Source organism: Pseudoalteromonas phenolica (assembly GCF_044788725.1).
Classification (GTDB): domain Bacteria; phylum Pseudomonadota; class Gammaproteobacteria; order Enterobacterales; family Alteromonadaceae; genus Pseudoalteromonas; species Pseudoalteromonas phenolica_C.
Map to the genome: position 1 here is coordinate 1 of NZ_CP173162.1, position 57671 is coordinate 57671.

At 39.9% G+C, this 57671-nt stretch carries 44 protein-coding genes (1 of these 44 running past the window's edge); 19 read left to right on the forward strand and 25 right to left on the reverse strand.

The window, feature by feature from the left end; genetic code table 11:
* Positions 1 to 450 carry a hypothetical protein gene (locus ACH784_RS17645; RefSeq protein WP_404396003.1) on the forward strand — a complete coding sequence of 150 codons (450 nt, stop codon included), beginning with the start codon at positions 1 to 3 and terminating at the stop codon, positions 448 to 450.
* A gap of 90 nt (positions 451 to 540) precedes the next feature.
* Here the strand turns inward: ACH784_RS17645 and ACH784_RS17650 are convergent, their stop codons facing one another.
* From ACH784_RS17650 to ACH784_RS17685, 8 genes are all read right to left on the reverse strand, one after another.
* The gene (locus ACH784_RS17650) at positions 541 to 1161 is read right to left on the reverse strand and encodes a hypothetical protein (RefSeq protein ID WP_404396005.1); all 621 of its coding nucleotides are present in this window, start codon (positions 1159 to 1161) and stop codon (positions 541 to 543) included.
* Positions 1162 to 1255: 94 nt separating this feature from the next.
* The gene (locus tag ACH784_RS17655; protein WP_404396007.1) at positions 1256 to 2074 is read right to left on the reverse strand and encodes a lamin tail domain-containing protein; all 819 of its coding nucleotides are present in this window, start codon (positions 2072 to 2074) and stop codon (positions 1256 to 1258) included.
* A 318-nt stretch (positions 2075 to 2392) separates the two neighbouring features.
* A complete protein-coding gene (locus tag ACH784_RS17660) occupies positions 2393 to 3727 on the reverse strand; it encodes a sensor histidine kinase (protein WP_404396009.1) in 1335 nt (444 codons plus the stop codon).
* On the reverse strand, positions 3727 to 5061 hold the full coding sequence (locus ACH784_RS17665; protein WP_404396010.1) for a sigma-54-dependent transcriptional regulator: 1335 nt from the start codon (positions 5059 to 5061) through the stop codon (positions 3727 to 3729). Before ACH784_RS17665 ends, ACH784_RS17660 begins: the two co-directional genes overlap by 1 nt.
* Positions 5062 to 5136: 75 nt before the next feature.
* Positions 5137 to 6360: an ABC transporter permease gene (locus ACH784_RS17670; protein WP_404396011.1), complete on the reverse strand. Its 1224-nt coding sequence runs from the start codon at positions 6358 to 6360 to the stop codon at positions 5137 to 5139.
* A 2-nt stretch (positions 6361 to 6362) separates the two neighbouring features.
* Positions 6363 to 7721, reverse strand: a complete 1359-nt coding sequence (locus ACH784_RS17675) for an ABC transporter permease (RefSeq protein ID WP_404396013.1) — start codon at positions 7719 to 7721, stop codon at positions 6363 to 6365.
* A 14-nt stretch (positions 7722 to 7735) separates the two neighbouring features.
* On the reverse strand, positions 7736 to 8431 hold the full coding sequence (locus tag ACH784_RS17680; protein ID WP_130254242.1) for an ABC transporter ATP-binding protein: 696 nt from the start codon (positions 8429 to 8431) through the stop codon (positions 7736 to 7738).
* Between the two features lie 12 nt (positions 8432 to 8443).
* Complete coding sequence (locus tag ACH784_RS17685; RefSeq protein ID WP_404396014.1) at positions 8444 to 9712, reverse strand: efflux RND transporter periplasmic adaptor subunit; 1269 nt, start codon at positions 9710 to 9712, stop codon at positions 8444 to 8446.
* 71 nt (positions 9713 to 9783) lie between these two features.
* Here ACH784_RS17685 and ACH784_RS17690 point away from each other — a divergent pair, with 71 nt between their 5' ends.
* Complete coding sequence (locus ACH784_RS17690; RefSeq protein ID WP_404396016.1) at positions 9784 to 10266, forward strand: hypothetical protein; 483 nt, start codon at positions 9784 to 9786, stop codon at positions 10264 to 10266.
* A gap of 65 nt (positions 10267 to 10331) precedes the next feature.
* On the opposite strand, the gene ACH784_RS17695 is transcribed toward ACH784_RS17690, so the two are convergent.
* Positions 10332 to 10862: a GNAT family N-acetyltransferase gene (locus tag ACH784_RS17695; RefSeq protein ID WP_404396018.1), complete on the reverse strand. Its 531-nt coding sequence runs from the start codon at positions 10860 to 10862 to the stop codon at positions 10332 to 10334.
* Positions 10863 to 10868: 6 nt separating this feature from the next.
* Positions 10869 to 12035: an MFS transporter gene (locus tag ACH784_RS17700; RefSeq protein WP_404396020.1), complete on the reverse strand. Its 1167-nt coding sequence runs from the start codon at positions 12033 to 12035 to the stop codon at positions 10869 to 10871.
* Positions 12036 to 12137: 102 nt separating this feature from the next.
* Between ACH784_RS17700 and ACH784_RS17705 the strand changes: the two genes are divergently transcribed.
* A complete protein-coding gene (locus tag ACH784_RS17705) occupies positions 12138 to 13028 on the forward strand; it encodes a LysR family transcriptional regulator (protein WP_404396022.1) in 891 nt (296 codons plus the stop codon).
* A gap of 44 nt (positions 13029 to 13072) precedes the next feature.
* Here ACH784_RS17705 and ACH784_RS17710 read toward each other — a convergent pair whose 3' ends face one another.
* On the reverse strand, positions 13073 to 15994 hold the full coding sequence (locus ACH784_RS17710; protein ID WP_404396024.1) for a putative Ig domain-containing protein: 2922 nt from the start codon (positions 15992 to 15994) through the stop codon (positions 13073 to 13075).
* Positions 15995 to 16719: 725 nt separating this feature from the next.
* Here ACH784_RS17710 and ACH784_RS17715 point away from each other — a divergent pair.
* The 3 genes from ACH784_RS17715 (at position 16720) to ACH784_RS17725 (ending at position 24323) form a co-directional block, all read left to right on the forward strand.
* Entirely contained in the window at positions 16720 to 19893 is a 3174-nt protein-coding gene (locus ACH784_RS17715; RefSeq protein ID WP_404396025.1) for a glycosyl hydrolase family 18 protein, read from the forward strand.
* 70 nt (positions 19894 to 19963) lie between these two features.
* Positions 19964 to 21550, forward strand: coding sequence for a lytic polysaccharide monooxygenase (locus tag ACH784_RS17720; protein ID WP_404396027.1), 1587 nt, complete (start codon positions 19964 to 19966; stop codon positions 21548 to 21550).
* A gap of 151 nt (positions 21551 to 21701) precedes the next feature.
* Positions 21702 to 24323 carry a glycosyl hydrolase family 18 protein gene (locus ACH784_RS17725; RefSeq protein ID WP_404396028.1) on the forward strand — a complete coding sequence of 874 codons (2622 nt, stop codon included), beginning with the start codon at positions 21702 to 21704 and terminating at the stop codon, positions 24321 to 24323.
* A gap of 534 nt (positions 24324 to 24857) precedes the next feature.
* On the opposite strand, the gene hmpA is transcribed toward ACH784_RS17725, so the two are convergent.
* On the reverse strand, positions 24858 to 26045 hold the full coding sequence (gene hmpA / locus ACH784_RS17730; protein WP_404396030.1) for an NO-inducible flavohemoprotein: 1188 nt from the start codon (positions 26043 to 26045) through the stop codon (positions 24858 to 24860).
* Between the two features lie 15 nt (positions 26046 to 26060).
* A complete protein-coding gene (locus tag ACH784_RS17735; RefSeq protein ID WP_404396031.1) occupies positions 26061 to 26309 on the reverse strand; it encodes a hypothetical protein in 249 nt (82 codons plus the stop codon).
* A gap of 237 nt (positions 26310 to 26546) precedes the next feature.
* Between ACH784_RS17735 and ACH784_RS17740 the strand changes: the two genes are divergently transcribed.
* The 7 genes from ACH784_RS17740 to ACH784_RS17770 all read left to right on the forward strand — a co-directional run bounded on the left by ACH784_RS17740 (position 26547) and on the right by ACH784_RS17770 (position 34469).
* Positions 26547 to 28703 (forward strand): ATP-binding protein, encoded by a 2157-nt coding sequence (locus tag ACH784_RS17740; RefSeq protein ID WP_404396032.1) that lies wholly within the window; start codon positions 26547 to 26549, stop codon positions 28701 to 28703.
* A gap of 118 nt (positions 28704 to 28821) precedes the next feature.
* Positions 28822 to 28986 carry a hypothetical protein gene (locus tag ACH784_RS17745; protein ID WP_404396034.1) on the forward strand — a complete coding sequence of 55 codons (165 nt, stop codon included), beginning with the start codon at positions 28822 to 28824 and terminating at the stop codon, positions 28984 to 28986.
* 16 nt (positions 28987 to 29002) lie between these two features.
* Entirely contained in the window at positions 29003 to 29155 is a 153-nt protein-coding gene (locus ACH784_RS17750) for a hypothetical protein (RefSeq protein ID WP_404396035.1), read from the forward strand.
* 263 nt (positions 29156 to 29418) lie between these two features.
* On the forward strand, positions 29419 to 32205 hold the full coding sequence (locus ACH784_RS17755) for a collagenase (RefSeq protein ID WP_404396037.1): 2787 nt from the start codon (positions 29419 to 29421) through the stop codon (positions 32203 to 32205).
* A 242-nt stretch (positions 32206 to 32447) separates the two neighbouring features.
* Positions 32448 to 33107 carry a DUF5034 domain-containing protein gene (locus ACH784_RS17760; RefSeq protein ID WP_404396040.1) on the forward strand — a complete coding sequence of 220 codons (660 nt, stop codon included), beginning with the start codon at positions 32448 to 32450 and terminating at the stop codon, positions 33105 to 33107.
* 102 nt (positions 33108 to 33209) lie between these two features.
* Positions 33210 to 33806: an FMN-binding negative transcriptional regulator gene (locus ACH784_RS17765; RefSeq protein ID WP_404396043.1), complete on the forward strand. Its 597-nt coding sequence runs from the start codon at positions 33210 to 33212 to the stop codon at positions 33804 to 33806.
* 195 nt (positions 33807 to 34001) lie between these two features.
* Positions 34002 to 34469: a methyltransferase family protein gene (locus ACH784_RS17770; protein WP_404396045.1), complete on the forward strand. Its 468-nt coding sequence runs from the start codon at positions 34002 to 34004 to the stop codon at positions 34467 to 34469.
* A 12-nt stretch (positions 34470 to 34481) separates the two neighbouring features.
* On the opposite strand, the gene ACH784_RS17775 is transcribed toward ACH784_RS17770, so the two are convergent.
* The 8 genes from ACH784_RS17775 to ACH784_RS17810 form a co-directional block, all read right to left on the reverse strand.
* On the reverse strand, positions 34482 to 36188 hold the full coding sequence (locus ACH784_RS17775) for a HEAT repeat domain-containing protein (protein ID WP_404396048.1): 1707 nt from the start codon (positions 36186 to 36188) through the stop codon (positions 34482 to 34484).
* Positions 36185 to 38032: a hypothetical protein gene (locus tag ACH784_RS17780; RefSeq protein ID WP_404396050.1), complete on the reverse strand. Its 1848-nt coding sequence runs from the start codon at positions 38030 to 38032 to the stop codon at positions 36185 to 36187. Before ACH784_RS17780 ends, ACH784_RS17775 begins: the two co-directional genes overlap by 4 nt.
* A gap of 230 nt (positions 38033 to 38262) precedes the next feature.
* Entirely contained in the window at positions 38263 to 39792 is a 1530-nt protein-coding gene (locus ACH784_RS17785) for a hypothetical protein (protein ID WP_404396053.1), read from the reverse strand.
* Positions 39789 to 40742, reverse strand: a complete 954-nt coding sequence (locus ACH784_RS17790) for a hypothetical protein (RefSeq protein ID WP_404396056.1) — start codon at positions 40740 to 40742, stop codon at positions 39789 to 39791. The genes ACH784_RS17785 and ACH784_RS17790 overlap by 4 nt, the downstream gene beginning before the upstream one ends.
* 35 nt (positions 40743 to 40777) lie before the next feature.
* A complete protein-coding gene (locus tag ACH784_RS17795; protein WP_404396059.1) occupies positions 40778 to 41020 on the reverse strand; it encodes a hypothetical protein in 243 nt (80 codons plus the stop codon).
* Positions 41010 to 44864 (reverse strand): TOMM system kinase/cyclase fusion protein, encoded by a 3855-nt coding sequence (locus ACH784_RS17800; protein ID WP_404396061.1) that lies wholly within the window; start codon positions 44862 to 44864, stop codon positions 41010 to 41012. The genes ACH784_RS17795 and ACH784_RS17800 overlap by 11 nt, the downstream gene beginning before the upstream one ends.
* 288 nt (positions 44865 to 45152) lie before the next feature.
* A complete protein-coding gene (locus tag ACH784_RS17805; RefSeq protein WP_404396064.1) occupies positions 45153 to 45896 on the reverse strand; it encodes a reprolysin-like metallopeptidase in 744 nt (247 codons plus the stop codon).
* A 9-nt stretch (positions 45897 to 45905) separates the two neighbouring features.
* Positions 45906 to 46613, reverse strand: a complete 708-nt coding sequence (locus ACH784_RS17810; protein ID WP_404396066.1) for a hypothetical protein — start codon at positions 46611 to 46613, stop codon at positions 45906 to 45908.
* Positions 46614 to 47012: 399 nt separating this feature from the next.
* Here ACH784_RS17810 and ACH784_RS17815 point away from each other — a divergent pair, with 399 nt between their 5' ends.
* The 3 genes from ACH784_RS17815 (at position 47013) to ACH784_RS17825 (ending at position 49737) form a co-directional block, all read left to right on the forward strand.
* Positions 47013 to 48290 carry a diguanylate cyclase gene (locus ACH784_RS17815; protein ID WP_404396068.1) on the forward strand — a complete coding sequence of 426 codons (1278 nt, stop codon included), beginning with the start codon at positions 47013 to 47015 and terminating at the stop codon, positions 48288 to 48290.
* A gap of 66 nt (positions 48291 to 48356) precedes the next feature.
* Positions 48357 to 48881: a GrpB family protein gene (locus tag ACH784_RS17820; RefSeq protein ID WP_404396071.1), complete on the forward strand. Its 525-nt coding sequence runs from the start codon at positions 48357 to 48359 to the stop codon at positions 48879 to 48881.
* Positions 48882 to 48936: 55 nt separating this feature from the next.
* Positions 48937 to 49737, forward strand: a complete 801-nt coding sequence (locus tag ACH784_RS17825; protein ID WP_404396073.1) for an ABC transporter substrate-binding protein — start codon at positions 48937 to 48939, stop codon at positions 49735 to 49737.
* A gap of 100 nt (positions 49738 to 49837) precedes the next feature.
* Here the strand turns inward: ACH784_RS17825 and ACH784_RS17830 are convergent, their stop codons facing one another.
* Entirely contained in the window at positions 49838 to 50374 is a 537-nt protein-coding gene (locus tag ACH784_RS17830; RefSeq protein WP_404396968.1) for a malate synthase, read from the reverse strand.
* Positions 50375 to 50479: 105 nt separating this feature from the next.
* On the opposite strand from ACH784_RS17830, the gene ACH784_RS17835 reads away from it, so the two are divergent.
* Positions 50480 to 51997 carry a DUF3612 domain-containing protein gene (locus ACH784_RS17835; protein ID WP_404396076.1) on the forward strand — a complete coding sequence of 506 codons (1518 nt, stop codon included), beginning with the start codon at positions 50480 to 50482 and terminating at the stop codon, positions 51995 to 51997.
* A gap of 304 nt (positions 51998 to 52301) precedes the next feature.
* Positions 52302 to 52994 (forward strand): SDR family oxidoreductase, encoded by a 693-nt coding sequence (locus tag ACH784_RS17840; protein ID WP_404396079.1) that lies wholly within the window; start codon positions 52302 to 52304, stop codon positions 52992 to 52994.
* Between the two features lie 53 nt (positions 52995 to 53047).
* Here the strand turns inward: ACH784_RS17840 and ACH784_RS17845 are convergent, their stop codons facing one another.
* The 3 genes from ACH784_RS17845 to ACH784_RS17855 form a co-directional block, all read right to left on the reverse strand.
* Positions 53048 to 53605 (reverse strand): GNAT family N-acetyltransferase, encoded by a 558-nt coding sequence (locus ACH784_RS17845; protein WP_404396081.1) that lies wholly within the window; start codon positions 53603 to 53605, stop codon positions 53048 to 53050.
* Between the two features lie 152 nt (positions 53606 to 53757).
* Positions 53758 to 55635 carry a hypothetical protein gene (locus tag ACH784_RS17850; RefSeq protein WP_404396083.1) on the reverse strand — a complete coding sequence of 626 codons (1878 nt, stop codon included), beginning with the start codon at positions 55633 to 55635 and terminating at the stop codon, positions 53758 to 53760.
* Between the two features lie 226 nt (positions 55636 to 55861).
* Positions 55862 to 57247, reverse strand: coding sequence for an FG-GAP repeat domain-containing protein (locus ACH784_RS17855; RefSeq protein WP_404396086.1), 1386 nt, complete (start codon positions 57245 to 57247; stop codon positions 55862 to 55864).
* Between the two features lie 107 nt (positions 57248 to 57354).
* Here ACH784_RS17855 and ACH784_RS17860 point away from each other — a divergent pair, with 107 nt between their 5' ends.
* Positions 57355 to 57671, forward strand: the 5' end (the start) of a protein-coding gene (locus ACH784_RS17860) for an RsmB/NOP family class I SAM-dependent RNA methyltransferase (protein ID WP_404396089.1). It continues 958 nt past the right edge of the window; 317 of the gene's 1275 nt are visible here — the first part of the coding sequence; the start codon lies at positions 57355 to 57357; its stop codon lies off the right edge, out of view.

Consider the following 57671-nt stretch of genomic DNA (forward strand, 5'->3'; position numbering starts at 1 on the left):
TTGCAAATATCAGATAAAGCATTATTGGGGCTGGTGTTGAGTTTGACAGGCCTACTTCTTATCGGCCATTTCAGTATTGAAGAGCGCGTGTTGCCAGATTATCTCGTGATTTGTATGGCGATCTTGTTCGCAGGTCAATGTTATTGCTTTCATCCCAAGTATAAACAAGATAATGCCTTAACTAATCAGATCTGTCGTGATGGTAATGTGCTTAAAATTAAAAACAAATCATTGCACGCAGTTATGGGCACGGACAAAAGTCAAAGTATCGAGATTAACCGTATTTCAAAAGTCACTGTAATTAATGAAGGGCTTGCGATTATTCTTGATGATAATGGCACAGGCTTTGATTTTTTCTTGAGCGATGATGCCCAAGACATTGCTGATCACCTTAAATCATTGCTATCTCATCAAGAGAAAGCGCAGATTGAGTTTGAGGTGATTAGTTAAGATTTTTTCGAGACGAGAAACGAGAAATAAAACGCAATTTAGGCGAGGGTTTACCCCTCGCTTTGTTATTTTTAAATAGGTGAAAACAGCTTAAAGGCTAGAGCCTTTCACTTTATCCAAAGCTAAACTGAACCTTTTATCTTTATTGTCAATTGCTTGCTCTAGTTCTGATAATGACTTTTCACCTTTTTGATAGGCAATTTCAAGTTGCAATGCCTCAATTGTATACGTCAATAGCAGAAGATAAATCTGTGGTTGGTTGCCATTACTTGTTTTCTGTAAATTAAACTTATACTCATTTAAATCTATCAGTGTGTCTTCTGAAAGCGTTCTGTTAACCAGACTTTGCCTCATAAAGGTGTTGAGGTAATCAGGAAATGGCAGCGGGTTCTTATCAAAAAAGTGTGCTCGGGTTTCGTCTTTCTTAGGCAGCTCTATGTAAAACTCATACAGGTCTTCTGAATAATCATGAGAACTCTCTATGGCGGCGATGGTGGCTTGCATGAGCTTAATGACGTGCTCTTTTTCTTTTTGTTCTTCTTCTATGTTGGCAAATGCCATAGCTAATAGCACACCAAATAAGGTGGCAATTAAGGTAAGGAAAAAATTAATACCTGTAGAAAATCGGTTAATTACAGCTTGGTATCTAGGCACAAAAGTGAGCATACCAAGTACAACCATGAGAATAGCTAAAAGTGTGTATAAAATCATATCCTTGAGCTCTGTTTTTATTATGAGCCTGCATCATATCATTTTAAAAAAAAGGGGGCTAATGCCCCCAAAAAATCACTAAAAGCTTAGGGAGTTATGCAAAGTGATATTCGTTTACGAGTTGTTTGTTATTATCGAACAACACAACTGTTTTAGATGAGCGGTTAAAAATAGGCGTTTTGCTACTAAAAGAAAAGCAGCCCGACTCGACATGATCAGCGTATATCTTTAATTCTGAGCAAGGTTCCATTTTGCTCATCTTAGGAAATATAAATGAAGGACCATCTTGAACGCATAATTCCCAACCTGATAAATCAACCCAAAAAGTACTTAAGTTTATTAATTCGATATGGTCTTTATACTCGTTTTTTGTAGATGTTTGGTCGTGGCTAATATGCGAAATGATGACGGAGTCATGTGCTCGACGACCATTTATCCAACAACTTACAAGGCTGCCTTCAGAGTCAAATAATTTAATTTGACAACCTTGTCGACTAAATGAAGGAGACGATGCGTTGAACATAAAGGTGCTTTGTTGCTGCTCAACTTTAATCGCTTGGTTTGGTTTAATGTAGCTATTGCGAGGAAATGTAAAAAGCGTTTCACCTGTATCGGTAAGGTCAAGACGCCAATTCTCAAGATCGATGATCGCAGGACCTGTATTTCTTATTTCAATATATTCATAAGCTTCAAGGGTATTAACAAAATCAATTTGCACCTGCAGAGGAGCCATTAGCTTAAAACAACTATGCCAGTAAGACTGAATTGCACCATGTGCGTGACGCTGGTTTTGAAGATTTGGCAGTGCGCTTAATGTATTTGTTTTGATCTGTTGATGCACTTTATCAAGTGCAGAACGTGCATCAGTTAGCCAAATTTCATTGGCTATATTCTGTCTAGTTTCAAAATTCACAGTTAGCTCCTTTAATGACTTATGAATATATTCATAAGTCGCAATATGTTAAACCCAGCACTACACTTATCCGGTGGTAGTTTTGCTTTAGTTCTGTTCGTTTCCTTTCGCTAAATACGCAATACTCACACAATGAGCAATCTACTAAGATTCGTATTCTTTTGCGTATTATGGGGACTAATTTATCCTAGTTCAGTTAAGATTTACACCATTTAATGCGCTTTTTATGATTAATTTTATTACAAGAGATTACAGTTCAAGCTAAAATGCTTTATGAATATATTCATAAAATAATGTATATCAATAAGTTATAAAATTTTAAGTGGTTTGTTTAAAAATCTTCAATGGAATGTCAAATTCGACCATGACGCCACCGTTTGAACGATTTTTAATCTTTAATTGACCTTGATGCGCGTTGATCACTTCTGAACAAATACTCAAACCAAGTCCACTTCCACCTTGTTTTGTTGAAAAAAACGGCAAAGTCACTTGGCTGATTTTACCCTGAGTGATCCCTTGGCCTCTGTCGACAATAGCAAAGCGAACTCTGTCATAATCTTTAACGACCTTAATGCCAATATCGGATACTTTTGAACCAGATTCGTGTGCGTTTTTGAGTAAATTTATTAATACCTGCTCTAGTTGCAAGACATCGAAATAGGCATATTCGCATGGCAAATTAGCCAATAATTCAAATGAATAAAGCCTCTGAACACTCTGTAGTGTAGAAGCTAAACTATGTTTGCTGATATTCGGTTTTGGCAAGCGGGCAAATTCGGCATATTTCGCGATAAAAACGTTGAGATTAGAGGCTCTTTGGTTAATGGTTTGCAAAATATCAGGGAGCAAATCTAGATGGGCATTTTTCTCTAAAATGGCTTCTGCCGACGAAGTTAAAGAAGAGATTGGAGCAAGAGAATTGTTGAGTTCATGACTGATCAAGCGAATGGCGTTTTTCCAAAGTTGTAGTTCTTCTTTGCCTATTTCTATTGATAAGTCTTTACATAATACAAGTTGGTGGGGCTGGTGGTTGTAAGTCACTGTTTGGTTTGCAATATAGTAACTGTGCTTTAAGTCGTTATGTTCAAAGCTGACGATGCCTGAGCCCTGTTCGAGTAAGAAGGTCGCAATTGGGTTATTGACATTGTCTAACAGTGAATATAGTTCTTTACCTTTTAATGTTCCTTTTATTTGCAGTAACTCATTCGCTTGCTGGTTGTGATAGACCACTTGTTTAAAGGGGTTAAAAAGTACAATCGCCATCGGCGAAGCTTGAACTATGCTATCTAGCAAATGTTCTTTTTGGCTTAAAGTTTGTCGTTGCTCAGTAAGGTTGCGAGCAAGATCGTTATATAAGTTAAGTATAGGTGCAAGGTGTTTATCGCCATCAGGATGAATGCGAATTGAAAAGTCGCCATCTTTGAAACTCTTAATACCATCGTGTAAAGCATCCAGCTGTTTTTGTTGAAAGCTGACAAAATAGAATAGGGCGGTGGCTAAGCACACGAATGAAGAAGTAAATGCAAAAATGGTTAGCCAAACACCTTGATATCCGAATTGTTCGCCCGCGGCATAAATAAACCAAAACAATACAAAACAGCCCAGCAGAGAGTAGCCTGTTTTGTGTAATAAACTTATCTCATTGTGCTGCATTATTTTAATCCGAACTTTTCCATACGACGGTAAAATGCCTGGCGGCTTAGCCCTAAGCTTCGTGCGGCTTTCGCCACAATACCTTGGTGCTTGTCTAGAGCACTTTGAATGTCTTGCAAACTGTATTCTACTTTCTCTTCTACAGGCACTTTTGACAGTGTAATCCCTAAGTCTTTACTTTCAATGGTGTTGTTTTGGCAAAGAAGTGCAGCTCTACCAAGCACATTCTGTAGTTCGCGCACATTCCCCGGCCATGAGTGCGCCATTAATGTGTGCTCTGCATTGGCACTAAGCGTTTTATCTGAATCGAGAAATGATTGTATTAACAAGGGAATATCGTCTTTTCTTTGCGCTAGTGGGGGCAGCTTTAGCTCAATCATATTAAGTCGATAGTATAAGTCTTCTCGAAACTCGCCATTGGCGATGGCTTGAGGCAGGTTGGTGTTGGTGGCACTGATAATACGCACTGAGACTTTACGAGTTTTGGTACTGCCAACGCGTTCAAATTCGCCACTTTGTAATACTCTAAGTAATTTTTGCTGTCCAGATAATGGTAAGTTGCCTATTTCGTCTAAAAATAAAGTCCCGCCATTGGCTGCTTCAAAACGGCCTTCTCTGGCTTTGGTTGCCCCAGTATATGCGCCAGCTTCTGCACCAAATAATTCTGCTTCGATTAAATCAGCAGGTAATGCGCCCGCGTTTACTTTTATGAATGGAGCATCTTTGTATTGGCTATTGGCAACGATAAGCTCAGCGACCTTCTCTTTACCCGCACCATTTGGTCCAGTGATTAAAATAGGCGCATCTGAATGAGCGACTTGAGTGGCCATTTCAACGAGGTTAATCATGCTGTTGTCGGCGAATACCATACCAGCCAGATCAAAGTTATCACTAAGGTTTTGCAACCGTGATCTTTGCTTAACGTGATTGCTCAGTTGCTGTTGTTGTAGCTGATAGCTCTCTCGCAAATTTTGTACTGTTGTGAGAAGCTTTTGATCTTCCCAAGGTTTGGCAATGTAATCGGCTGCGCCATCTTTTATAAGCGCAACGGCCATTTCAAGATTAGTCCAAGCAGTGAGCAGAATAATTGGGAGATCAGGGTCAAAATGACGAATACGGTGGTAGAGTGCTTCACCTTCTTCGCCCGAAGTCGTGTCTTTCGTGAAGTTCATGTCTTGAATAACGAGATCAAACCCACCTTGTTGCAGCTTAGTTATGCCTTCTTCTGGGCAAGTTGCGCCATCACATTCAATATCATTTATTAAAAATAAAACCCTGAGTGCTTTTACTACATCAGGGTTATCGTCGATGATTAAAACTTTACTGTGCTGCATACTGTTATTCTTTTAATTTATTTCTATGCGAAAGAGAGACCTGAGTCTCTCTTATTAGGTTTAACCTTTAAAGGTTTAATTGGCTTTCGTCACTTGCGCCGGCGCAATTAACGTTGCTTTTCTGGCGGGTAAATAAGCCGCAAAGCAAGTTAACAACCAAACAAACAGGGTAACCGCTATACCTACCATTACGTTAGGTGTCCCTTGTACCCCAAGTGTTTGTAATAGTGCCATATTTAGCCACAAAGATAAAAAGAAGCCTATCACTAAGCCAACCATTGCTAGCAGTGAGTTTTCGATGAGCAGGCTTTTTAGTACCATGCTTTTACTCGCTCCCAGTGCTCTTAAAATCCCTAAGTTTTTATGACGCATTTTGACTGAAAACGTAACCAGGGCAATAATACCTAATGAAGTGATAAGTAAAGCGACCGCACTGATAGCGAACATCACAAACGCAAAACTACTTCTGCCATCCCATAACCGCTTTTTAGCGCGCGCTGAGAATTCGACACGAGATACAATGCGACCAGGCTCTTGGTAAAGCAAAGTCTCTAGCGTTTCTAAAATCTTTTCTGAGGTATTAGGTGCAACACGAATGATGTAGTTCACTTCGTTGTTAAGGCCGTAAATGGCTTCTGGAATAACCATACCGTGATACCAAACTTGCTCGTAAGTCGCGCTTTCTCCAAGCATTTTATCTTCGAACGTCCCCACTACTTGATAAGGCGTTTTTGAACCATTCAAAAAGACGGTTTGACCTAAAGGTGAAGCCCCTTCGAAGAGCGTTTTCGCTAAATCATCGCTGATAAGCGCAACACTGGCAGGTGTCGTTTCTGCATCACCCATCACGAATTCATTTGCATAAAAGTCTCGACCACTGCTGATATTGAGCATTAGAGATTCAACGCCTTGTTGGTCAACACCAAACAGTGCAATGGAATGATCTTTGGCATTTTCATCAAGGTTATCGCTATACACAACATTGCTCGAGCGACGTGTATCAATGACGTTTTCTTCACCGCTATACGTTGCTGAAACAACTTCTGACAGGGCTCTAATAGCCGCTAGGTCGCGTTCAATTAATTGTCCTTTATCGACTTGCTCATCATAAACATGGGTGACCACATTCAAGATTTGCTTTTCTTCAAGCTTTGATGGAATTAACCAGTTTTGCAGCGTTGCATAACTAATGAAGGCGCTATTGCTGACGATCATGAGAGTTATAGCAACTTGGAAAACAATCAGTATCGAGATGCTTTTTTGTTTCAGAATTAATTTAAGAATATGTTTTAAAGACATGATTACCCCCTAAGCTGCGATGCTGGCGAAATACCGCTGATACGGTAAACCGGATATAAACCTGCAATTAAAATAGCGGCATAAATGAACGCACCAGACGTCAATGCAAAGCTGTAATCCATACTGAAGAAGTGCTTAACCAAGCTCGGATCTGCCGAGTAGTCCATTTGATACATATTAACTTGGAACATCAGCTCAAGGCCTAAATGAGCGAATAGTACACCTGCAATAATGGCAGCAAAGGCGATTAAACTTATTTCAATCAGGTGTATTTTTACGATATACCAACGACTCGCACCAAGCGCACGATAGAGCGAAACCAATTTGTTTTTAGATTGGTATTTTGCAAGCAAAATGCCCACAGTATTCACCAAGCAAATCGCAAATAGTAAATAAGAAAACTGAAGGTAGACTTTTTCCCAACGCATGAATTGCGCAAATTCATTCAGTAGTAACTGTAAATCGTTCAATTTGTACTTCTCTTCATGAGGGAAACGACCGAGACTTGCTTGCTGTTGGGTGTAATTACGCGCCCACAAAGTTGCAGCCGCAAGTTGTTGCTGGTGGTTTTGCTTATCGAACTCAATCCAAGTGTGAAGGTAGCCGCATTCAGCCGATTTAAGTGCCGATACATTATGTTGGCGATATTCACTGCGTTGGTTTTCTTCTTTTGTCTGACAAGGCATGTAGCCAGCACGAGGCAAGTTCATTCTCTCAGCTGTTGCCATAGGCACAATCGCTAAATCATTGTAGCGGTTGCTAAAGCGCATATTTGAAATACGGCGCTTGTGCTGAGATAAGTCCATTACACCGACAATCTTTAAAGACTGTTTATCGACTTTGATAAATTGGCCGACCGAGTTTTCACCTGAGAAAAAGTGGTCGTTGACTTTTTTATCGATCACGATGACGTCACTCTCCGATTGTGTTTCTAACCAAGGTGCACCGAAAATAAAAGGCACATTAAAAACACTAAAGTAATCGATATCTGAAGCAGATGCCGTGGCAATCATAGGTCGTGCGCTATCGAGTTGCTCTGATTCTAAAATAAACCGAGTGTCATAGTTAAATGACAGGTGTTTATAGTCTAAATCGGCATTTTTGAGTGCCTGAGCATCTTGAAACGTCAGTGGTGGGTAGCGAAACTGGTTGCGTATCTCAAAGTCGTTATCCATATAGTTGAGGCTGAAATGGTGCATTTGCGATGCTTTGTCAGCCAGCACGCTGTTACCGCTTAACTTCACTGTGGTACTCATGGTGAGAAGTAATGTAATACCGATCACCAAATTGACTATCATTAAAATAGTGAGTTTGCCTTTTTGTTTAACGCCTTGCAGGGCGAGTTGAAATAAGTCTTTCATGTCGCACCTGTGTTCTAAACAGCTAAATCAGTAAGTTGGCTTTTGTTGATGTCGGTTAACTGGCCATCAAGAATTTGAATGTTGCGATGTGCGCGTTGGGCCAGTTCATTATCGTGCGTTACCATCAGCAAGGTCGTGCCTTGTTGATTAATCTCTTGCAGTAAATCCATCACTTGGCGCGCCATATGGGTATCAAGGTTACCCGTTGGCTCATCGGCTAATAAGAATCTCGGTTGCCCTGCGAGTGCACGGGCTATCGCAACACGCTGTTGCTGACCACCACTTAATTGCGCTGGAAAGTGTTTACCGCGACTAGCAAGACCGACCATTTCAAGGGCATTTTCGATACGTTGCTTGCGCTCATGACTTGGTAGCCCTCTGAAAATTAAAGGCACTTCAATGTTGTCGTAAAGGTTTAATTCGCTGATCAGGTTAAAACCTTGGAAGATAAAGCCAATTTTTTCGTTTCTAATTTTAGAGAGCTGGCTGTCATTTAATTTACTGACATCTTGCCCGTCTAAAAAGTATTGGCCTTTGTCAAAAGGTTCGAGTAAACCGGTTAAGTTTAAGAAGGTGGTTTTACCTGAACCTGAAGGGCCAGTGACAGCGATGAAGTCTCCTTCATTTACCTCAAAATTGACGTCAACCAAGGCGTGGGTTTCGATAAGCTCGGTGCGATAAATTTTGCTGATGTTCTGCATTGATAACATGATATTTTCCTTTTAATTACTAAGCATGACGTTTTGTTGGTTTTGAAACGCAGCAAGACTTGAGATGATGAGCTTATCTCCGGCTTTCACGCCCGATGTTAACTCAACTTCGTGAATACTTTTAGCGCCAATGCTGATTGATTGACGTTGTGCTTGTCCTTCGTTTATTAAGTAGGCAATTTTGCCAGCGCCAGTTTCGACAAAAGCGCCGCGTTTGATTTTTAGGACATCTTGTTTTTGCGACAAAATAAGTTGCGCACTGACACGTTGATTTTGTCTAAGCTTCTCTGGTTGTTGGTCAAAGCGAATGCGACCTGCCACACGGCCTTGCTCAACTTCGGGAGAAATTGCCACCAAAGTTGCAGGGTAAGTTTGTTGATTAATTTGAATGTTTGCGGCTAAGCCAATTGCCAGTTCATCCGCTAAGTTCTCTGGAATAAAGGCTTCGACTTCAAGCTCTGATAAATCAACCAGTGACATCAGTTCAGCATCTCGTTGCACATGTTGCTTCTGTTGTACGTTTACAGTGCCAACAATGCCACTTAGTGGTGATTGAATGGTTAAAGCCGCCACTTGGCGCTCTAGCTCTTGCGTTAAGTGCTGCTGACGGGTTAACGCTAGTTCGGCAATTTTAAGTTCAAAGTTAAGGCTTTTTTGCTCTAAATCGAGCGCTTCAATGGCATGCTTTTTATTAAGCTCTGCTCGTTTGAGCGCAACGATTTTCTCTTCGAGCTCTAATTTTGAAATGATCTGTTTTTTGATACTGGCATTAGCACGTTCCATGGCACTCGATGCAGCTTCGAGGTCAACACGTGCTAATTCTGCACGCTGCTGGGTATCTAGCAAGCGTTGCTCTGTGGTGATTTTCTGACGATTAAACTCAGTCTCTAAGCGCGCTAAAGTTGCTTGTTCTTGCAGTAACTGATTTCTCAACTCAGGGCTGTTTATACTCAATAAGTCTTGCCCTTTATTAATTTTATCGCCGGCTTTGACATGTAAAGTGACCGTACCCGGTGCAATGGCATACACTGCAGGGTTAATTGCTGCGAGTGTTTTACCTTCTACTCGAATGTCTTCGAGCATATCGCCGCGTTCAACGATAGCAGTTTGGATAACTGATTGTGAAACCACTAAATCAGTACTTAAAAGTTGACTAAATTTGGGCACTGAATAAGCCGTTAATGCTGTTGTGGCTAGTAAGCCTGATGCAAGCAATAACCACTTTTTGCTATTTCGACGTGGTGCTACTTGCTTGTCTTGTCCTTGGGTGTCTCTGATCACAGCTGTCCGCCTTAAAAATAATACCTGAAAGATAGTTAGGTATTACAAACAGCGTGCCAATAGGTAAGGTTATGAAAAGTATTGTTTTTTTGTTTTTTCTAAATGTTGCTAATACATATCGGACGGTCAGTCGGACAGATTTCGGACGGGTGTTAAACTGTCCGCACACATTTATGGACATGCGTTATGATCAAGACAGCCCTCAAAGCCGTACTTTGTTGGCTAAGTATTTAAAATTAATATTATTCAGTGGCGAAGTGATGAGAAATAGAGTGAGACGTGCCCCAAAACCACAAGACAATGCTTATATTCAGGAGGTACTGAGTGCCTTGAAAGCCAATCCCGAAAAAATCGAGATATTGGCGCGTAATTGTGATGAATATAAGCAACAATTGCATTTGAAACGTGGGTTTTTAAGGGCTATTGAGCGTCTTGAATGGGTGATTCATGCCAGTAAAGATATTGAGCAATTTGAAAAATCGATACTGGCCGATGACTATATTGGCGAAGTGATCAGACGCTATCCGCTCTTGTTTAAGGGGATAAAAGGCTAAGGGTATAAAGAGTTAAAGGGATAGAGAGCTAAGGGTATAAAAAGTTAAAGGCATAAGCCCTAGGGCTATATAGCTTCGTGCTTTAACACGCCATAGGTAAAGCAGTCAGTAGTGCCTGAGGGAAGGGTCATATAACTCCTGAGCCTGCCTTCTCTTGTCATTCCCAGCTTTTCCATTAACTTCCATGAAGCTATATTATCAACGGCGCAAATCGCATTAAGCTTGTTAAGCTCAAATTGAGTAAATACTTCTTTGATTAAAGCGCTTGCGGCTTCAAACGCATAGCCTTTACCATGGTATTGACTGGCTAAACGGTATCCTATTTCACCGCATTGATGTTCTAAGGAAACAAACTTGAACATCAACTCACCAAGTAACAGGCCACTTTCTTTACACTCAATCGCAAGTATGAGTCTTTCACCTTCTTTGCCTTCCCAAGGTAGTTGAGCTTGTGCGATCCGCGCTTGCGCATCAGCAAGGGTGGCAGGTTTGCCAATATAACGGGAAGTAAATGGATCACTTCTATGCGCTAATACTGCCTCTAAATCAGAGACTTTAAGTCGGCGGATAATCAGTCTTTTTGTTGTGAATTCCATTTCTTTTTATCTCTCACATAGGGTTAGGTTTAATGATAGTTTTTTCCAGCAAAGCCATAAAACCATTGAACAAGTTAGCACGATAAAGGGCAATATGTGCTGGCTGCTAAATAAAATAACATTGGTCAGCCAAGCTAAGGCCGTGAAAAATAGTAACTCTATTGCACCTACTAGCGCATTGGCTGAGCCGGCTTTTTCTGGTTGTAATAAGCCAATGATGTGCATGTAACTCGGAAAATATGCACCAAACACCATCATAATGAGTGTGTAAGCAAACAACATAACCAGCGCACTGATGTGGCTGAATTCAAAAATAAACGCAGCAATAGGTAGTGCGGGCCATAGCAATTTAACGATTTTCATATAGCTCATACGCTTTTGCATTATTTTTGCTAAAGAAGACCCTACTAGCAAGCCCGCCATTGGTAGCATCATGGCGTAGCCTATTTGCTCGGTATTAAACTGAAATTGCGCTTGTAAATAAAAGGGCAAATAAAGCTGAATAGTTAAATATAAGTAAGTAGGTAACCACTTAAAATTAGCCAATAAGATTAAATTTTTATCTTGTAACAGTGATTTATATAAACTCGCCAACGCTCGAGGTCTAATAGAGTGAGCATTGTTTTTTTGTGATTTAGGGAGGATCACAAAGCCCAGCCACAACACCAGTGCAAAATGTAGCACCATAATAAAGGAGAGGCCTTGCCAATTAATAAGTTGCGCGAGTGTACCTGCTATCATTGGCGAAAGTATTGCTGTGATCGACGCTGCCATTGCAAGGCTTGCCATCGCACTTTTCAATTTCGCACCAGTTAAATACTGCGCTAACAAGGTTCGACTGATCAAAACGGGCGAAGCTGAGCCTATCCCTTGTAAAACTCGGCCTAGCAGAAATTGCCAATTTGACTCTGCAAAACCACATATTAATGTGCCAGCTACTAAGATGAGCTGCCCAACGATTAGGATTTGTCTGTCACCATATTTATCTCGAAGAGGCCCGGCAATTAACTGGGTTAGCCCAAGCGTGATGAAAAAGCTCACGATCACTGCTTGGCTTGCACTGGAACTTAAAGCCAGATCTGCTGCTATGTCTGGTAAAACAGGCATATAAAGCTGGCTTGCAAACTGAGAGCAAGACATCAATAGCACCGCAAGGAACACAATAGAGGACATAACTTTTCTTATAAAAACGAACAGATGCACAAAATACTGGCTTTTTACTTTCTTAAAAATAGGGTAATAATAAAAATACTAATTCCTAAAAGGAAATAATAAATGGATTGGCTATCAGCAGTTAAAAGCTTTGAGCTTGTCGCCAAAACAAACAGTTTTACATCAGCTGCCGAACAGCAAGGTATTTCTGCTTCAGCGATGAGTAAACGAATTGATTGGTTAGAGAAGCAATTAGCAACCAGTTTATTTGTGAGAACCACTCGACAAGTAAGCCTAACCGAATCAGGACAAGGCTTTTTGCAGAAGGCCTCTCCTTGGCTTGAACAATTTGATGCCATGTTGGAGTCAGTAAAAAGCGCCCATGAAGAGCCACAAGGCGTACTAAAAGTCGCAGCAACGCAAGCCGTTGGCAGCTCGCTGTTAATGCCAAACATAGAACGGTTCTTACAAAAATACCCAAAAATGTCGGTGCAATTAAACGTGCTTATTCCAGGTAATGATCCTGATTTAAGTCATGACTTAGTGATCACTCGTTATCATGAAGAATTCGACTCAGTGTCACACAAAGGTACGCACTTAATTGACTATCAAATGAGTGTGTTCGCCGCACCAAGCTATTTAGAAAAACACCCACCTATTAATACAGTAGAAGACCTAGCTCAGCATAAGATGTTGCTCAATAACTATTACCAGCAAAAAGGCGGTATTTTGCTAGAAAACGGCGAGTTCGTTGCTTTCTCTAACTATAACTTTGTCTCAGAAAATCTTGATGCAATTCTGAAAGCCGCGATACAAGGCATGGGTCTAATTTTCATTTCTCCAAACTATGTAGAGAGAGAGCTGGATATGGGCGTGTTAGCGCCTGTTTTACCTAACATAAAAAGCGAAGTGAATCGATTGTGGGCGTACTATCCTAAAACGAGTTTTACACCTTTGAAGACAAGGTTGTTTATCGATAATTTGAAGCAGCAGATGAAAGGGTTTAGGTTGTAGAGTCTGCTAAGGAGCACCTATATTTAGCTCCTTAGCAAATGAGTTTAATTAATCTTTCTTATTACTATATCATTAGCGTTTTGTTCTCTGACCCATTTTCCAAACAGGAATGTAGTGGTGCCGTCAGGATTAGAAAGCATTCCTCTTGGGTAGAGAGTGTTTTGAGTATGATCCTCACCATCAATATATTTCCTGTCGATGATAGAAAGTTCTTTATCGAATACAAGTAGCTCACTACCGATATCTCTTTTTTCAACGACGGTATAAAATAGGCCATCGCTAGCTAGTGATAATGCTTTGGAGTCAGAATCATAAGTGATATCAAAACCACCGAGTTTACCAATTGAATTTTCTTCTCCATTTTGAGACACAACAGCAATATTTGGACCTTCACCTTGAGAAGCGCCTATTAAGACATAGTTCTTATCTGCATCTTGAATGAGTTTATCTGCACTTATATGGTGGGAATTTCCTGTATTCATCCAAACCATTTGAGTTTGCAAATTTGAATCAAGGACATGGATAAATGGCCCTCCAGCATAAAAATTACACATCTCAGCAAATTCAGGATCACACTGTGGACTGATGACCGCTGGCACAATATATCCAAAAACGACTAGTTTTCCTTCAGCATTTGTCGATAGTGAGTGTTCATAAATCTTATAATCTTGTATTTCAGGAATAGTGAGCGCTTCAGAAACTTGACCCGTATTTAGGTCTATTGTGTGTAAATTACTTGATTTAAAGCTGCAACCGCCAGAGCACTCTCCGAGCTCAGTACCTGAAATATAAATATCTCCATTAGCTATAGCTACGCTATTGAAGTAGTAGCGATGCTCATCGTTTACTGCAGAGTAAGTAGTGAACCACTCCTGAGTACCCGCATTATTGAGTTTAAGGGATACAGCTTCATGCTTACTATTATCAAAGCCAACAGCAACTAGAGAGTTATCGTCTAGGGCAGCAATATCAACAAGCCATGGTTCACCCCCATTATTTAAGACATATTGCCATTCTAACTTACCTGAGGCATCAAGTTTAATTAACCAATCATCACCTTCGCTATCTACATTAGCGTTGATTTGGTCTGAGTTTGTGGATGCTAAAATAAAGTAACCGCCATCCTTTGCAGCTATTATTTTTTTCGGTCTGTCTTGGCCTGTGTCGCCAAGAGCTGTTTCAAAAACACCCACATTTATTAACTGAGTTTCGCTCCAGTTACCTTCAAGTCCATCCGGGTTTATAGATCTAACTCTTATGTAGTATTTGTTTGGTGAAAGCTGAAGTGTTAAAGATGTAGATTGAAGAGTTTCATTTTTTAAAACTTGAGTAAATAAGTCATTCTCAGATATCTGTAGCTCATATTCATGTGCAAAGCTCACTTCATTCCAGCTTAGGAAGACAGGCTTTAATGTTTCAGAAGTGGCTGTTGCTGAATTTTCAAAGTTTATCGGAGCATCAAGTGCTGAATATTTAACACGAAGCGAAAACTTCGGTAACTCAACAGTCTCAGTATCGTCTTTTACTTTAATTGATATATTTTCATACAGAGCAACATTGCTGTTACTTGCCGTCCCTCTAAGTTCGCCAGTATTGTGATCAAATGAAAGCCAGCTTGGCTGGTTTTCAACTAGAAATGTTAGTTTATCTAGGTCAACATCATTTGCATCTGGAATAAAAATATATTCTTGATCAGCAATGATTTCAGATTCAGGAGAGCCATTTATAGTAGGCGCATCATTCACCGCTGTAACATCAACAGAGAATGTAACAAGTTTACTTTCAACATTTCCTTGAATAAGTTTAAACGTGAACTCATCTTTGCCGTTGTAATTTTCAACAGGCGTGTATGTTATGTTAGGGTAATCAACCTTAAGAGAGCCTGAGCTTACATCTGACATGAGCTCAAACTTAATTGGTTCGTCAGCGCCTAGTGGGTTATTAGTTGCGATTTCAATACTAACCGTTTCGTCTTCGGCAAGAGAGACATGCTGATTATCAATTATAAAATCAGCCATATTCGGTGATGAGTCATCTTCATCAGCTATACCATCGTTATCATCATCAGTATCTGTAATATTAGCGATACCATCTAAATCATTATCAAGGTATTCATTAATGTTTGGAATAGAGTAATTGCTATTATCGCCAAGCCAATCAGAGAGGTTCGCTTCAATTTGTAAGGGGTCAATATACCTTTGAGTTTTTCGAATGGCGATTAGCTCAGCTTCATTATTTACAATTCCATCGGAACCAAAGTCATCTTCTAAAAGATTAAGCAAAGCGGTCAGTTCGGCGTTTTCAGAGGTGTCATTGTTTTTTGATTTATCAAGAGCATGTTGATACATCATTGACGATAGTGCTAACAGGTAAGCACTGGCATCAGAGTCATCATCTTTATAAATTGAAAGATCTGAAAAGTTTTGTTCTTTAGTTCCTGATATTATACTTTTAAAGTTGCTAGTGAATTCTGCTTCAGCTTGCTTGATCGCTTTGTTAAAATCAGTTTCGCCAGCTTTGATTAGCTCTATTATACGATTGCTCGTCAGGTGAGTTAGTATATTCACATTTGCATTTTGTTGTGTATTTTCAGTTGCTTTGAAAATACTTCTCAAAGTAAGTACGTCTTCAGATAAACCACCTGTAATTTCATTTCTATAATAGCCTGAAGCAGTAATTTGAATTAATGAGCCTTTGGGAACTTTAAATTCGAAGTTGCCTAAATTGTCAGTCGTCTTAGTGACGATAGTAGAATCAGTATTCTCACCTTTTTCATTTAATACATTAATGGTGATTGCAGAGCCAATTACAAATGGTCCTTTTTCAACACTACCTTTAATTGAAACTTCATCTTGGTTTTGAGACACGCCCTTTTCAGGTTGTGAGTTGTCAGAACTTCCTCCACCACAAGCGGTAAGCCCTAAAAGAGCAACAAGTAACAATGTTGCCTGATTTGTTTTTTTCACAAAAAATCCTTATTTAATATTTATGGGGGATTTGATTCAAAGAAGTATTTGGAGAAGAGCACGTCACTGTGAATAAATCCCTAAACTGATTTTTGGCAGTAAACACATTTACTTAACAAGGAGTTTACTGCTGAAGTAATGTTATCAATTTAGGTAATTAAGCTCAACTTACGTTTAAGCATCGTTTGAAATGTCGATTGTTGTGAATTTTGGGGTGGTTCCTAATTCAAGACTGTTCACAAATGTTTGGTAGTTTGCCTTTTGATTTAAAGCTCTACTTTTAACATTTGGTTTTTTATGCGAAAGCACTTAGTTCTCCGCTTTTTCTTTTCTTAATTTTTTAATGGAATTTAAGGTTATGAAAAATATAGCTTTTGTGATGCCTGGTAAATAATATTAAGCTGGTCTGATGACTGTGTTCTGTAAAGGTTTTTATTCAAAACGAAGCGTCTCTGATTTTGATAAACCCACATTTCTCTTCATGCGACTTTAGTATATGTTTATGTAAAATATAGAAAATTTCATATAACTTTCATATTTGAATGCTTTTTGTTCAGTTTTGACTCTATTGCTGTTTATTTTTCAAGCGTGAAAATGTCGCAATGTTAAAACTTTGTAATTTTTGATTTATGTTCTAGACTATTTTCGATCCGTTAACGGGTACATATGTAGCTTATAAGTTAATTTATTTCGAGAAACACAATAATTAAAGTCAGGAACTAGTTATGAAGGATTTAAATTTAGTGCGGACAGGTTTTAAACCTTCTGCTTTGGTGTTGGCCATGCTGGGGGCACCCGCCTTTGCTGCTGTCGATTGTACAAGTCTTCCTGTTTGGGAGTCAGGCAAAGCTTACACTGCTGGTATGCAAGTTCAGCAAGAAAAAGTAGCTTATAAAGCAAATTGGTGGACCCAAAATGAGCCTAAAGCTCACTCAGGTCAATGGCAGGAGTGGACTAAACTTGGCCAATGTGCTGGGAATGTACCTGTTAACGAAGCGCCTCAGGTGACTCTATTAAGCCCAGCAAATGGTAATTTATTGAACGAAAATGACAGCGTTGCCATTTTGGCCGAAGCCAGTGATATCGACGGTCAAGTTAAGCAAGTTGAAGTCTATTTAGACGGTCAATTATTAACTACGCTCAATACTGCCCCGTTCGAATTTAATTGGACGGCTGTGGTTGGTGAGCATGTATTTTATGCAATTGCACAGGATGATGACGGTGCGCGAACGGAGTCGGCACGTCATTCTGTGACAGTTCAGAAGAAATCAAATGAGAACCGAGCACCGGTTGTTAGCTTAGCAGCAACTTTACCGTCAGAGTTAGAGGTCGGCTCGCAAGTGACATTTAACCTGAGTGCGTCAGATGCAGATGGTCACGCAGTTACGCAAACACTGACAGTTAACAATGAAGTGGTTGTAAATAGCACAAAAGGGTCGGAGCAATATGTTTGGGCACCTACTGTTGCGGGCACTTACACGTTCACACTGACTGCTAAAGATGAGTTGGGTCTTGCAGCTACTCCAGTTGAGCGTGTTTACATCGTTAAAGAGAAAGGCGACCCAATTACAGGACATGAAAACTGTCGTCCAGCAGGCCTATATCAAGCGCAAGGTGTACAACCTGCTTACTGTGACATTTACGATACAGAAGGCCGCGAGAAAATGGGGGCGGATCACCCACGTCGTGTGATTGGTTACTTCACAAGTTGGAGAAATGGCGCGAACGGCCAACCAAGCTATTTAGTAAAAGATATTCCTTGGGATAAGATCACCCACATCAACTATGCGTTTGCACACGTGAATGCGGCGAATGAATTAAGTATTGGCGATCCAAATGCAGCCGGCAACGCGGCTACCAACATGACTTGGCCGGGTGTTGAAGGCGCGGAGATGGATCCAAGCTTACCGTATAAAGGTCATTTCAACTTATTAAACAAATATAAGAAGCTATACCCAGACGTGAAGACCATGATCTCTGTTGGTGGTTGGGCTGAAACAGGTGGTTTCTTCGATTCAAATGGTAATCGTGTGAACAGTGGTGGTTTCTATACCATGACTACCAATGCTGATGGCAGTGTAAACCATGCTGGTATCGACGCATTCGTAGCAAGTGCGGTTAAATTCATCCGTGAGTATGGCTTTGATGGTGTAGACATTGACTACGAATATCCTTCATCAATGAAAGACTCAGGTCACCCTGATGACTTCCCAATCAGTAATGCCCGTCGTGCAGGCTTAAATGCTTCTTACGATGTGTTAATGCGTAAACTTCGTGAAGCACTCGATGCGGCAAGTGCGCAAGATAATACACACTATATGCTAACCATTGCGTCACCATCTTCCGGTTACTTACTGCGTGGTATGGAAACATTCCAAACAGCTAAATATCTAGATTTCGTGAACATCATGTCTTATGACTTACACGGAGCATGGAACGATCATGTTGGTCATAACGCAGCGCTTTACGATACAGGAAAAGACTCAGAGCTTGCACAGTGGAATGTGTATGGCACTAAAGAATTCGAAGGCATTGGTTACTTAAACACTGACTGGGCTGCGACATACTTCAGAGGTGCGTTACCAGCAGGTCGTATCAATATCGGTTTACCTTATTACACCCGTGGTTTTAGAGATGTTCAAGGCGGTGAAAATGGCCTTTGGGGTCGCGCTGCTTTACCAAACCAAGCTGATTGTGCGCCGGGCACAGGTGTTGGTGAAAAGAATAAGTGTGGTAATGGCGCGGTTGGTATCGATAACTTATGGCATGACACTGTTGATGGCATAGAAGTACCAGCGGGTAGTAACCCGCTATGGCACGTTAAAAACCTACAAAATGGCATTACGCCAAGCTACTTAGGTGTTTATGGTCTAGATCCGGTAAATAACCCTGAAGACAAAATGGTGGGTACTTATACGCGCCATTATGACAGCGTTGCCATTGCGCCTTGGCTGTTTAATGCGCAAAAGAAAGTGTTCTTATCGATTGAAGATGAAGAGTCAATGAAGACCAAGCTTGATTATGTGGTCAATAAAGAGCTTGGCGGTGTAATGTTCTGGGAACTTGCGGGTGACTTTGACTACGACACTCAAAAAGGCGAGTACTTCATGGGTAGCACTATGACGCGTCTTGCTTATGACACCTTCAACCAAGCATCTACACCTTATGGTGCGCACTTAGGTGACGGTGCATTTGTACCAGCAGCGAAAGCGGTTGATATTAAGTTTGAGGCGAAGAACTTCCCAGTTGGCGATGATAACTACCCAATTCGTCCAACTTTCGCGTTCACTAACAACTCACAAATTGATTTATCTGGTGCAACGATTTCATTCAATATTCCAGTCTCTACCTCAGCAATCTTTAAGTCAGATTGGAATGCGCAGAAGAAGTTAGGGATGAAGATCGTAACCAATAATTCAAATGCTGCAGGTAATAATATTGGCGGGTTTGAGAATGAATTCCACCGAGCTTCAATCACACTAACCAATGAATGGGGTGGTGCGGCTGAATCATTCAAGCCGGGTGAAACGGTCAATGCGCAAGTGCTTTACTACATGCCAATTACCGGTCCGGTTAACTTCACGATTGAAAAAGATGGTGCCTCGTATGCGTTTGCAAGCGAGTATCCAAAACTACCAATCGCGACAACACCTGACACAGGTAACCCAGGTAACGGTAACCCAGGTAATGGCGACCCAGTTACTGGTACGTGTAATGGGGTAGATGTTACCACCATTAATACTTATCCGAACTGGCCGCAAACTGATTGGGCGGGTAACCCGAGTCATGCCAACTCAGGCGATTACATCATACACAACCAAGTCGTTTTCCAAGCAAACTGGTGGACATCAAAAGAACCAGTTGATGGCGGCGATTGGAAACAAGTGTGTGCTTTGTAACTCAATCATTTAATTAAAATTTACTTAATCAGAATTCTAAGGGGCTGCTTGCCAGCCCCAAGGAGCTATCATGAAAAAATTAATGTTATCGGCTATTGCTGTGGCAATGGGCCTAGGGTTTGCTGACTCTGTTTCTGCCCATGGTTACATGGACAACCCTAAAGCTAGACAGGCTATATGTGAAGAACAAGGCGGGTTTTGGTGGCCAAAAGACGGCAGTAATATTCCCAATGCCGCGTGTCGTGCTGCTTACCAAGTAAGTGGGCAAGTGCAGTTTATACAGTTACATGAATTTGCAGCCAACGTAGCTGATTACTTAAATCAGGCGGCAGTTGAAGCGGCTGTGCCAAATGGTGAGTTATGCTCAGGTGGCGATGTAAATAAAATCGGTATCAACACACCATCTGTGGATTGGCAGCGAACTGTTGTTAAACCTAATGCAAACGGCACCATTAAAATTCGCTACCGCGCTACCACACCTCACAACCCAAGTTTTTGGCAATTTTATATTTCAAAACCGGGCGTTGATATTCACGCACAACCACTCAATTGGGCTGATGTAGAGCTTGTTCAAGAGCATGGCAACGTGGATTTCTTTGTCGCACCAGATGGAAAGCGTTATTACGAAATGGATGTGGCCATTCCTGAGAAGTTCAATGGTGAAGCCATTTTATTCAGTCGCTGGCAGCGTAACGATGTGGTAGGTGAGGGCTTTTATAACTGCTCTGACATTACCATTGAACGAGTCACAGATCCTAACCCAATTGAATGGCATGCAGCAGGTTACTTCATCAAACAAGGGCAAGAAGCCAATGCTGGCGATACAGTTTGGTTGCGTTTATTTGATGCCAACGGCCAAGAGCTTATTCAGCAACAATTAAAAGTTGCCGCTGATATGCCTAATTGGCAGCAACAATTGGCAGAGCAAGTCAGCCTAGACTTTGCCCAATTGATCCAAATTGGTATCAAAGATGTGCAAGGAAATGTGCAGTTTGATGGTCAAAACTTGCTTTCAAACCAAGTGTTTGTAACTGATAAAAACCACACCTTTAATTTATCTATTGTCGCGGCACCTAAAAATACACCGCCTACGGTACATACTCCATCAGCACTGATGCTGGACGAAAATACCACTGCCCATCTTCATGTTCATGCCTTTGATGATGAGCAGCCAACACTTAGTTTTGTTTGGGAATTACCTGCACCGCTAACGTTTACTGGCAGTGGCTCAACCATCACAGTGAATGCGCCAGAAGTGACTGCCGATCAGCAATTTACAGGTTCAGTCACCGTATCTGATGGTGAGTTTAGTAAAACAGTGCCTTTGACTGTCAATGTGAAAGATAAAGTCACGACACCACCTGATGGTTCAAAAGATACATGGCGCGCTGATCAAGTTTATACCGCAGGTCAAACCGCTATTTATAAAGGCAAAACGTATCGCGCCAAATGGTGGGTAAGAGGTGAAACGCCAGACAGCTCTCAAGCGTGGGAGTTATTGAGCAAAACCGGTGACAACGCTGATGTGAATGAATGGCAAAGCACAAAAGCTTACACCACGGGCACTACAGTGAGCTTCGAAGGGAAAACCTATCAAGCACGTTGGTGGACGCAAGGGCAGCGCCCGAGCTCAAACAACGTATGGAAACAACTTTAATAACCATTAGAACGACCTAAAGCGCTGAGATGCTCGCTTTTAGTAAGCAAATATGAATGAGAGATGTGCGAGCGCATCACGATTTCAGTGCTTGTTAATGAGCTTAATATCGAAGCGTGGCGGGAAACACAACAATTGAAGGAACTATATTATGTTTAAAATTTTAACCTCAGCAGTCGCGGTCGCGACAGCCATCAGCGCAACAACGGCGGTCGCAGCACCAGCTACACCGAGCTTAAGTTGGGAAGATCAAAACTATTCGTTTGTTGAAATTAACCTCGATGGTCGCGGTTCATACAAACAGCTGGTTAAAACCAAAAAAGAAGTACAGATCAACATAAAATGGAATGCATGGTCTGGCTCAGCAGGCGACACTTATAAAGTTTATTTTGACGATCAAGTGGTTCACCAAGGCCCTGTAGCAGCAGGTTCAAACGGTGGCACAATTTCGTTCCCTTACACAAAGTCTGGCCGTCACGATTTACGTGTTGAGCTTTGTGATGCAACAGGGTGTTCTAAGTCAGCTGCAAAACCGATTGTCATTGCAGATACAGACGGTGGTCATCTTGCGCCATTGGCGATGAATGTTGACCCAAATAACAAAACGTATCCGAAACAAACAGACACTGTGGTTGGTGCTTACTTTGTAGAGTGGGGTATCTACGGTCGTGACTATGATGTAACTAAGATCCCTGTCGATAACCTAACGCACATTCTTTATGGTTTCATTCCAATCTGTGGTGAGAATAGCTCACTAGGTGAAATTGAAAATGGTAACAGCTTACGTGCGCTTCAGCTTGCATGTGGCGATTCAAAAGATTACGAAGTCGTAATTCATGATCCATGGGCTGCAATACAAAAAGCATTGCCTGGTATCAACAGTAAAGACCCAATTCGTGGTACTTATGCCCAGTTAATGGCGCTTAAACAGCGTAATCCAGATCTTAAAATCCTTCCTTCTGTAGGTGGCTGGACACTTTCAGACCCTTTCCATGGCTTTACGGTTAAAGCAAACCGTGACGTATTCGTTAACTCAATGAAAGATTTCTTAACAACGTGGAAATTCTACGACGGTATCGACATTGACTGGGAATTCCCTGGTGGTGGCGGTCCAAATGCTAACCTAGGTAGCCCTGAAGATGGCGCAGCTTATGTTGCACTTATGAAAGAGCTACGTGCCATGCTTGACGGTCTAGAGGCCGAAACAGGTCGTAAATATGAGTTATCTTCAGCGATTGGTACAGGTTACGACAAGATTGAAGACGTTGATTACAAGCAAGCTTCTCAGTACATGGATTACATCTTCGCGATGACCTATGACTTCTTTGGTGGTTGGAATAACGTAACTGGTCACCAAACTGCACTTTACTGTGGTTCACATCTAAGCGCGGGCGAGTGTAATGGTACAGGTGTTGATGACCAAGGTAACCCTCGTAAAGGTCCTGCTTACACAATTGATAATGCAATCAAGTTACTGCTTCAACAAGGTGTACCAAGTAAGAAGCTAGTAGTAGGTACGGCTATGTACGGCCGTGGCTGGGAAGGTGTTTATCCACAAAATGCGACGATTGCTGATAACCCTATGACAGCACCGGGTAATGGCAAGCTGACAGGCACTAAAGCGCAGGGCGTTTGGGAAGCGGGTGTCATTGATTATAAAGGCGTTAAGTCTTACATGATCGGTGCCAACGAGCAGGGCGTGAATGGCTTTGAAGTAGGCTATGACGAACAAGCACAAGGCGCATACGTGTGGAACCGTAGTACAGGTAAACTAATCACGTACGATAGCCCACGCTCAGTAAAGGCAAAAGGCCAATACGTGCGCGCTAACAACCTAGGTGGTTTATTTGCATGGGAAATCGATGCAGATAACGGCGATATCTTAAATGCAATGCATGAAGGCTTAGGTGCAAGTGATACGCCAGTCGATCGCGCACCTGTGGTTACTTTGGTATCAGAGGTAACAATCGACTCTGGTAAATCTGCAACTGTCTCAGCGACAGCGACTGATCCAGAAGGTAAAGCAGTGTCTTTCCAATGGTCTGCAGATCCTGCATTAACGCTAACAGCGAATGACGCAAGTGTGTCTGTTGCTGCCCCAACAGTCACAGTAGACAGCGTTTATACCCTTAGCCTTAAAGTGTCAGACGGTAAAAACGACGTAAACCGTCAAGTTAAAGTGATTGTTAAAGCACCGGCTTCAGATAACAAAGCACCTGTTGTTGGTACTGTTGCGGATGTCACGGTTGACGAAAAAGCATCTACTTCACTTTCTGTAACTGCCAATGACCCTGAGAACCAAGCGCTGACATACACTTGGTCAGTACCAGGTCATACAGTAACGGGTTCTGGTAGCTCAGTAACATTAACGGCTAACGAAGTGACTGCAACTGAAACAGTACAAGGTACAGTAAGTGTGAGCGATGGTGTTAATACGGTTTCTCGTACTTTCAACGTCACAGTCAATAACCTTGCTGATACAGGTAAAACAACTTGGGATGCCAATACAGTTTATGTTGGCGGCGACTTAGTTTGGTATGAAGGTAAGCAGTACAAGGCACGCTGGTGGACTCGTGGTGAAAACCCATCAACTAGTTCAGTTTGGCAAGAAGTAGCAGCCCCAAATGATGGCAGAGTAGACAGCAATGATTGGAGCGCAAGTAAAGCTTATACCGGTGGAAGCACCGTTACTTTTAATGGTGAGCAGTTCCAAGCACGTTGGTGGACACAAGGTGAAGAGCCATTACAAAACAGTGTGTGGCGTAAGCTTTAATATCTACTGACTTCTCATCGTACGGTGGAGGTGAATTTGCTTCTATTACATGCTTTGCTATGTGAAAGAAGCTTATTTACTTACCACTATTTACGCCCTATCTAAGTACGATGAGCAATCAAAAAGGTATGTTTACTTATCGGATGAAAAAGCTTGGAGTTTGAAGCCAAGCATTTTCAGAAGATTACTAATACAGAGTTTCATCTTGAGGCAAGGATGCCCTTTATCTAACAAGCATTTTTATTTCGAAGAAATTTTAAGATCCCGAATTTCATAATGTCATTTTTGATGATTTTCAGTTAAAGAAAACAAAACTTATTCATTATCAGAGAGGAAGAGATTTAATCATTTTTCACATCTCAAAAGCGATTTAAGGCCCAAATCTTAGAGCATCTATAAAACATGTGTTGAAGTATTTTTATTGGCCCGTTCTGGGCAACTGGTGCAAGGGACTGCACTTTTTTACTTAAGCCTATGTAATTTGCCATCAAAAATACATTTTGCGTATTCTCGATGGCAAATCTTTATAAAATATTAAAGTTGTGCATGAGGACCAAATACCTCATAGTGAATTCGGCTACTACAGACTCCAAGTTTTTCTAGCTCAGTTTTAGCAAATTTCATAAAACCAACAGGTCCACATAAATAGAAGTGACCGGTTTGCTTAGGAAGCTCGATGTGAGCAAAATCGATTAAACCTACAGATTGATTTTGCTGCAAAGTGTTAGCTTCAACTTCTCTAAACCAAGTATGGTGGGTCCATTTATTTTGTTCACACAGGGCAGCTGTGCGCATTGCAAAAGAGTGTTGTTGTACGTTTTCACAAGCGTGTAGGTAGGTTACTGGATGCGGATATTTAATATCGGACTTAAATTCAAGCATAGATTGCATTGGAGTTACCCCAACACCCGCTGAGATAAGTACAACAGGGCTTTGTTTATCAGCAAAATAAAAGTCACCGACCGGAGCGTGTAGGTCAACCACATCACCTTCATTTAATTCATCATGTAAATAGTTAGATACTTTACCTTGGTGTTCACCTAATTCACGCTTAACGGAAATACGATAGCTTTTGCCATTCGGTTTATCAGACAAAGAATATTGGCGAATTTCAGTGTGTTCGAATTGTTCGCTTGAGATTTCTATACCTAGATATTGACCTGGCCTAAAGTCTGCCACCGCTTGCTCGTCCACAGGCATAAAAACAAAACTGGTTACTAATGAAGATTCTGCTGTCTTGCTCGCTAATCTGAATGCTCTTTTTCCTTTCCAACCCCCAATTTTATTGGCATTCTCTTGGTAAATGTCAGCCTCACGGTTAATAAATATATCAGCAAGTACCCCGTATGCAGTTGTCCAAGCGTCTTCTATGTCAGGAGTGAAGTCAGCACCTAATAATTCTCTAAAAGTCTCGATTAAATGGTGCCCAACAATGTCATAATGAGCGGCTTGAATGTGAAAGCTTGTGTGCTTATTGGCAATGCGCTCAACTGCGGCCTTTAAAGCACTCAAATTATCAATATTTTTTGCGTAGGCCAAAATAGCCTCAAACAACGCCACTTTTTGCCGACCTGTGTGTTGGTTACTCATGTTAAAGATATGCTTGAGTTCTGGGTTTTCTCTAAACATTCGAGCATAAAAGTGCTCAGTGATGGTACTGCCACCTTGTTCAATAATAGTTGATGTACTTTTAACAATATCTATGTGTTGTTTGGTAAGCATGACTTTCCTCAAAAATTAAAAACTACGATGACCTAAGTGGTATGCACCAATGCAGCGAACTACGTAGGCCACTTTAAATAACGCGCTAAAAACGATGGTTGCGATATGACTACCAATTTGAACGGGTAGTGAGAAATGCTCTGAAAACGAGAAGCTGATCGCCAGTGATGTGACAGTAAGCAAGAGCAAAATAATCATGGCGCTGCTACCGAAAGTTAAACAATGCTGATAAAGGTTAGGTGTTTCAGAATAATTTTGTTTCATAAAACGCTCTTCAATTAAACGCGACAGAAGAGACAAAACAAATTTAATGCCAATCTTTAAATGATTGATTTCATGTGGCTTTTGTTTTTTAAATAATATAAGTGAGTTAATTTGACTTAGTTATGAGTGTGTCAAAAAGACCTTATTGGTGTTTTTTGATTTAGACTTTAGTTGGATTGCCAAGCTGATCCGCGCTAGACTTCATTTTTGGTGTTAAATAACTGTTTAAATTTGAATATGAAAGCCATTGCTGTTGTGTTTTTCGCACTGTTTAGTGTCGGTGTTTTTGCTTCTAACCAAGCCTTCGACGAGTTTAAAAAAAAGATTGAAGGGCAAAAATCACCACAGCAACGCTCTGAGCTGCTAGTTATTGCAAATGAACTGTTAGCAAGTGAAAGTTTAGATGAGTTACAAACGGCCTTTGTACTTCATAGAGCGGGCCTTATTTGTATCAGAGAAGCTTGTTTTGACAAAACAGAACAGTATTTGGCGAAGTTAGAGCAGTTATTAACGACATTTGAGAGTTTAGAGTATTCAGGAAAGTTAAATTTATCCCGTGGTAACATGGCGATAACTAGGGGGGATCACTTTGACGCGGTAGATTACCTAATTCAAGCAGCTACTTATTTTGATGAAGCACAGCTATTTACTTTGTCATCTCATGCAAACCGTTTTCTATCACATGCTTACCAAAAGCTAAACAAATACTCAGATGCAATTATTGCATTAGATGCAGCTTTGTCCGCAGCGCTTAAATCAGAAAACGTACAATTAGAGATGGCCGCAGCAAGGCAAAAAAGTGGCTTATATACCAGTTTGGATTTAGTTGAAAAATCTCTCGAAATTCAGATCCAACAGATACAGAAAATTCCCTACCTTCCGAAACAAGCGCAAGAATTTTGGATGAACGACACATTTTGGGGACTGGCTGAAAGTTACGCATCGCTTGGTGATTATCAAAAAAGTTTAGATTACTTCAGCAAGGTTTACGAAAAAGATAAAAAGTTAAGTGGTAAGCAAGATATTGCTATCACTTTAAGAAGAATGGGCGAGCAGCATGTATCAATGGGTCAGTTTGAACAAGCCAGTGTCTATTTCCAAGAGTCCCTAGATATATTGACAAAATTGAACATTCCACTGGCAGTCATAGGTACGCAAATAGATCAGGCTAATATGTACCTTCGCCAAGGGATGCTAGACCAAGCACAAAACGTGCTAGAAAGTATTCTTTCGCAGCTAGATCAAGAGAAAAATATTAATCTGTTTGTAAGGGCTAGTTACTTATTGATTGACGTTTATCTTCAGAAAGAAATGTTTGACAGAGCAGTGCAGCAGCTTCAGCTTATTGAAGGCTCTAAAAATAAAGAGGCACAACAATATTACGGATTTTTATCACAGGCATTACAAGGTTTAGGTGATTTTGAAAATGCCTTTGCTGCTCAAAATCAGATGCATCTAGCTTATAAAAATCAGATGCAAGAACAAGGAAGCATTAAAACTTTGGTACTTGCTTCTGAATCAGAGTATATCGCTGGCCAATATGAGTTGAAACAAGCCAAAGCAGAGCAGGCTTTATTGAAAGCTGAACAAGCACTTACGCGCTATATTGGCTTTTCAGTTGTGGCAATCTTACTGTTGGTTATTCTTGCGGTGTTAATTTTTACAAGGCAGAGAAGAGCACGACTAGAACAAGAAGCAAAACATCTAAACCAAGCACTTGAACTGAAAAAGCAGCTCTTGGCCGATGTATCGCATGAGTTGAGAACTCCATTGGCCGTACTGAAATTGCATTTAGAAGCACTTGAACATAATTTGGTGTCAGATCCACAATCAACGTATAAAGTATTGAATCAAAGGCTTGATAACCTAAACCTGTTGATCTCAGATATCTACGAGCTAGCTCAGGCTGATACTGGTACTTTGACATTGCAGCTTGAAAGCGTGCCTGCGGATGAGTTATTTAACGAGCTTGCCGGCCAAGTTGAAGATATTCTTTGCGAGCATGACTTACATTTAGAAGTGAAAAAAGTTGATACCCCTTTATCGGAGCTATCCGTTGATAAAGCAAGGTTACATCAAGTCATTGCCAATTTAAGTAGAAACTCTATTCACTATACAGATAAGCCCGGTGAGGTGTGCTTTGCATTATCGCAAACGGAGAGTGACGTCATTCTTTCGTTTTCAGACTCGAGTCCAGGTGTTTCAGAGCAAGATCTACCACACTTATTCGAGCGTTTATTTAGATGTGATAAGTCTCGTAGCCGTGACCTTGGAGGTTCTGGGCTTGGCCTTTCAATATGCGAAAAAGTGATCGAAGCACATGGTGGTCGAATTTCAGCTGCACAAAGTGAATTAGGTGGCTTAAAAATCGAAATATCTTTACCTAAGCAATAGTAATATAAGCCTTTTTAAGACTTTTGGATTGTTTAATATCTAATCAATCTAACCATGCTATATTTATTAATCTGAATAAGTGTTAATTTTATGTTTCATCAACTATCTAAGGAGAAGAATGATGAAACTATCACTTAAGAAAAAATCCCTAAAGTCACTTCAACAACCATTAGCGAACAAACAACTAGTGCAAGCTGCAACGCCGCAGATTGCGGGTGGTGCGAAGCGTACGGAGTTCACTCATCCGTTTGTTTGTACGTCTTTTGTTGGTTATACCTGCTAAGTTTAAGGAGAATGTTATGCTAAAGCTAAATAAAAAGAAGTTGAAAAACCTATCTAGAGACAAAAAACAGTTAGACGATGCTCAAACTCCAGCGGTTGCTGGTGGTGTAACGACATCAAGAGCGTGGTGTGTTACGACGGGTCTGTGCTCTGATACACAATACTGCTAAATATTAATTTCTAAAATTTGAATAATGTATTTAAAAGAGGCTCAGCCTCTTTTTTATTTTTACAAATAAGTAACTGATATTAAAGTGTTTAACTAGGCTATTTGTTGTTTATAAAGATATTTGACACATTGGTTTTGTAAATAGGGTGTATGCTTAAATATAAAATTGCATACAATATATTGCATTCTTGTTAATCTGCTGCTTTAATAATTGACGTTTGAACAGTGGGTTCAGGCAACAAATAAAACAGGTAAGGAAAAGCAATGAAATTAACAAAATCAGCCATACTGGTTGCAGGCTCTCTCTATGGTATGACCGCTTTTGCAATGTCAGCACCGCAGACGCAACAGGTAAACTCTATACAAAGCGCACACCAGCATCATCATGGTGTAGAAAGCAAAACGCATATCGAAAATGCACCAACGGCAGAATCTCAGCACACAGTGCAACCCCAGATGGTGCAAATGAGTGCGTTTTCAACTTCATCAACTCAGGCTGCAGCAGTGTGCGATGTGAATGCTTTAGCGACCACAAACAGCACCACACTAATAAACGAAATAAAGTCTCAAGGTGTGCAGTGTGTCAATGAGTTGTTCTCGGCATCAGATAATATCCAAGCTACTGCATTTGATTCAAACAACATGTATGCGGTTGCAAATCATGTCAAAACACTGAGCCAAAACTATCAAGGTGGCGGTGACGTGAACATTGAAGCCCTCTTTTTATATTTGCGTGCAGGCTACTTTGCCGAGTTTTATAACGACCAAGTCACGTTTGCAACCTGGGTAACACCTGCTGTAAAAGGCGCTATTGATGCCTTTGTAAACAACAGTCACTTTTATGATGATAATGATGCCCATGGTAAAACTTTGTCAGAGGTTATCATCACCATGGATAGCTCAGAGCAGCAAGATGTCTATTTACCTGTGATCACCCAATGGTTAACTCGCTGGAATGAAAGTTATGCAGGTAAATGGAATATGCGTGGTGCGGTAAATGGCGTATTTACTTTGCTTTTCCGAGGTCAATGGAACAATGAATTTAAGGCTAAAGTAGGGACTGCAACTGATTTGGTTGCTGCGCTGAGAAAGTTTACTACTAGCACTTACATGATCAATTCAGATGCGGAATTTATGTTAGCGAATGCAGCGCGTGAGCTTGGCCGTCTCAAGCAATATGCTGGTACTGCGATTCAATCTTCGGTTGATGCGGGATTAAACGATATCTTTAGCCGCTACGAGATGGTGGGGTACGGTGATGTCGCTTGGTTAGGCGCAGCAGATACCGCCAGTTATTATAGTGATTGCAACGACTATGGAATTTGTAATTACGGCACACAATTAGAAAGCCAAGTGTTATCGCAAACTTATACATGTAGTAGCACCATCAAAATCCGATCGCAAAACATGACAACAGAACAACACCAAGCAGCTTGTAGCAAAATGGGATATGAAGAGGGATATTTTCATACCAAATTAGCGACCAACAATGTACCTGTTGCCGATGACTATAATGCGCAGTTGCAAGTCAATATCTTTGACTCGAGCACCGATTATGGCAAATACGCGGGAGCAATATTTGGTATCGACACAAATAATGGTGGTATGTATTTAGAGGGAGATCCGTCACAGCCTGGCAATATTCCGAATTTTGTTGCATATGAAGCCAGCTATGCCAATCCAGATCATTACGTTTGGAATTTAGAGCATGAATATGTGCACTATCTTGATGGTCGTTTTGATTTATATGGTGGTTTTAATGCGCCTACCGAAGCTGTTGTTTGGTGGAGTGAAGGGGTTGCTGAATATGTTGCTAATGAAGATAACAACCAAGCAGCCATTGATACCATAAAAGATGGTTCAACTTACACGTTAGGCACTATTTTTAACACGACTTACGACGGCTTTGACCAAGATAGAATTTATCGTTGGGGTTATTTAGCGGTGCGCTTTATGTTTGAGCGTCACTTAGATGAAGTTAAATTGATGCTAGCCTCAACTCGAGCTGGTGACTGGGCGGCTTATAAAGCTCGCTTAAACAATTGGGCTGTAGATTACGATGCTGAATTTACTCAGTGGACGCAACAATTAGCGAACGGTGGTGGCACAACAAATGAAGCGCCGGTAATTGTTCATAATGGTCCTTACACGGTGAATATTGGTGAGCAGATCAACTTCTCAAGTGCAGGCTCTTATGATCCTGAGACCAGTATTTCGAGCTTTAACTGGGATTTTGGCGATGGCACATCAAGTTCATTAGCAAACCCAGTTCACACTTATAGTGCTGCAGGTGATTACATAGTTACCCTTACTGCAACAGATTCTGAAGGATTGAGCCGAACAGAGTCGACAACGGCAAAAGTGCTGGGTGATACAACACCAAACAATCAGCTTAAAAATGCTGAGCCGAAATCGATTTCGGGCGCGCAAGATGCCATGCTGAAGTTCACTTTTGAAGTACCAGTAGGTGCAAGCAACTTAAATTTTGCCTTAAGTGGAGGAACGGGTGATGCAGATCTATATGTGAAGTTTGCTGCGGAACCGACGATGTCAGACTTCGATTGCCGCCCGTACTTAAGTGGTAATAATGAAAGCTGTGACGTAAGCAATATTCAAGCAGGTACCTACCACGTTATGGTATACGGCTATAACAGCTTCGAGACAACGCTAACGGCAAGCTATACTGCTGGCAGCGGCTATAACGTACCAGATGCGTGTGCAACTAGCACAGCCATCACCGGCGGTCGTTTGACTGAAGGTCAAGTTGCTTGTTTAGCAGAGCAAGGTGAAATTTGGTTAAGCCTTGAAAATGTCAGTGGTCAAAATAGCATTGCTATTACTTCTGCCAATGGCTCGGGTGATTTAAGTCTAGAGTACAGTAATCAAGGTTGGCCTAATGGTAGTAATGTAGAAGCTTCTTCTAGCAACACTGGAAATGGAGAGTGTATTTATCTGACTAATCAAAGCCAATATTGGGGTTATTTAAAAGTATCAGGTAATGCGCAAGGGGCTTCTATCGTGGTTGATTACAATGCGCCAAGTTGTCGCTGATTTGCATTGAGAAGATACTTTATAACGCAGTTATATTATTAGCGCTGAGTTGTATCTTTAAAATATAAATGGTTACCCCCAGAGCAAAGACCAAAACCGGAGTGGGTTTTGGTCTTTTTTATGTAAAAATCAAATAAGCTTACAAACTTGATCAGAATGAAACTAATACCAATGCGCTTTGCGTTGAATTCGTTTGTGATCAAAAATAAAAACTAAATAACTTAGCTTGAAAGGATGCACCTATGAAACGTTATTTATTAGTTTCTGTAGCTTTTTTATCTTTAATCGTTGGCGGCTGTGGCAGCGATAAAATTGAAGGACCAGATGATACTTGCAGCGGAACAAGTAAACCAGAGTATGTTATTAAGAGCTATACTCTGAGCGTATTTAGTTCAGATCCTCGTGGCGGATATGTTGGGGGAGATACATATGAAAGCGCGGATCCAATCGACTTTGGATCTTTTATCCTAAAACTAGACATAGAAAAGAACACGCTCGCTGAGCGTTTTGACAAAAGCTTTGATTTTTCTCTGATGAGTAAAGCGTATGCTTGCTCTCCAGTTTTACCTTATACACAGCAACGTATTTCAAGTATTAACATTACTTCTAGTGCAGCTTTCAGTGATGATTTACCTGCTGGAAGCAGTTTAAATGATGTTTTTGATGTAGTGTATTTAGACTATGTACCTACACCTTATTACACCAAAACTGCCGATAGTATTGATTACTTCTCAGTATCAGAATTCATAGCGCAAGATGATAATATACCCGCTGAAATCACCCAATTGGCGCTTAATACAGAGCCTTCTTTTAAACAAAATCATGTGTTTTTCTTAGAAATTAACTTTCATTCTGGAGAGCAATTTTTACTGGAATCGAGAGAAATTAGCTTTCAGGAATAATACCAATGCCCTTTTCTGGTCTAGCTATGTTTTTATCTCTGGTTGATTTAAGTTAGACCAAAGTTATTTAGTGTTACTTCATTGAAATTAAGGAGTAACACTATGTATATCCCAAAGAATCTTCAAATGGCAGCATGCTCAGCCAATCAATTTATACATCAAAATGGCTTTGGTTGCCTTGTTTCGCCTGACTTAACTGGGTCACATCTGCCTTTTCTGTTTGATGAAAAACACAATGTGCTTTACACACACCTAGCTAAAGCAAATACGCATTGGCAAGGGTTGGCAGGACAGGAAGTGCTGATTATTTTCTCAGGTCCTCATGCTTATATTTCTCCAACTTGGTATGACAAAGGTCCTGCTGTGCCAACTTGGAACTATGTTGCAGTGCATATCAAAGGTAAGGTTACTGTGTTAAACGAACTCGACACACTAAATGTGGTTAATCGAACGGTTGAGAAATACGAACCGGCATTATTGACTAATACCAGGGTATTCAACAGTGAGTTTAATAGCCGTTTAGCCAAAGCCATTGTTGGACTTAAGATTGATATTACAGACATTGAAGGGAAACAAAAGTTAGGACAACAGCGCACTCAAGCAGATCAACGCGGTGTGTTTGAAGCGCTGCAACAGGGTAATCTTGAAGCGCAATTACTCGCTGAATATATGAAGAAACATGAAATTGGTTTAGGTTAATACCAATCCTTAATAATACTTAATCATTTTGAGGGACTAAAGCTGCCGCTAACTGCGTTAAAAATTTCTCATTTAGAACAACTAAATAGCAAAATTTTTGCCTGGTTATCGACAAGCTTTCCTTGCCTCAAAATAGATCACTTAATTAAAAGGATTGGTATAATTCAATAACAATTCGAAATTTAATAATTCGTTATGCACTTCTTAGACAATAAAATTCCACCTCCTGTTGTCGCCGTTTTTTGTGCGGTGGCAATGTATTGGTTAGCGCATTCTAAGTTTGCGATATCAATAGATACTTTTGCTTATATGAAGATAGAAATTGCACTGACACTTTTGTCAGTTGCAGTTTTGGTAGCCCTCTGTGCTATTTGGTCTTTTAAAAAAGCTCAGACCACGATCAGCCCTACTAAGCCTCAAAATAGCGCTGCTTTAGTGACGACAGGGGTATTCAAATATACCCGTAACCCTATGTATGTTGCTGTTGCTTTGAGTCTTTTTTCATTTGCTGTGTATTTGGCAGATGCCTTATCACTCGTTGGGGTGGGAGTGTTTGTTCTATATATTTCTGAATTTCAAATAAAACCAGAAGAGCGTATTTTGAAGGAGAAGTTTGGTGCGCCTTACGAAACTTATTTAACTAAGGTAAGGCGCTGGATTTAAAGAGTGTAGTTACTAACCTTTATTTTCTTTTGCAACTGGTTTGGCATGAAGCAGCTTCACAATGGCTTTAAAATTACGCTTAGATTTTTCTGTGCGTAGCGCTTGTCTAAGTGTTTGTTTTACGCCATCGTTTTTAGGCTGCTTAGCAAGTGCATTAATCGCGGCATAGCGTACAGCATCATCGGTATCATTCACTGCAAGGTTAAGCACTGAATCACTGATTTTAGGCTTCATCTCATAATTACCAAGAGCTGAAAGCAAGGTTTTAGTATTTCTGCCAGAATGGCGATTGAAATGCTTTTCAAGGTTTTGATAAGCAGTGTCACTTTGCATCATACCGAGTGCTCGAATAGATGCCTTCTCAACACGTGAACTCGTATCCGTAAGATAGTTATCAATAAGTTCAACATGTTGTTCATTTCGACTGTTACCCAGTGCAGAGATTAAGTCAGCAGTTTTATTTTCATTTTCACTTAAGGTGATATGTTCAACAATAGCTTGGCTAAGTTGCTGTGCCGTAGCTGAATCAACACGGTTATTGAGTAAAATTCCTAAGGTCATATAAAAACTTGAGCTGACCTCTGCATCTTGACTTAAAAAACCGTCATTTAATAAAGCAAGCAAATTGTCTGTGGCTTGTTGCGATAAGGCATGATGGCCCTGTGTTAAAGCTCGAAGTGCTCTAAACTGGGTCTGTGGCTGCTTTTCTGTACCAAGGAGTAAGTTACTTAATAGAACTTGGCTTGAAGGCGTATCAAGCTGGCCGAGCGCATTAAAAAGACGCATTTGCGCGTTATCAGAAATTTGATTCGTTAAGATAACCCCTCGGAGTTCGCCAATAACTGCATCATATTTTTTTAGCAATAATGCTAATGTGTGAGCATCAATTTGTGTGATGTCTTGTTCAGTTACAAATGCCAGTAGCTCGCGCTTCAACTTATCTTTTTCAGCTTGTGATAACTCAACTTGATTACTTTGCCAAAGTGATAAATCGTCAGACATTGAAAATAGTGCTGTCTCGAAAGGTTGGTTCAGCTTCTTTAATTCAAGCCTTTGCTCTGATGTAAAAGTTAAATCTTGACCAACCAATTTCAGCTTTTCGATACCTGATCGTGTATCTAAAAAACAGCTTGAAGGGGTAATGAGTTGCTCAGACTTTAAAACATCAATATGCGAAAAAGCATTCAAAGCTTGCTTATTTTTATGCTCATAGTTGATTTTAGCAAAACTTAAAAACTGCTCTTTTTGTTGATAGTTAACGCGATACTCGCCTAACGTATCGGTTTCATTCTCTATTTTAGATAAATCTTTTTGATACTGCAGATAGTAAGCAAGCCCTTTTAGTTGGTCTTGAGATTGCTCGTCTAACTCGTCAGCAAAGTAAAACTCAGTAATTAACCCAAGTTCATTCAGTTTAAAAGCAAAGGGATGCTGATAGTTCGGCAGGGGCATTTCAGTTTGGCCTTGCACAGACTTTACCTGATCGGCTTTAATTGCCCACCAATTTTTGTCTTTACCTTTTTTTACCGAAATAACAGAGAGCTTACCTTGAATTTCGATGTCACTTTGTTGTGCTGGGCTGTTGAGTTTTGTGTAGTTGAAGCTGGTAAATGATTTTACGTTAAAATCAAACTGCGGCATACACGATGCTTGCACTTGTATACTTGCAAGCGCCATAAAAGGCGCTGCAAGCAAGGATAATCGACATGATAGGATCATATTTCGATTTCATCCTCTTTTTTGAATAATGTCCAAGATTTATTATAAACACTCTTGGTTTGATATAACCATAGGTCATATTTGGTTTTCTTTTTACCACAAGGGTATGGGATACCCCATTTTTTACACCACTTTACACCTACTGTTTCAGCGTATAAGCCAAATTTACCTGAAATAACATCTAAGTCATTTTTAAGCTCAATGCCGTAGTAGATATGTGGGTTTTTATTACCAGAGCTAACAAGTGCAAAACCCGCGTTCGATTCTAATGCGAAGGTGTTGTCAATCAAGGTTAAGATTGCTTGAACACCCGCAGAAACTAATGCTAAATCAATACCGCCGCGACCAAAAGCACCAAAATCAACGTGGAACAAGTCACCTTCAGCGTATAATTCGGCGTTGTAGCCAACAGTAAGCTCAAAACCTAAACTACCGTTTACACCTGCCTCAACACTCATAGGGACTGGGCCGATAGTAAAGCGCGCCTTTGCAAGCACTTTTTCTTCTTCCCATTTCTTTTCCCAAGACTTTTCATATTTCGCAACGTATTTTTCATCTTCAAAAACCACGTTATTGAAGATGATCATCTCTGATGCATAGCCAGTATTGTTTCCACTTACATAGGCACTACCGTCGTATGAAATGCTGAATAAGGTGTTTTGAGCATTAAAGAAGTATGCCTCAACAGTACCTTCACCAGTCACTCGGCCACCGATGTCACCTGCAGGAACAATAAAAAGTTGTCCATTTAAGTCTACGCCAACACTGAATTTTGATTTTTTACCGTAAGATTTATCGAATGATTTTTCTAATTTAATATTCGCTAATCCAACAGCGTATTGCGGACTGTTTTTTGCCACGCTTTGTGGCTCTTCAACGTCATCTCCTGCATAGAAATACAGCGGGATTTGCGTTTCGACGATATTGTTGTCAGTGATTGTTTCGGCGTTATCTGACAAATCAGTCAAGGTGAAACGTACTTGCAGGTTTTGTTCTTGAGACGCGTCGTGGTCATCATGGATACGCTTTAGTAGTGCATCTTCAAGAGCAATATCAAAACCAATGTGTTCATCGTGCAGACCAAGGGTAAAATCATGCAGCATCACGTCTTCGTATGCTTGAGTTTGCGCATTCCAAAAATGGGTTGCTTCCCAGTTGCCGTTAACCATGACTTCGGCTTTGATGCTGGTTGAACCAAGCTCAGAACCTTCATAGTCAGCTTCAATAAAACCTACTAAATCAGAATGATGATGACTTGTGCCATTATCCACAGTTGGTGCATCTAGGATTAACGCTTCTTGACCAAATTCAGCAGCGAGCAATTTGTAATCATGATTTTCTAATACGCGAACATGGACGTCGGCAAATGGAAACTCGCCATCAGCAAACGGTTCATGGTCGACAGAAGGGTGGTTATCGTCTTCGATGTCTTCAGCATGATCATCGTGTGGGTCGATTTGCGCGATAATGTGGTAATGACCGCCAATTAAGTCATTTGGGATCGTAATCTCAGTTTCAAAGCTGTGTTTACCTTCAGAGACTTGCGTAAGCTCTAATGCACCGACTTTATGTACTTCTTCAATTTCGACTTCGTCTCCGCTTTGCTCATCTAATTCAGCAGCATGCAGAAGGTAAAAATGCACATCTACGTCAATGTTGTTGAAACCAGCTATTTCAACATCATAAAACGTCTTTACGGTTTGATTCGGTTCTAATGTATCAAGTGGACCAGTTGATATTTTAGTCACAGCAATGTTGCTTGGTGTGTCATTACTGCCGAGCTCACAACCTGATAAAACAGTGAGCATGGCGCCAGCAATTAAAGAAGTCGTAAAACGACGCATAATTGATTCCCTAGTATGAAGTTTTCCAATAATTTATTCTACGGAGCAATTATGGATAAAAAATGAATTAACGTAAAGTTAACAATTTCTGTGAAGTCTTAGTTTTAATGAAATTGCTACTCTAATAAGCATGAGAGGTAAATTGAAAATATGGCCCGTACCTCTTTGTATAGTAAGTATTTGTTCTTCTCTAATATCCCGAGAATATGGGCCATAGATTTTAATTCAACTTATTTGCATGCTTGTGGCTTAAAGCTATGTGCATCTTCAAAAATGAACATAAAGTCAGTTGTTCTTGGTTTAAAACCTTTTTCACTTTCAGAGTAAAAACCACCACTAGCATGACAATTCATGCATGAAGAGTTTTTGAAAAAAAGTTTTTTATCAGGCCCTAAGGGGGTATTGCCAGGCTGTAAGAATGTTTCTAGTAATTCGTTAGCCAAAAATGTAGGAAACGGGGATTTTCCTGCAAAATTAAGTAATCTTCCAGGGTAGCCATCAATAACTGGGTCTGAATTATCAGTAGTAAACTGAGTGCCTATTAGGTTGTAATACTGCAGTACTGAGTTTTCAGCGGCTAGTTTACCTTGGACAAACTGATTAACCCTTTGAGTGATAGGCATTATATTATCAATTCGTTTAACTTGTGTTGGTCCTTTTCCGCCATTTGCAACGTTCACAGGACAAGTAGGACAGTGAGGGTTGGTAAACATTGGATTTTGCCCATCAACACTATTTATATGTGAAAACGTAGAGAATACCCAATTTGGTGATGTGTTTGTTTTATGCGCAATATGAAAAGCAACGACCCCGAGTTTCTTCTGAACGACTTTTGCTACTTTACTTTGTTCACCATTTTTTAAGTTATCGTAAACGACGACATCTTTTTCAACATGAATAAACTGACTCGGATCATCGTTTTCTGAGAGCACCTTCCATGCTACCTTCAATGTAATACTTCCCGTCGTATCTCCATATTTATAATTTTTGAGATCTGGAATTAAATTGCAAACTTTATCTGATGAATCACCAGGGCAATTGACGTAAGAACCAAGTGCAACATTGAGCTTGCCTATTTTGTTAAGGTAAGCACTTTGGCCTTGCAAGTGATAGAGAGGCATATTCGTGAGAATATTGGGAGTTGTGATTAACTCAAAGAGGTTAGGAGACACAAGTTTTTGATAATAAACAGGCTGGTTGGCTTGATCTACCAGAATAGCATCTTTTAAATCCATTCCACTAGGTGCAACCTGGCTGATAGCGCTGAGTTCAGGGTTTAAATTAGGGTTGTTTTTAAAACTCCACGGCTCAGGTGTACAACCATTTTCTAAAAAAATGCTATCAGTATCTCTCCAATGTAACCAAGTTGGTTTTTTACAATTATCGCCATCACAAATAGGTAAATTAGTTTTAGAGATAGAAAGGTCAGAATTGACTGCTCGGTTTAGTACAACGAATTGTGCCCAAGAAAAAAGGTCATATTGGTTTTGTAAAAAGCTTATCTTTTTTACATAGTCAGGATCTGTTTTGGAAAGTGGTTTTAAGTTTTCACATCCCTTTTGATAATATGCATCGGCAGGTAAGTATTTTAATTGCGTTATATCTTGGGGTAAGCGCAGCGTTTTGCTGTTGTAGTCACAAGATGATTTTCCAGCCAACCAATCAGGAAAATGAGCATAGGTTTGTTCTTGGTTTGTGTTTTTAGCATTTGCCGAAACTGATACAAATAATAATACCAATTTTAAAAGATTTAGTTTCATCCTAGGAACCTTCTTTTTGGGGCGGGACTCGAGTGTAAGTAGCTCTTTAAATTAATTTTTTTATCTTCGAAAATTGAAAACTTTGTATAAAAAGCTTTATCGTTAGGGTTATTTTCCAACCAGTCAACTAACTCTATGAGACGCTTGTAATTTTGCTCTCCGTGACAAGTTTCTATCACTTTTTCGATAAAGGCTTCATTTACATAATTTTCAGACTGGTTTCTTACCCATGGAAGTTCTAATTCAATTTTCTTGGATAGTACTTTGTCAAAAGACAGGCTAATTTGTATCGTGTCTGTAAGTTGTTTAGCTAATTCTAATGCGCTATGTAGTTGAGCATAATCACCTTGCCAATTGATGCCTTCCAAAAGAGGAATTACTTCATCAGCGGCTAAAGTGATAGTGAATTTGGCCTTAAGTGCGTCTCTGGCATAAGTAAAACCAATATGGTTTAACTTTCCAAAAGACAGATTAGTAGTGATCTCTTTTGCAGTTTCTAAATAATCAGGTGCAAGCGAAAGAAAAGTGTGTTCTATCGCCTTATCGAGTTTTTCACCATAAACATAGCTGTAATGCTGTGTGCTTACATAAAAAGTAGGTATTTCAGGGTAGTGATTGCGGCTCCAATCAAAGCTTAACCATAAAAGTTGAACTGCGTTCAGAGGTTGGGCAACTTTAAGCTTTTTTAAAAAGTCAGTTATTCGATTGCTATTAGCATTATCGCTGGAATAAAAAAGCTTTTCTAAACTCCTAATAGATGAGTCACTTGTGTCATAGGCAACTAAGAAGTCACAAGGATGAGCAAGCTCTGCGGCTCGGTATTCATAACATACGCCTTTTGTTATTTGTGGTGGTTTGTCGGCTAATTGCTTGGTCGCATGTTGATTATTTTGATTGATTAAGTGGCCATGTGATTCACACAGCATTTGATGCAAGTCAGATAAAGTCATTGTATTAAAAAGGGGCCTAATGGCCCCAAGTCCTCTTACCAGATTTCTTTTACTTCTTGCTCAACTTCAGGTCTTAACTCCTGTGCATATTGCTCCCATAAAGAATCAGTTAGAGATGATTCGTGCTGGATCTTAGTAACTAATTCCTTTTGTGGCTCAGACAGCTCAAATAGAGCCATAGCTGTTGAAAGCTGCTCTAACGCTAACTTTCTAACTTCTTCAGTGTGCTGAACGTGGTAAGTGAATGATAATAGGCCCGTAGGGTATTTATTTTCCATTATATTTCCTTAATAGGTTTAATTGTGGTTTTACATATAAAGTAAGAGTTTCATTGGCATTGCTTTGTGCAATACCAAAAAAATCAGCATCAAAACTTCCAGTTTCGAGAGATTGTTGTTTCACTAGGAAGGCATAATAAAACGCGTAATGACATAGATAAGCAGAGAATTGTTGAATACCTTCTTCGAACTCAGCATGTGTAATATTAGAGTCGACTGTTGATAAAAAGCTCAGCATATTTGCATAACCCAACCATGCTTCATTTTTTACCATAGTGGCTATTTGAGCACTTTCATTTGCAAGTTCATAAGCTTTATTTTTAAACTTATCAAAGTCTTCACGAGACTCAGATATAAATGCGCAATTTAAGTAAAACTGAGCTTGCAAACCGTATGTTGCTGATATTAATTCATCTACACCTATTTCTAAGGCTAAATGTGTTTGTTCTTTTATCAGCTTATGAGCTGCGTCATTATTGCCAAGATAAAGTTCTGAAAGTGCCTTAAATCCGATACAAATGAGCTCAGAGCAAAATCCAAAATTACTGGCAATTGCTTCAACGCTATTATCAAAGATTTCTTTTGGTACTTCATCTAGGAGTTGAATGAGGTCGTTATATTCAGCCCTTGCAAAAAGTGTTTGAACCAGCATTTCATATATAATTGGTTGAAAGCTGCTTGGATAATTATTTTTATCATTAAATAAGGCAACAGCGATGTTATGTGCATCTACCTTGTTGCCACTGCCATAATTTTGCAACCAAAGCCCACGAAGTGTCATAAACTTAGCTTTAGGATCTGTGTTCTCATCAACCAAGTCATAGTTTTCGAGTATTGCTTGGCTTGCTTCATCATCGATCCATCCTCGACCTGCAACTCTGTGACTTGCCAATGAGTTCTTTAAATCAAAGAAAAGCTCTTTATTATTCAAACCATACTTTTCATAAATGATGATACATTCTTTAATAAATGACTCAGCTTCTAAAACAGAGTATGAAATTAGGGCTTTATCAGCTAATTTTTTTAGCAAGTTAATTGAGTCGAAATAACGGCCAAGTTGGTTCAAATGATGAATTGAGATAAATGGTTGAGATTCAAATTTACCTATTTGGATCAAGGCGTTTAAGCATACTTCATGCTTATTCGAAGCTTCTTCTTTTGTCATACTCTCATAAGCAGCATCTCTTACCAAAGCGTGCTTAAAAATATAACTGTCATTGCTTACACTGCGTTGATGAACTATTAAGTCTTTGGCGATAAGCTCGTTTAAGTCATTTTGAATTTGATTTTCACTCAGTGAAGAAGCTGTAACTAACAAATCATATTCAAACTCACGCCCAATGGTAGCAGCAAGCTGTGCGGTTTCTTTCGCATAGACAAGACTATCTAGCTTTTGTTGCAGAGACTCGCGCAGACTGCTTGGTACTTGATCTAGCTTATCAGGGCTTATGAAGTTAATTTCACCTTCAATGACGCTAACCAACTCTTTTTGCTTTAGCATACTGACTAATTCTTCTATAAATAGCGGAATACCATCAGTACGATTAACCAGAACATCGAGTACTTGTTGCGATACAGTTTGATCGTCAAATAGCTTAATAATGAAGTCTTCAGTCGCTTGTTCGGTTAATTTTTTTAACCCAACTTCAAGCAAGGTGAGATCTTTTAATTGTGTAGGCACTTTTTGACGTGACGTACTGATAAGTACATCGCCGTTATGGAGTTGTTTTGCAAAGTACTGAATAAACTCAATAGTTGTGACATCAGCCCAGTGAATATCTTCAACAATATAGAGTTTATTTGCACTTAGGCTAAAGCTTTGGTCCATTAGCAGGGCTGTTAATGATTTAAAAAGCAGCGCTTTTTGTGCATCTGGAGCAAGCGTTGATGCAGTCAGTTCATCACTTAATTCAATATTTAACCAGATCAATAAGATAGGTAATACTTGTTCACAATCAAGGGTATTGTCATGCTCAGAAATAACCCGAGTAAAGGTATCGATCGCTTGGGCTGTCGTTAAATTATTCGTGTTATATAAATAACGTACGAGAGTCAAAATTGGATAAAGCGCGTTGTTGTGATGCTCAGGCAAACACTGAGCAACAAGCTGTTGATACTTTATCGCACTCGTTCTTATTTCTTGGAGTAATCGTGATTTACCAATGCCAGCTTCACCATGAATGTGGGTAAAGCGGCTTTCAGTCGTTTCATGATTGAAGATTGAGAGTGATTGCTCTAGTTCGTTGTTTCTACCAATAAGTTCGTGACTATTCTTAGTGCCACGCATAAAACCAAAGGCTTCAACACGGCGCTCACCCTTTAAGCTAAAAATACGTTCTTTATGCAGGCTATAGCTCAGTACTTGTTCACCGAAATATTCAAATTCAGAGTATGGATCAAGCATAGCTCTGGATTCTTCACTACAAAGAATTTGACGCTCACCAGCAGCTCTTGCTAATACCATAGCAGTATTAGCAATATGTCCTTCGGGCATTGCATTTGCGTAAGTCGTAAATATCCCAGCATGAATACCTGCATGAACATTAATCTGTACGCCATGTGCTTCTTGAGTCAGCGCGTTACGCTTGGTGATATCACTAATTGCATCGAGTATGGTTCTGGCACATAACCTTGTGTCATTATCAGATGCGACGGGATAACCAAAATAAAATAGGGTAGAGTCACCCAAATTACCTACATGTGTAGCACCATAGCGAGTTGCAATATCAATACAGTGGTTACGCTGTGATTTAAATAAGGTATCGATAACATCCAAATCGAGATCTTTGTCACTGATCACCTTACTGCTAAGACGCATGGCTAATACGGTGATGTGTTTACGTTCAATATGGGCAGTATAATGCTGCATCGATGAAGCAGTTGGACCGTCACCTCTCATGATGAGCGTTTCATCATCGGCTTGTTGTTGAGCTCGATAGTCTGCAAGCACTCCAACAAGGTTAGACATATTGACTTGGCTAACTTCTTGATAAAGGGTGTCACCAGTGATCACACGATCTGTGGCGTTTTTAATTAAAACACGTCTCAATAAATCTGCGATTGGGTGGCCGAGTAAAGAGCTTGGAATAGAAACTTGCATATCGCTTAGCTGCTTGTGATATACAGCTGCAATACTAGATCCGGAAATAGCGGGCAAACCTGTCAAACACTCTAAAAACACGAGTCCCCAGACATATAAATCTGTTTTTGTAGTGGCAGGCTCGCCGCGCAATTGCTCTGGGGCACTATAAGAAGGTGTGCCTAATGTTTCTTGTGTGAGTGTTAAGGTATTAAAGTCTGCTTGACGACTGTCTTGGGTCAGTGTGCCAATACCGAAGTCAAGGATCTTTGCGTGTGTTTTTGCCCCGGTTTTACTAAGCATAATATTTGCAGGCTTTATATCGCGGTGCACAATACCATTTTGGTGGGCATGCACGAGGGCATCTAATACTTGCAGCATGACCTCTTTGGCATCAACGGCATTCAGTGCACCTTCTTGGATCAAGTGCTCACGCAGTGATTGCCCTTCAATAAACTCAAATACACCATATAAGAGGTTATCGTTTATTTGTCCCTTATCGAGCAATCGCACAATATTCGGGTGTTGGAGCTGGCTACTTAGCTCTGTTTCTCTCTTAAAACGCTCGATGTAGCGTTGTTTTTGTTGTTCTTCGCAATGGGGCTCAATGGCGAGAAACTTAATTGCAACAGTTTGGCCTGTGTTGATTTGAGTAGCTTTAAAGACTTTACCAAAGCCACCTTCACCGATTTTGTGTAAAAGTTGATATTGAGTTACGTTAAATTGCTCATGAATGAGTTGATCTGAAAATTGCGATAAAGACATGCTGAAAACTCAATTTATTTTTATTACTAGAGAGTGTTTTATTGTTGCATAAAGCTGATTAATGCTTTTTAAACATATGCTTATAATACTTTTTCAGCATACCAAGCAAATATGACATTGCCAAGTTATCGACAAAACTTTTAGATGCTTTAGAGAAAAATATTTATTCTTAGAAAGGAAATAAAAGATACCATGTATGTATACAGTTTTAATGATAAGCCATTAACAAAGAGGTGCTTTGTGCACCTCTTGAAGTATAAAGTTTATTAAAATCAGTTTAATACTTTATTATTTGAAGTTCGCAATGCTGTATTTAGTATCGTTTACTGTTTTCCAGCCATATGCTTGGCCTACAACGCCGTAAGGTACGCCATTTACTGACCAATTAGGGTTTGCAAAGTAATCATACTGTGTTGCAGAGCCGAATACATGTGGATAAGCCATAATACTTGCAAAGTTGTTTTGTACGCCATGACCCATGCCATCAACATATACGCCACCTGATGTGTCGCCCTGTTTACGCGAGTGCGCCAGACCTTGGTTATGACCTAACTCATGCACAAAAGTTGTCGCTCCACAGTCGATCGCAGTAATACTAAACATGCGGTCACTCATCGAGCTGTAAAGGTTACCATTGCTGCCTTGACCAACCCAAGCTAAGCCACAAGAGATTAGGCCATTGCCTGCACTGGCACCAGTACCAAGTACTGCGACCATATCTGCACGCCAAGTGTTACGTAAATTAGCAACATATGAGCTATCAGTTACAGCATTTAGCCAGCTAGATTCAGGCGTAATCGCGTAGTTACCTAGGTTTTGACTGCCAGCTAAACGAAGCTGAATATCGACACCATTTTGCTGGTACACTTGGTTAGAAAATGCGATCAGTTGGTTGATTTTTGTATTGATGTTTGCTGTTTTTGCAGCTGCTTGATCGGTATATAACACGCCGATATCAATGGTAACCGCCGAAGCGAAACCAGAGAATGCAATTGCAGATGCAGCGACCAGTGTTTTAAGTGATGTTTTCATCTGTTTTCCTTACTTGTCATTGTTGTTTAATTTAGGAGCAAATAAATCTGATTTTTCTTGCTCCGGGTGTTGTGCATCTGAGTGATGTTCAGACTCAGAATGCTCGAACTCAACGTGTTTTTTATACAAGTCCCGTTTTGCAGCGATCCATCCGTATTGGTCTTTTGATTCGAATACATAATTACCGCTAGGGGCGGTAAGTTGGCCGTAAACGGCATCTTTCCCAACGGTTAAAACAGTGGTATGAAAGCGGCCATCAGCGCCGGTGACATTACCAAAAATGCTTTTATCACCATTGCCTGCAACATCAATAAAGGTGACTTCTGCGATAAAGGTTTCGGCAGATTGCGGTATCAACAGTTCAAAGTTATCGCCAGCTTCAAGAGATCTCAAAGAAGGCAGATCAAACTCTATATAAGCTTCATTGTTTAAATCTGTTGGCAATACCCCTGCCTCATTCAGTACCGCTTTAGCCTTGTCTGATAATTTATTTACAGCATAAAAAGTTGATTCTTCTGGTGCTTTAGATGGTGTTGGTGGCTGTGTAATATTTGGTTTTAAGGTTATTTCAGTGACGACTGGATTTTCGTCAGGTTTAAGACGTTTTTCTGAGGGTGTATCAATAGCTGTGTTAATAGTTGAAGGCTCATTTTGTGAAAACAAATAAGCACTCGTTATAATTGCGACGACAGCAAAGAAGGCAATGAGTTTCTTCATGATAACTACTCCTTAAATAGAAAAACTCATTTAAACCCGTTGCAGTTCCTTTATCAATAACAAATGTTTATATAATGTTTCAAAAATGTATTTGTTTTTGTGGTTTTTACGTTTTTGCTTTTTTAAACATGAGGTTAATTTGTTTACAAGTTTTAACAATCTGCAGAAGAGCAAACTTTTTATCTTACTCTTTCTATTCAAAAACGCCTTAAGCGCATTAATCGCTATGCGCTAAGTCATATTTTATAGACTTCAATTGATTTAAACTCTTTGAGTAGGCATTCAACGCAACAAAGGTACGAGTTATAAATATAAATGCTATATTCGTAGGTATTAAGTGATTTTTACTAATACTTTGTTGTTAGTTTTTGTAAGTCACCTTTCAAATAAGGAATGGATGTGAAATTACACAATAACAATATCAGTGATGATAATACGCTTGAGATGTTGCAGCAGATTTGCGACGGCCTTGGGGCGTATGTTTTTGCAAAAGACATGGATGGCAAATACTTATATGGAAATGAAAAGGTATTAGCATTGTTTGGTTGCACATTAAACGAGTTAAAAGGAAAGGACGACAGTCTTTTTTTTGACCTGACGTTATCAAAGCAAATGTTAGTAAACGATTTGCAAGCAATTGAAACAGGCAAAGAAGTGATCTGTGAAGAAAGCAATTTCTTGAAGCCGTCAGCTGAGCCACGAACATATCGGATCGTAAAAAAACCTTTGTATGACAATCAACAAAAGATTATTGGTGTATCGGGGGTAGCCCATGATATTACTGAAGAAAAACGACTGCGAGAAACGGTGGAAGAGCAAAAGCAGTTACTGAGTGTTATTTTAGATAATGTTGAGGCCTACGTTTATATGAAAGACGATGAAAGGCGCTTTTTATATGTAAACTCGAAAGTAGCAACTCTTTTTGACTTACCACCAGAGCAAATTATTGGTCAAAAAGAGCAAGATATTTTGCCATCAAAAACCGCCGAACATTTTCATCAAAGTGACTCAAAGGCACTGCTTACGCAAAAGATCCTGCGAGTCGAAGAGACCGTGGTAGATAATGGTGAAACTTATCACTATTTGAGTGTAAAGGTGCCGGTCTCAATGTCAGGTAAAAAATCATTGATTGGCTTTTCTACCGACGTTACAGAAATATATAAGCTTAAAGAAGAATTCAAACGCCTTGCTAATACTGATGAATTAACAGCAATTTATAATCGACGATTCTTTATAAAACAATCAGAAAATGCTTTTAGCGGTTTTAAGCGGCAACGTGCTCACTTCGCTGTTGTTACCTTCGATGTTGATTTCTTTAAGCAAGTAAATGATGAGTTTGGTCACCCAGTGGGCGATGAAGTGTTAAAAGGTTTGACTAAAATAGTGAGTGCTTTATTGAGGCAAGAAGATATATTTGCGCGAATAGGGGGAGAAGAGTTCGCGATCTTACTACCTTATAGTGAACTGTCGGCTGCTATGTGCGTTGCACAGCGAATTCAAAAGACGGTAAACAGCTCACTGCTGTGTGGTACAAGAAAAATATCGATAACTGTGAGTATTGGTGTAACTACTTTTATGTCAGAAGATAGCAGCTTTGATGATGTTTTCTCTCGGGTTGATAAAGCATTGTATATTGCAAAAGAGCAAGGGCGTGATTGTGTGGTTTCGTTGCCTTAGAAAAATGTAATGGTTTAGATTAACATTACAAGCAACTAATCAAGCATTTTTAGTTTAAGTAAATTTATGAACAAAAGAGTAATCGAAGTTGTTGCTTACAACCCGCGTTGGCAGCAACTTTTTTCACAAGAAAAGTTACTACTCAATCAAATCTTGGGCTCAGAACTGATTAATATTGAACATATTGGTAGCACATCAGTGACAGGTTTAGCGGCAAAACCGATTATTGACATACTAGTAGAGGTAAAAAATCTCGGTTTTATTGATACGTTAAACACAGCTTTTGAAAAGCTTGGTTATAAGCCTAAAGGAGAAAACGGGATTGAAGGGCGTCGTTATTTCCAAAAAGGAGGCGCTTCACGTAGCCACCATATTCATATGTTTGAGCTAAATAATAGTCATGCATTTAACCATCGCCTTTTTAGAGATTATTTAATCGCTCACTCAAAAGTTGCTTGCGATTACGCCGAGATTAAACGAAAAGCAGCCTCTCTGTGCAATCATGATATGACTATTTACATGTCGATGAAGGACAAATTTATCAAATCTACACTCGCTGATGCAAAGATATGGCACGATGCACAGTTGTAGAATTTATAAAATCGGCTATAACTAATTAAACGATAAGTAAAATAAATGTCCGCAAGTGCCACAATTCATAGTATTCATTGCCTGTATGGTTTTTATTTCTTTGCCTTTAAGGGCGGTAGAAAAAGTAGACAACAAACCTCATGTGTCTGAAAAAGTATATATTTATGTTTACCATTTAAAACCTCCTTATATTGAGCAGCTAGAGTTAGAAACTGGGCTTTATTTTGAATTAGTTCAATTATTCAATAATTTTCAAGCGGAATTTCAGTTTGTCCCACAGTTTGTACCAAGAAAAAGACTTAATAGAGAGATAGCTAACAGCACGTTAGATAGCATGATCTTGGGTGTGCATCCAATCTGGTTTAAAGACAAAGCCCAAACTAAATTTCTTTGGACGCCACCAATACTGCATGATCAAGATGAATTTATTTCTCACGTTAATAATACATTTGACTACCTAGGACCCGTTTCGCTTTATAACAAAAATATTGGTGGTGTACGTGGTTATCATTATTTTAGAGTCGCGCCTATTTTAAAAATGGGTAAAGCAAAGCTCACACCGACTGGATCAGAATTGCAGTTATTGGAAATGTTGATCAAAGAACGATTAGATTTGGCAGTTATTAGCAGAGCGACATTGAATTATTATTTCGCTATTCATCCCGAGTGGCAAAGTAAAATACATTATTCTAAAACGCCGCATGAGCAATACTATCGGGCAATACTAAGTCCTAAATCATTAGAGAAGCCATTTAACATAATAAAAAAATTAATGGAAAACGAAGAGTTTAAAAGTGCTTTGAACGGCTTAAAGTTAAAATATTCATTTCAAGAAAAGCCTGTTGTTCATAAATAAATGTGAATTATTAAACAATGGCAGTATTTCTTAAGCGGTAAGTACATTTGAGCACTGACAACTGATCAACACAGTGCTCATATTAAGAAGCTGGCCATATTTATAACACGTACTCGTTGCCATCTTTTGAAGTATAGGCTTTAGATTGACCTTCACGAACAATTGAATACTCGATGCCAGTTAAAAAGCTGATCCAAAGACGTTTTAGTTGAGTCGCGTCATTATTACTATCTACGCTACTTAGTTGTGTTTCCATTTGAATATCATCAATGTGTGCCATATCAATTTGACCTGCATCACCTCGACGGTTGAAAGTCAGCTCAACATGCAAGCCATCTTTTTTCTTAAGCAGTATAGCTGTTGGGTCATCACGATGTCCGCATAGGGCAACGAATTGTTTTGGCTGCTCTAAGCCACAGTGACTGCCATCTGCGAAAAACGCCATTAGGTGATTGTAGTAAACCAAGTAATGTGTCACTTGGGTGTGTGAACCCTGATCAAGCGGGCAATGCTCATCAAGATATTGTTTTGCAAGTGTCATTTTCTGGCATGTTTGATCTGTAATTTCACTGCGAGTTAGTGCTGTCATAATCGTAACCTCATTCGTTAAATCGTTTTTGTTGGTTGTTAAATTCAGTGTATGTGAATATTTTTTATAATTTCACAAAAAGAATTTCACAGTGTAAATTTTACAAAATCTGCTATTTTTACTGTGTGAATAAAATATAAGCAGGGGACGGCAGTGAAAAAAACATCAACATTAATGCGGAAATCGCACTTTTTAGGGACCAAAATACGTAATTTAAGGAAGCGTAACCATCTGACATTAGAAGATTTATCTAGTCGATGTGTGAGAGTTGATGCCTATTCTGCGCCCTCTGTTTCTTACCTTTCTATGATAGAACGCGGTAAACGCACGCCAAGTCAAGAAATGCTCGAAAATCTTGCCCAAGTATTTCAAAAGCCCGTTGAGTGGTTTTTAGACAGTGAGCCTGAAAAAGATACCATTACCCCAGATAAAGGCAGAAGTGGCGGGATCACAGGTATGGCTCTTGAGCCCAACTTTCTGTTTAGTAATGATATTTTACAAATCGCTATTCCCGAAATGCTGTCTCAAACAGGGATAAGTGGCCGTCAATTCGCACATTTATTAATTCGTGCCCACCAAGAGCATCATCAAAATCATTTTCCTGACTTAGAGCGTGCTGCAGAAGAAGTGGGCAATAAAAACTTATACCTAACCTCCAACGATTTAATGCGTATCGCTCAAGAAAAAGGCTTACAAATTAAATGGTTTAATGACAAAGATAAACATAATGAAGTAAAGCAAGTTAATAAGTCACGATTAGTCAGTTCCTTTTTGAGAGCACCCAATATTGTGTTCTTAAATGAAAAATTAAAGACGAAAGAAAGCCGATTGAAATATGATTTAGCGGTGCATATTGGGCATGCAGTGCTACACAATCAAGACGGTGTAAAGTGTATATTATCAATTGGTGGCGCTGAGCAAAAAGAAACCGAATTACACACCACACCCAATGCGCAAGATATTCTACAAGCTTGGCAAGACTTTGAAGCCAGCTTTTTTGCTGGCGCATTACTGTGTCCTAAAGCGCCGTTTAGGCAATTACTCGACAGCTATGGATACGATATCTCAGTACATAAACAACTCGATATTTCGGTGTCTGTGGCGATGCGACGCATGACTGTGGTGTCACCCTACCCACATTGGCATTATTTTGATGCTTATAAACCAGGTAAGTTGAAAGCGGTATATCGGGGCAATGGTATTCCACTACCTTGGGGCAATATGCGTCAGGTTGAAGACCCCTGTCAGCACTGGGCGGTATTTAGAAAGTTTGGAGAAATGTCGCGAGAAAGCAGTGCGCAGCTTTCAATTCTAAGTGTTGATGGTAAGACGCGTTTGTATTGTTGCGAATCTGTATTAGTTGAGGATTTAGCTGGTGCAAAACATGTTCTATGTATGGGCATTGATTTGAATCCTGCTATTGATGCGCAAGGCACTGATGCGCAAGCTGTCGTGGAGAACCTACAAGCACTTTGTATTAAACATGGCGGCTCAACGGTAGTACCGCACAATATCCGTCAACAATTGCTCAGTGTGGCACGCATTCTAAATATTAATTGGATAGAACGGGGATTGGCGTCCGAACTCAGGGTTATTTGTATTCGAGGTAACAGCTGTCCAAGAAAGCCGGGGTGTTATGGCAAATGTAAAAATGGCAAAATGACAAAATGACAAAATGACACAAAGTATTGAATATATACCCAAACCACCTCAAGATACGAGGTTCAGCGAGAATTGATTGGCTGTCAGACAAGGCATCGATTTGAAGGTCTAGTGGTTCTAAATCGAAAATTGATAACGCAGTATGAAAGCCAATCAAACTCGCCCAAGGGAGCGTGCTTTCAGTCCTATTTCATTGTCAAAGAACTTGGAAAGGACGCGTCATTACGCTGCGTCCTTTTCCTTGAACTAGAACAGAAGGCAGCGCTCTGAATCATGCATCTTGAGGAAGTTTGGGTATATTGGGTGAACTCGATTGAAAACAGTATTTATTACCGGTGCAAACCGTGGCATAGGGCTAGCATTGACCAAGGTCTTTTTAGCTGATGACTGGCAAGTTATCGCAACGTGTCGCAACAGTGTTGCTGCTACTTCGCTTAATCAGTTAAAGAACGAATTCAAACAGCTCTATGTCTATGAACTAGATATTACCGATTATCAGCAAATGGCAACTTTGAGCGCGAAATTAGCAGACTCAAACATTGATGTGCTTTTGAATAATGCCGGGCTCTATGGGCCAAAAGGTTATGGCTTTGGCAATTGCGATGTAGATGCTTGGCGAGAGGTATTTGAAGCCAATGTGATTGCGCCAACTAAGCTGGCAGAAGCGTTTGTATCGCAAGTCTTAAATAGTGAACTTAAAATAATTGCAGCTTTATCATCACGAGTTGGTAGCCACACTGAAAATACCAAAGGCGGCGGATACATTTACCGCAGTTCGAAAGCGGCTTTAAATTCAGTAGTCAAAAGCCTATCAAACGATCTGTTACCACAAGGCGTTAAAACGGTTGCGCTGCATCCTGGTTGGGTTCAAACAGAAATGGGCGGACCAAATGCACTGATCAGTGCTGAAGAGTCGGCGCTGGGGTTAAAGCAAGTTATTGAGTCTTTAACTGACGAACAAAGTGGCGGCTTTTACAGCTATAAAGGTGAGCAAATACCTTGGTAGGAAAAGCGTTAAGTTGCGCGGTTAGAAGCCGCGCAATGTTTCGTAAATAAACTTTAAAAAAGTAAAGCCATTTCAGCCGCTTGGCACTGACAACTGTTTTCACAAACTGTACAGACATAACCTTGCGTATCACATAACTCGGTCCAGCGATTATCATGAAGCTTGATAAGCTCTCCGCCTGCTTTTGTGAAATATTTCACCGCGCCATTACCCGGGCTTTGTTTCCATAAATGCGCAACACCAGCCAAAGCTCCTTGCTGTCTTAAAGCCACAATAGAAGCATGAAGTAATTTGGGGCCTATACCTTGGCCTTGAGCTTTTTCAGAAACGGCAATGCATTTGAAATACGCCATCTGTGAGGGAAGTACAGGCCAGAGCTTAGGGCTGCACCATTTATCAATGTCCCATTGATCAGCGGCATAACTTAGCCTAAACCCGACGAGCTCGTTTTGTTTATTTATTGCAACAAAGCTGGCATTAATATCATGCTTGATGCCTTGTTGGTGCATTTTAGTTAGGCTCTGCTCGTCCATATAGTTGTCACCATGAACGATATTAGCTAATGAGATCACATCTTGAAAATGCGCGCGTGTGAGAGGAAGATACTGCACTAGGATCACCGATTTATTATTCTTCTATTGTTAAAGATAATGAAATAAATGAGACTCTACAAGTAAATCTTAGTGTAATTACGTGTTGATTGATGACGAAAAAGGAGCACGCTAGATGCCCCTTTTTTAGTCAGTATGCATGAGTGACTATCTTACTTTTCACTTTCAGTTTGTTCTGCACGCAAAAAAACTGCAGCTTCTTCTTCCTGTTTATGTGAAATGCTCTGACTATTCATCGCTCTAGTTTGTTGGTTTAGTTGATATAGCTGTGAGGCATTACCTAAATCTCTTTCACTGGTGATTGATGCAATAGATTCTCTATCTTTCAAGAAGCCAACAATATCGCCCTTTATAGCACTTAACTGCTCTTCGTCTTTATGCATTTCTAGTATATGTCTAGGATGTTCTAAATTTTTCAAACCAGTTGCTGCAAAAGTTGAACTAACAATTCGAGATACAATTACCCAAGGAGTAATACTACTTCTGACTAAGGTGTTTTCTGATCTAGTTGAGTCATGGATCCCTGTACCTGTAGAAATTTTTGACTCAGTAAAGGTTCCTTCACATTTGAAATACACCAATAATGATTCAAACTGCATTTCAGCAAAGAAAACATGTGCAGCATTAGACAGTAAGCGTGCAAATGCTTTTAAAATTCCTGCAATCAAAAGCAGGTTGACCATGGCGACTAACAACCCCGCAGTTTGCGATAAGTTTGTTGAGTTTAGAGCAGTTTTTAAATCGTTTATATTCTGGTTGCCAATAAAATTAACCAAATCAATCGCTTTATAAGCAAGTAACACAGTGAAAACTAGAGCAACTAAATACATTAGATTACCAGATAGCAGGGCTACGAGGCGTGAAAGTTCAAATGTTTTTCCAAGGTTTAACGGGGAGTACTTTGGTTGTACTTCTTGGATCATTTCACCTTTAAAGCCACCTTTACCATCTACTTGTTCTTGTAACTTTGGATCTAGCTCTTTATAAACTCGGTTGGGAACTTCACGATAACGACGGTTTGCCATCACTAAGTTATCCAAATTGATGAAAATTTCATTTGGATGTACTGACTCTTGCCAATTTTCTCTTAGCTCAGATACTTCGGTGACAGGATCTACTTTGTTTAATCTTGCCTTAATCATAGTACTAACGATAATTGTCGAAATAAGAGATAACGCAACAATGCCAATGAGATAGAAACCAGAATAGAAATTTGGCAGTAAGCTTAAAAACTGTTCGATATCTTGTTTAGAAAAGCCCGTTTGTTTCATCAAAAACGACATTGCCAAGCCAATAGTCAAAGGCAAAACAATAGAAAGTGCGATGATCTTTGTAAAGGTGGCACTGCCCAGTGCTTCAATGCTGCTTTCTGCCTTTCTTGCAATAGGTCTGCCTGCAGAGCGCCATGTAAAAAAGATAAAAAGCATTAAAAAACAGCTATAAACAGGAAAAGCTAATTCACCCACTTCACCCGCAAAACCCGTTAAAGAGACAAATGCTATTAACCCAAAAGATACCAGAGCGACGATAGAGCTTACCCAAGCACTAAAAACACGCTGTGTCATATTTCTAATAGGATAAGGTAAGAATAATAATTTTGGAAAAAGGCTATGAAGTAGTCTAGATAAAAAGCCTTTTGGCTCGACGAAAGTGCTATTTTTACGGCCAACGAGCATTTCTTCTAATGTTTTTGCACTGTAGGCAACATCGTTTTTTTCACTGTGTGCAGTTGAACTTTCCGACTTACTAAAGTTATAAGCGAGAGAAGTTGGGTGATTTCTGCCGACGAAGTACCTCAGAGTTGCGTATATGCCTGAAGCCGCAGTTTTTAGTCCTATACCTAAGATCAAAATACCGAATAGCATCAAGATCCAGCCTGAGATCTGATCTTCCTTAACAATACCAGCAGCAAAAAATAGCAGTGTCATGCCTGTAATTGTTTGAATAATGCCTCTTAAGGCTGTGACTTTGCCTTCTAATTTGAATGGATTTTTGAGTCCTAAATCAATGGAACCGTAATCAAATGCCACGTGCATTCTCCTTGTAAAAAAATTCCCGAGGTTATTTTGTATTAATGAATTAGTAGGATAATTTAAATAATGCAGATACTTTGCCTAATTATATATCCATAATCAATTAGGTTTTTAGTAATTTCATCAGATACTTAGATGCTTTAATGAAAAAGGACTAAGAAAAACAAAGAAGTGTGTGGCAATACTTTTGTTGTTTTGCCACATTTAATAGAAAGAGTGATTGTTAATTTAGGATCGTGGTAATCGTGCTTTTGCCGTCATCATCTTGAAATCTAAGTACAAAATCGTGTTTGCCATCATTGTTGATGTCGACCAGCTTAATGTCATTGCCATCTTCAGGTAGTTTGTGTTTGATCTTACCGCGCTTTTTATTTAGCACAGTTTCGGCATTGCCATAGTAGACACTGAGCGTTTTACTGCCGGTTTTGAACACCGCATCTTGTTTACCATCACCATTTATATCGCCAGCATAGTAAGTTAGTGCCATTTCATCACTGCTCATGCCAATTTCCATTTCAACTTCTTTTTCAGAGTCTGGCTCTTCAGAGAAGGTGCCGTCAGGCTTTTGCGCATAAAAGCTAATTTCTACATCAACATCAGTGCTACCGCCGCCTAGTGCCATAGAGGCAATGGTGCTTAGGCCAAAGTCGACATGAAATTTTTGTAATTCACTTTTACCATCGCCGTTAAAGTCGTTATCGAACTCGAAACGGCTGGTGCCAGAAGCCTTAGGCAAAGTTAACGGAGTTGCAGAGAATTCGCCATTGTTCTGTCCGTAGAATACCTGAAAGGTTAGTTCAACATCGAGTGAGTCCATACCTTCAACAATCGGTGCATAACGCGTGACAAGGTCGAGTTTACCGTCATTGTTGATATCGAGTAATTTTGCAATGCGGCGATTCGCTTCTACGTCATCAAGTTTGCCCGTCTCAACAGGTAGTTTTAAAGGCTTAAGCGCGTTTTCATAGCCTGTTTTGTTGGCATACAGTACATCGATTTTTTCTCTGTCATGAAACACTAAATCGTTAAAGCCGTCTTGGTTTATGTCGAATACTTTTGGCACCATGGTTAAGTCAATGTCTAGGCGCAATTTACCACTGCTAAAATTACCCGAAAATTTAGGCTCAGTGCTGAATGTGTGTTTGGTAAAGCTGCTGTCAGGGTTTTGAATGTAAATCTCTGAGTGAGTTAAATCTGGCAGAACAATGTCGCTCAAACCATCATTGTCAATGTCACTAATAAAATTGATTTTCTCGAACTCGTCGAATTCGAGTTTTGAAAGCAGTGCATTGGTTGCGAGTACCTTCTTAGCACCGTGTTTATCGACAGCAAAAATACCTTCTTTATTCATGACAAAAGCGGTGATTTTAGATGAGCCAGCAAGCTTACCGTAATCAAAACCAAAAGTATCTTTAGGTAGTTCGAGCTTAGTAAACTCCATGTTTTCAAGATTAAGTTCAGCTAAATTTGCGTCTTCATCATGATAGGCAAACATTATTGGGCTTTTAGTTTCAATCAGACTGCGATTGGTTTTTATAGGGATATCTTTGGCAGCCATTGCTGAATAGGAAGCGCCGATTGCAGCTATAAATAATAGCGTATGTTTCATTTTAAATTCCTTTGCTCGAACTTGGTGTGGTTTTATCTTAGGTTGAATTGAAGGGCATACAAGTTCGAATTTGTAATGAACTGTTGCAAATGTAATGAGCGCCCAACATGTTTTATGTGGATAGTGCTCGTCGCTTATCTGAAAATCAGCTACAATCCGCGTCGTTATTGAATTTAGGAGTTAGGCGAGTGTTAAACGATAGCCAATGTGTTGAAGCCATTATTAGCTGTATTAAACAAGTTTTTGAAACAGAGCAGTACGCTGATAAAGCAATTGAAGCTGGCCTTGCAAACCAAGCTTTTTGGAATCAAGCAACCAAAGCTTATTATGTGCAGCATTGCTATGAGCTGATCCGTTATCACCGCCAGCTCAATACGGCACTTGATATCGACACTTCAGATGAGAATTGGCCGTGGCTACACTT

Coding starts and splice junctions, on each gene's coding strand:
- hmpA (WP_404396030.1), bottom strand. CDS start 26,045: ATGCTTACCAAACAACACATAGATATTGTTAAAAGTACATCAACTATT.
- ACH784_RS17705 (WP_404396022.1), top strand. CDS start 12,138: ATGGATTGGCTATCAGCAGTTAAAAGCTTTGAGCTTGTCGCCAAAACA.
- ACH784_RS17770 (WP_404396045.1), top strand. CDS start 34,002: ATGCACTTCTTAGACAATAAAATTCCACCTCCTGTTGTCGCCGTTTTT.
- ACH784_RS17675 (WP_404396013.1), bottom strand. CDS start 7,721: ATGAAAGACTTATTTCAACTCGCCCTGCAAGGCGTTAAACAAAAAGGC.
- ACH784_RS17680 (WP_130254242.1), bottom strand. CDS start 8,431: ATGTTATCAATGCAGAACATCAGCAAAATTTATCGCACCGAGCTTATC.
- ACH784_RS17715 (WP_404396025.1), top strand. CDS start 16,720: ATGAAGGATTTAAATTTAGTGCGGACAGGTTTTAAACCTTCTGCTTTG.
- ACH784_RS17765 (WP_404396043.1), top strand. CDS start 33,210: ATGTATATCCCAAAGAATCTTCAAATGGCAGCATGCTCAGCCAATCAA.
- ACH784_RS17745 (WP_404396034.1), top strand. CDS start 28,822: ATGATGAAACTATCACTTAAGAAAAAATCCCTAAAGTCACTTCAACAA.
- ACH784_RS17665 (WP_404396010.1), bottom strand. CDS start 5,061: ATGCAGCACAGTAAAGTTTTAATCATCGACGATAACCCTGATGTAGTA.
- ACH784_RS17735 (WP_404396031.1), bottom strand. CDS start 26,309: ATGAAACAAAATTATTCTGAAACACCTAACCTTTATCAGCATTGTTTA.
- ACH784_RS17740 (WP_404396032.1), top strand. CDS start 26,547: ATGAAAGCCATTGCTGTTGTGTTTTTCGCACTGTTTAGTGTCGGTGTT.
- ACH784_RS17785 (WP_404396053.1), bottom strand. CDS start 39,792: ATGAAACTAAATCTTTTAAAATTGGTATTATTATTTGTATCAGTTTCG.
- ACH784_RS17760 (WP_404396040.1), top strand. CDS start 32,448: ATGAAACGTTATTTATTAGTTTCTGTAGCTTTTTTATCTTTAATCGTT.
- ACH784_RS17650 (WP_404396005.1), bottom strand. CDS start 1,161: ATGATTTTATACACACTTTTAGCTATTCTCATGGTTGTACTTGGTATG.
- ACH784_RS17700 (WP_404396020.1), bottom strand. CDS start 12,035: ATGTCCTCTATTGTGTTCCTTGCGGTGCTATTGATGTCTTGCTCTCAG.
- ACH784_RS17660 (WP_404396009.1), bottom strand. CDS start 3,727: ATGCAGCACAATGAGATAAGTTTATTACACAAAACAGGCTACTCTCTG.
- ACH784_RS17855 (WP_404396086.1), bottom strand. CDS start 57,247: ATGAAACATACGCTATTATTTATAGCTGCAATCGGCGCTTCCTATTCA.
- ACH784_RS17820 (WP_404396071.1), top strand. CDS start 48,357: ATGAACAAAAGAGTAATCGAAGTTGTTGCTTACAACCCGCGTTGGCAG.
- ACH784_RS17670 (WP_404396011.1), bottom strand. CDS start 6,360: ATGTCTTTAAAACATATTCTTAAATTAATTCTGAAACAAAAAAGCATC.
- ACH784_RS17790 (WP_404396056.1), bottom strand. CDS start 40,742: ATGACTTTATCTGACTTGCATCAAATGCTGTGTGAATCACATGGCCAC.
- ACH784_RS17795 (WP_404396059.1), bottom strand. CDS start 41,020: ATGGAAAATAAATACCCTACGGGCCTATTATCATTCACTTACCACGTT.
- ACH784_RS17800 (WP_404396061.1), bottom strand. CDS start 44,864: ATGTCTTTATCGCAATTTTCAGATCAACTCATTCATGAGCAATTTAAC.
- ACH784_RS17720 (WP_404396027.1), top strand. CDS start 19,964: ATGAAAAAATTAATGTTATCGGCTATTGCTGTGGCAATGGGCCTAGGG.
- ACH784_RS17690 (WP_404396016.1), top strand. CDS start 9,784: ATGAAAAGTATTGTTTTTTTGTTTTTTCTAAATGTTGCTAATACATAT.
- ACH784_RS17725 (WP_404396028.1), top strand. CDS start 21,702: ATGTTTAAAATTTTAACCTCAGCAGTCGCGGTCGCGACAGCCATCAGC.
- ACH784_RS17750 (WP_404396035.1), top strand. CDS start 29,003: ATGCTAAAGCTAAATAAAAAGAAGTTGAAAAACCTATCTAGAGACAAA.
- ACH784_RS17775 (WP_404396048.1), bottom strand. CDS start 36,188: ATGATCCTATCATGTCGATTATCCTTGCTTGCAGCGCCTTTTATGGCG.
- ACH784_RS17810 (WP_404396066.1), bottom strand. CDS start 46,613: ATGAAGAAACTCATTGCCTTCTTTGCTGTCGTCGCAATTATAACGAGT.
- ACH784_RS17780 (WP_404396050.1), bottom strand. CDS start 38,032: ATGCGTCGTTTTACGACTTCTTTAATTGCTGGCGCCATGCTCACTGTT.
- ACH784_RS17695 (WP_404396018.1), bottom strand. CDS start 10,862: ATGGAATTCACAACAAAAAGACTGATTATCCGCCGACTTAAAGTCTCT.
- ACH784_RS17755 (WP_404396037.1), top strand. CDS start 29,419: ATGAAATTAACAAAATCAGCCATACTGGTTGCAGGCTCTCTCTATGGT.
- ACH784_RS17805 (WP_404396064.1), bottom strand. CDS start 45,896: ATGAAAACATCACTTAAAACACTGGTCGCTGCATCTGCAATTGCATTC.